General features: G+C 45.8%; 47 protein-coding genes (1 of these 47 only partly in view). 8 read left to right on the top strand and 39 right to left on the bottom strand.

What is annotated here, in order from left to right:
• The 6 genes from IQQ51_RS12145 to IQQ51_RS12120 form a co-directional block, all read right to left on the bottom strand.
• On the bottom strand, nucleotides 1–4 hold the start of the coding sequence (locus IQQ51_RS12145; protein WP_164091097.1) for an MltR family transcriptional regulator. It extends 515 nt beyond the left edge of the window; the window shows 4 of its 519 coding nt (coding positions 1–4); it begins with the start codon at nucleotides 2–4; the stop codon falls past the left edge of the window.
• A gap of 56 nt (nucleotides 5–60) precedes the next feature.
• Nucleotides 61–1,332, bottom strand: a complete 1,272-nt coding sequence (locus tag IQQ51_RS12140; RefSeq protein WP_193841209.1) for a zinc-binding dehydrogenase — start codon at nucleotides 1,330–1,332, stop codon at nucleotides 61–63.
• A 47-nt stretch (nucleotides 1,333–1,379) separates the two neighbouring features.
• Nucleotides 1,380–2,792 carry a PTS mannitol transporter subunit IICB gene (locus IQQ51_RS12135; protein ID WP_082152263.1) on the bottom strand — a complete coding sequence of 471 codons (1,413 nt, stop codon included), beginning with the start codon at nucleotides 2,790–2,792 and terminating at the stop codon, nucleotides 1,380–1,382.
• Between the two features lie 29 nt (nucleotides 2,793–2,821).
• The gene (locus IQQ51_RS12130; RefSeq protein WP_019824525.1) at nucleotides 2,822–3,265 is read right to left on the bottom strand and encodes a PTS sugar transporter subunit IIA; all 444 of its coding nucleotides are present in this window, start codon (nucleotides 3,263–3,265) and stop codon (nucleotides 2,822–2,824) included.
• A gap of 551 nt (nucleotides 3,266–3,816) precedes the next feature.
• Nucleotides 3,817–4,248 carry a GNAT family N-acetyltransferase gene (locus tag IQQ51_RS12125; protein ID WP_048610289.1) on the bottom strand — a complete coding sequence of 144 codons (432 nt, stop codon included), beginning with the start codon at nucleotides 4,246–4,248 and terminating at the stop codon, nucleotides 3,817–3,819.
• A 119-nt stretch (nucleotides 4,249–4,367) separates the two neighbouring features.
• Nucleotides 4,368–5,024 (bottom strand): Qnr family pentapeptide repeat protein, encoded by a 657-nt coding sequence (locus IQQ51_RS12120; protein WP_193841208.1) that lies wholly within the window; start codon nucleotides 5,022–5,024, stop codon nucleotides 4,368–4,370.
• A 319-nt stretch (nucleotides 5,025–5,343) separates the two neighbouring features.
• On the opposite strand from IQQ51_RS12120, the gene IQQ51_RS12115 reads away from it, so the two are divergent.
• Complete coding sequence (locus IQQ51_RS12115; protein ID WP_050712294.1) at nucleotides 5,344–5,934, top strand: TetR/AcrR family transcriptional regulator; 591 nt, start codon at nucleotides 5,344–5,346, stop codon at nucleotides 5,932–5,934.
• A gap of 99 nt (nucleotides 5,935–6,033) precedes the next feature.
• On the opposite strand, the gene IQQ51_RS12110 is transcribed toward IQQ51_RS12115, so the two are convergent.
• The 21 genes from IQQ51_RS12110 to IQQ51_RS12010 form a co-directional block, all read right to left on the bottom strand.
• Nucleotides 6,034–7,281, bottom strand: a complete 1,248-nt coding sequence (locus IQQ51_RS12110) for an anaerobic sulfatase maturase (RefSeq protein WP_193841207.1) — start codon at nucleotides 7,279–7,281, stop codon at nucleotides 6,034–6,036.
• A 119-nt stretch (nucleotides 7,282–7,400) separates the two neighbouring features.
• Nucleotides 7,401–9,146 (bottom strand): arylsulfatase, encoded by a 1,746-nt coding sequence (locus IQQ51_RS12105; protein ID WP_193841206.1) that lies wholly within the window; start codon nucleotides 9,144–9,146, stop codon nucleotides 7,401–7,403.
• A 76-nt stretch (nucleotides 9,147–9,222) separates the two neighbouring features.
• Entirely contained in the window at nucleotides 9,223–9,654 is a 432-nt protein-coding gene (locus IQQ51_RS12100; protein ID WP_048610008.1) for a tetratricopeptide repeat protein, read from the bottom strand.
• A gap of 194 nt (nucleotides 9,655–9,848) precedes the next feature.
• Nucleotides 9,849–11,054: an iron-containing alcohol dehydrogenase gene (locus tag IQQ51_RS12095; RefSeq protein ID WP_193841205.1), complete on the bottom strand. Its 1,206-nt coding sequence runs from the start codon at nucleotides 11,052–11,054 to the stop codon at nucleotides 9,849–9,851.
• Between the two features lie 215 nt (nucleotides 11,055–11,269).
• Nucleotides 11,270–11,713 carry a hypothetical protein gene (locus IQQ51_RS12090; protein WP_017070129.1) on the bottom strand — a complete coding sequence of 148 codons (444 nt, stop codon included), beginning with the start codon at nucleotides 11,711–11,713 and terminating at the stop codon, nucleotides 11,270–11,272.
• Nucleotides 11,714–11,785: 72 nt separating this feature from the next.
• Nucleotides 11,786–13,201 carry a coniferyl aldehyde dehydrogenase gene (locus IQQ51_RS12085; protein ID WP_193841204.1) on the bottom strand — a complete coding sequence of 472 codons (1,416 nt, stop codon included), beginning with the start codon at nucleotides 13,199–13,201 and terminating at the stop codon, nucleotides 11,786–11,788.
• A 276-nt stretch (nucleotides 13,202–13,477) separates the two neighbouring features.
• A complete protein-coding gene (locus IQQ51_RS12080; protein WP_017061075.1) occupies nucleotides 13,478–13,960 on the bottom strand; it encodes a MarR family winged helix-turn-helix transcriptional regulator in 483 nt (160 codons plus the stop codon).
• Between the two features lie 362 nt (nucleotides 13,961–14,322).
• On the bottom strand, nucleotides 14,323–15,534 hold the full coding sequence (choV, locus tag IQQ51_RS12075; RefSeq protein WP_193841203.1) for a choline ABC transporter ATP-binding protein: 1,212 nt from the start codon (nucleotides 15,532–15,534) through the stop codon (nucleotides 14,323–14,325).
• 2 nt (nucleotides 15,535–15,536) lie between these two features.
• Nucleotides 15,537–16,379, bottom strand: coding sequence for a choline ABC transporter permease subunit (gene choW / locus IQQ51_RS12070; protein WP_019824535.1), 843 nt, complete (start codon nucleotides 16,377–16,379; stop codon nucleotides 15,537–15,539).
• Nucleotides 16,380–16,474: 95 nt separating this feature from the next.
• The gene (locus tag IQQ51_RS12065) at nucleotides 16,475–17,446 is read right to left on the bottom strand and encodes a choline ABC transporter substrate-binding protein (protein ID WP_193841202.1); all 972 of its coding nucleotides are present in this window, start codon (nucleotides 17,444–17,446) and stop codon (nucleotides 16,475–16,477) included.
• Nucleotides 17,447–17,565: 119 nt separating this feature from the next.
• Entirely contained in the window at nucleotides 17,566–19,278 is a 1,713-nt protein-coding gene (betA, locus tag IQQ51_RS12060) for a choline dehydrogenase (protein WP_193841201.1), read from the bottom strand.
• Nucleotides 19,279–19,350: 72 nt separating this feature from the next.
• Entirely contained in the window at nucleotides 19,351–20,811 is a 1,461-nt protein-coding gene (gene betB / locus IQQ51_RS12055; RefSeq protein WP_193841200.1) for a betaine-aldehyde dehydrogenase, read from the bottom strand.
• Nucleotides 20,812–20,904: 93 nt separating this feature from the next.
• Nucleotides 20,905–21,507 carry a transcriptional regulator BetI gene (gene betI / locus IQQ51_RS12050; RefSeq protein ID WP_048610022.1) on the bottom strand — a complete coding sequence of 201 codons (603 nt, stop codon included), beginning with the start codon at nucleotides 21,505–21,507 and terminating at the stop codon, nucleotides 20,905–20,907.
• Nucleotides 21,508–21,936: 429 nt separating this feature from the next.
• Complete coding sequence (locus IQQ51_RS12045) at nucleotides 21,937–22,443, bottom strand: hypothetical protein (RefSeq protein WP_193841199.1); 507 nt, start codon at nucleotides 22,441–22,443, stop codon at nucleotides 21,937–21,939.
• Nucleotides 22,444–22,452: 9 nt separating this feature from the next.
• Nucleotides 22,453–24,135: an LruC domain-containing protein gene (locus IQQ51_RS12040; protein ID WP_050647627.1), complete on the bottom strand. Its 1,683-nt coding sequence runs from the start codon at nucleotides 24,133–24,135 to the stop codon at nucleotides 22,453–22,455.
• A gap of 208 nt (nucleotides 24,136–24,343) precedes the next feature.
• Complete coding sequence (locus tag IQQ51_RS12035) at nucleotides 24,344–25,528, bottom strand: M24 family metallopeptidase (protein WP_061037828.1); 1,185 nt, start codon at nucleotides 25,526–25,528, stop codon at nucleotides 24,344–24,346.
• Nucleotides 25,529–25,565: 37 nt separating this feature from the next.
• Nucleotides 25,566–26,909: a TRAP transporter large permease gene (locus tag IQQ51_RS12030; RefSeq protein WP_017111212.1), complete on the bottom strand. Its 1,344-nt coding sequence runs from the start codon at nucleotides 26,907–26,909 to the stop codon at nucleotides 25,566–25,568.
• Nucleotides 26,906–27,448, bottom strand: coding sequence for a TRAP transporter small permease (locus tag IQQ51_RS12025; RefSeq protein WP_017111213.1), 543 nt, complete (start codon nucleotides 27,446–27,448; stop codon nucleotides 26,906–26,908). The genes IQQ51_RS12030 and IQQ51_RS12025 overlap by 4 nt, the downstream gene beginning before the upstream one ends.
• A gap of 120 nt (nucleotides 27,449–27,568) precedes the next feature.
• On the bottom strand, nucleotides 27,569–28,612 hold the full coding sequence (gene dctP / locus IQQ51_RS12020) for a TRAP transporter substrate-binding protein DctP (RefSeq protein WP_193841198.1): 1,044 nt from the start codon (nucleotides 28,610–28,612) through the stop codon (nucleotides 27,569–27,571).
• A gap of 170 nt (nucleotides 28,613–28,782) precedes the next feature.
• Nucleotides 28,783–29,979: a M20 aminoacylase family protein gene (locus IQQ51_RS12015; RefSeq protein ID WP_048610035.1), complete on the bottom strand. Its 1,197-nt coding sequence runs from the start codon at nucleotides 29,977–29,979 to the stop codon at nucleotides 28,783–28,785.
• A gap of 102 nt (nucleotides 29,980–30,081) precedes the next feature.
• Nucleotides 30,082–30,876 carry an Asp/Glu racemase gene (locus IQQ51_RS12010; RefSeq protein ID WP_048610037.1) on the bottom strand — a complete coding sequence of 265 codons (795 nt, stop codon included), beginning with the start codon at nucleotides 30,874–30,876 and terminating at the stop codon, nucleotides 30,082–30,084.
• Between the two features lie 310 nt (nucleotides 30,877–31,186).
• On the opposite strand from IQQ51_RS12010, the gene IQQ51_RS12005 reads away from it, so the two are divergent.
• Nucleotides 31,187–31,678, top strand: coding sequence for an Lrp/AsnC family transcriptional regulator (locus tag IQQ51_RS12005; RefSeq protein ID WP_048610360.1), 492 nt, complete (start codon nucleotides 31,187–31,189; stop codon nucleotides 31,676–31,678).
• A 161-nt stretch (nucleotides 31,679–31,839) separates the two neighbouring features.
• On the opposite strand, the gene IQQ51_RS12000 is transcribed toward IQQ51_RS12005, so the two are convergent.
• Entirely contained in the window at nucleotides 31,840–33,039 is a 1,200-nt protein-coding gene (locus IQQ51_RS12000; protein WP_193841197.1) for a diaminopropionate ammonia-lyase, read from the bottom strand.
• Nucleotides 33,040–33,355: 316 nt separating this feature from the next.
• Entirely contained in the window at nucleotides 33,356–34,453 is a 1,098-nt protein-coding gene (locus IQQ51_RS11995) for an alpha/beta hydrolase (RefSeq protein ID WP_193841196.1), read from the bottom strand.
• 278 nt (nucleotides 34,454–34,731) lie between these two features.
• Here IQQ51_RS11995 and IQQ51_RS11990 point away from each other — a divergent pair, with 278 nt between their 5' ends.
• The 5 genes from IQQ51_RS11990 to IQQ51_RS11970 all read left to right on the top strand — a co-directional run bounded on the left by IQQ51_RS11990 (nucleotide 34,732) and on the right by IQQ51_RS11970 (nucleotide 41,790).
• A complete protein-coding gene (locus tag IQQ51_RS11990) occupies nucleotides 34,732–35,436 on the top strand; it encodes a response regulator transcription factor (protein WP_065677243.1) in 705 nt (234 codons plus the stop codon).
• A gap of 36 nt (nucleotides 35,437–35,472) precedes the next feature.
• Nucleotides 35,473–36,792: a sensor histidine kinase gene (locus IQQ51_RS11985; protein WP_193841195.1), complete on the top strand. Its 1,320-nt coding sequence runs from the start codon at nucleotides 35,473–35,475 to the stop codon at nucleotides 36,790–36,792.
• Nucleotides 36,793–36,892: 100 nt separating this feature from the next.
• The gene (locus tag IQQ51_RS11980; RefSeq protein ID WP_017065177.1) at nucleotides 36,893–37,168 is read left to right on the top strand and encodes a hypothetical protein; all 276 of its coding nucleotides are present in this window, start codon (nucleotides 36,893–36,895) and stop codon (nucleotides 37,166–37,168) included.
• 573 nt (nucleotides 37,169–37,741) lie between these two features.
• Complete coding sequence (locus tag IQQ51_RS11975) at nucleotides 37,742–40,111, top strand: M4 family metallopeptidase (RefSeq protein ID WP_193841194.1); 2,370 nt, start codon at nucleotides 37,742–37,744, stop codon at nucleotides 40,109–40,111.
• Nucleotides 40,112–40,233: 122 nt separating this feature from the next.
• Nucleotides 40,234–41,790 (top strand): M28 family metallopeptidase, encoded by a 1,557-nt coding sequence (locus tag IQQ51_RS11970; protein ID WP_193841193.1) that lies wholly within the window; start codon nucleotides 40,234–40,236, stop codon nucleotides 41,788–41,790.
• A 143-nt stretch (nucleotides 41,791–41,933) separates the two neighbouring features.
• Here IQQ51_RS11970 and lhgO read toward each other — a convergent pair whose 3' ends face one another.
• From lhgO to IQQ51_RS11950, 4 genes are all read right to left on the bottom strand, one after another.
• Complete coding sequence (gene lhgO / locus IQQ51_RS11965) at nucleotides 41,934–43,148, bottom strand: L-2-hydroxyglutarate oxidase (protein ID WP_193841192.1); 1,215 nt, start codon at nucleotides 43,146–43,148, stop codon at nucleotides 41,934–41,936.
• Between the two features lie 26 nt (nucleotides 43,149–43,174).
• Complete coding sequence (locus IQQ51_RS11960; protein WP_193841191.1) at nucleotides 43,175–45,352, bottom strand: TRAP transporter permease; 2,178 nt, start codon at nucleotides 45,350–45,352, stop codon at nucleotides 43,175–43,177.
• 128 nt (nucleotides 45,353–45,480) lie between these two features.
• Nucleotides 45,481–46,494 carry a TAXI family TRAP transporter solute-binding subunit gene (locus IQQ51_RS11955; RefSeq protein WP_050620281.1) on the bottom strand — a complete coding sequence of 338 codons (1,014 nt, stop codon included), beginning with the start codon at nucleotides 46,492–46,494 and terminating at the stop codon, nucleotides 45,481–45,483.
• A gap of 320 nt (nucleotides 46,495–46,814) precedes the next feature.
• Nucleotides 46,815–48,155 (bottom strand): sigma-54-dependent transcriptional regulator, encoded by a 1,341-nt coding sequence (locus IQQ51_RS11950; protein ID WP_050643516.1) that lies wholly within the window; start codon nucleotides 48,153–48,155, stop codon nucleotides 46,815–46,817.
• Nucleotides 48,156–48,386: 231 nt separating this feature from the next.
• Between IQQ51_RS11950 and IQQ51_RS11945 the strand changes: the two genes are divergently transcribed.
• A complete protein-coding gene (locus IQQ51_RS11945) occupies nucleotides 48,387–50,450 on the top strand; it encodes an ATP-binding protein (protein WP_193841190.1) in 2,064 nt (687 codons plus the stop codon).
• 119 nt (nucleotides 50,451–50,569) lie between these two features.
• Here the strand turns inward: IQQ51_RS11945 and IQQ51_RS11940 are convergent, their stop codons facing one another.
• From IQQ51_RS11940 to IQQ51_RS27030, 6 genes are all read right to left on the bottom strand, one after another.
• A complete protein-coding gene (locus IQQ51_RS11940; protein WP_193841189.1) occupies nucleotides 50,570–53,020 on the bottom strand; it encodes a family 20 glycosylhydrolase in 2,451 nt (816 codons plus the stop codon).
• A 127-nt stretch (nucleotides 53,021–53,147) separates the two neighbouring features.
• Nucleotides 53,148–53,777 (bottom strand): bifunctional 4-hydroxy-2-oxoglutarate aldolase/2-dehydro-3-deoxy-phosphogluconate aldolase, encoded by a 630-nt coding sequence (locus IQQ51_RS11935; protein WP_193841188.1) that lies wholly within the window; start codon nucleotides 53,775–53,777, stop codon nucleotides 53,148–53,150.
• Between the two features lie 20 nt (nucleotides 53,778–53,797).
• Nucleotides 53,798–54,745: a sugar kinase gene (locus tag IQQ51_RS11930; protein ID WP_193841187.1), complete on the bottom strand. Its 948-nt coding sequence runs from the start codon at nucleotides 54,743–54,745 to the stop codon at nucleotides 53,798–53,800.
• Between the two features lie 92 nt (nucleotides 54,746–54,837).
• The gene (locus tag IQQ51_RS11925; protein WP_193841186.1) at nucleotides 54,838–56,346 is read right to left on the bottom strand and encodes a sodium:solute symporter family protein; all 1,509 of its coding nucleotides are present in this window, start codon (nucleotides 56,344–56,346) and stop codon (nucleotides 54,838–54,840) included.
• 207 nt (nucleotides 56,347–56,553) lie between these two features.
• A complete protein-coding gene (locus tag IQQ51_RS11920) occupies nucleotides 56,554–56,946 on the bottom strand; it encodes a RidA family protein (RefSeq protein WP_017065166.1) in 393 nt (130 codons plus the stop codon).
• Nucleotides 56,947–57,066: 120 nt separating this feature from the next.
• Nucleotides 57,067–57,671: amidohydrolase family protein (locus tag IQQ51_RS27030; RefSeq protein ID WP_228012829.1), on the bottom strand; the 605-nt coding region annotated here is incomplete at its 5' end.

Below are 57,671 nucleotides of genomic sequence, written 5' to 3'. Positions count from 1 at the left end.
AAATATCAATTACCTCATGAAGCTGTGGTGGCAGGCTCGCCACCACAATAATGAACCATATTAAACGGTTAAGCTCACATCATAAAATTCAAGTAGCGCTTTTTCTGCCAATTCATTCCAAACGTAATTATTGGCTTTCAAGATTTCATCAAGCTCCAGGAAGAATGGAGACTGCTCTGCCAGTGTATGGAATTGGTCAATCGCTGTCAGCGGTAAGTCGATATGTGGGTAAATCAATTTCTTGCCACCCGGAATATCTAACTGATTGAGAATTGTATGCGGTGCTGCTTCTAGACCACCAACGTGTGTCAGCATAAATGAAGGGTTGATTTTATTCGCTTCTGAAAGCTCAATAGACTCGACCATATCACCCGTAGAGCCACCAGAAGTGCCAACAATGTGAGTCGCTTCGTAGTGAACGTTATAGAAGTTGAATGGTACTTTGAACTGCTTGTCCGTTGGGCCAGCAAAGAAATTTAAGCAACCATCATTGCCTAGCAACTCATCCGCTTGCTCAAGCACTTGTGCAACTGCGGCATACACCATGACATCATCATACCCCTTGCCATCATTCAACTGCTTAAGGTGTGAGACAGGATCTTCTAACTTAGCGGTATTCACATAGAACAGTTCGATACCGTTCTCTGCTGCTTTTGATACAGGAATTAGGCTCGCAGCTCGCTCTAGGCGCGCTTCGTCAATATCGGTGACAACGATTCGACTTGGTTTGACTGGACCATTAATCGCGTAGTCAATTGCACCAATACCCATAGGGCCTGCACATGCTAACAATGCAAGAGCACCGCCCTCTTTGATGCCCATTTGATGCTCATATACGTAAGGCGTTGTATGGTAGCTTGCGTGGAACGCACCAATGATGCATGACATTGGCTCTGCAAGCGATGCGTTTGCATAGTAAGAGCTCTTGTATGGCAGAACACAGTCTAAATCAATCGCTACCTTAGGGATGATTGAGTACGTCGCGTTACCACCAAATGTCTCATAGCTGTAGCCTGCTGAGTAGCCTGTTGGCAAGCCCATAGCAGGTTGCAGTACAAAAGGTTCACCTGCCGTAAAACGACCTTTCAGGTTTGCACCCACTTCCACAATCACACCTGCGTATTCGTGGCCTGTCATTACGGGAACTTCAGCAATATTTCCCGGTACACGTTTATGGTTGCTGCCTAACAGTGCTGCTTTGTAAGTAGAAAGACAGATGCTGTTTGAGATATTTTTAACTAAAAGTTCATCATCAGAAATTTTTGGAAGATCGAACGTTCTAAGTTGAACATCTTTTTCACCACGGATAACAGCAGCAGTTGTTTGAGTCATGATTTTCTCTCCGAAAGTGGGACCACTGAGTGGCCCCAAAATTTAAATTAAGCTTGTTGACCAATGGTATTCATTAGGTTGTCTAATGCAGGGTCATGTAAGAAGTTCTTGATAGTCACTACTGGTAAACCCGTTGCTTTAATCGCTCTATTCTCTAGGCTCTCGTGAGTCACCACCACATCGGCATCAGTTGGGACTTTTTCGATGGCAAAGTTTTTAACTTGAACATCGTAGCCAGCTTTTTCTAGTTTGCGTTTGAAAGTCGATGCTCCCATGGCGCTTGAGCCCATTCCCGCATCACATGCAAAGGCAATAAATTTGATGTTCTTTGCTTCTTTTGGCTGTTCTGTTGAAGCCTGAGCTGATGCTTTTGCTACCACACCTTCTGCTTTCATATCTTTCATGTCGGTTATCGACTGTTCAAACTCGTCTTCTGATTGTTCTTTCTTGCTCACTTTCAGGATTGCACTTGCGACAAGGAAAGACACAACCGTTGCTGAAGCCACACCTGCGATGGTTGCGAAGAAGCTACCTTTTGGTGTGAGAGCTAAGTAAGAGAAAATCGAACCAGGACTAGGGCCAGCAACCAGACCACCATCAAGTAGGTTGAACGTGGCAATACCTGTCGCCGCACCAGCAATCATCGCAACAATCATGATTGGCTTCATTAGCACGTATGGGAAGTACAGCTCATGGATACCACCGAAGAAGTGAATGATGATTGCACTTGGTGCTGATTTCTTACTTAGACCTTGACCAAATTTCGCGTAAGCCAAAAGCATACCTAGGCCAGGACCCGGGTTTGACGCCACCATAAAGAAGATCGATTTGCCCGTTTCCGCCGCCGCTTGCAGACCTAATGGGTAGTAAATACCTTGGTCGATAGCGTTGTTTAGGAACAGTACTTTTGCTGGTTCATTAATAATGGCAAGTAACGGTAGAAAACCAGTTGCTACAAGCGCTTCGATACCCGATTTAACGAATAGGTTCGCAGCAGTCACAGCAGGGCCAACAATCGCGTAAGCAAATAGACACATCAACATGCCGAAGATGCCTAGCGAGAAGTTGTTTACCACCATCTCAAAACCTGAAGGGATCTTGTCTTGTAAGCGTTTATCGATTTGAACGATCACCCAGCCACTCAATGGACCCATGATCATTGCGCCAACAAACATTGGAATCTCAGCGCCAGCGATAACACCCATGGTACCTATCGCACCAGCAACTGCACCACGCTTATCCCCGACAATTTGTCCACCGGTATAACCAATAAGCAGAGGAAGTAAATAAGTGATCATCGGACCCACTAATTCACCAAAATATTCGTTAGGCATCCAACCTGTTGGAATAAATAATGCAGTAATAAAGCCCCATGCGATGAAGGCTCCAATATTTGGCAATACCATCGCAGTCAAATGACCACCAAAAGATTGCACTTTTGCTCTTATATTTGTAGACACGGTATATTCCTTATTTTCAAAGGTTATTCTTAGTAGCTTTTAATAATTTCAAGTACGTCAGCTTTTGAAGATGAAGCCGCCAGCTTGGCAATGTTTTCTTCATCAACTAACATTTCACTAAGTGCTTGAATAACCTCGATGTGTGTATCTGAATCCTTTGCAGCTAATGTTAATAAGACATTCGCTGGGCCCATTTCTGAACCGAAATCAACTGGGGTTGAAAAAACATGGATACCCAACCCAGTCTTTAGTACACCTGCTTCTGGACGGGCATGAGGCATAGCAATGCCTGGACAAAGAACATAATAAGGTCCATTATCATGCGTTGACTGAATGATCGCGTCTGCGTAGTTATCGGTAACGTAACCTTTGTCTTGCAAATAACGAGTCGTTTCTTTAACTGCATCTTCCCACTTATATTCAGAGTGGTTAATGACATCAATTAGGTCGTGGTCAATAAGGTCATAAAGCATAATATATCCCAGTTATTCTTGTTCGTTGTTGTTGGGATTATTATCAATGGAAGTTGTCGAATCGAGAAATGGCAAAGAAACGTGACTTTAGTCACCTACAAATAACTGTCAATCGAATATTTCTGCGTTACCCCTCAATTTCAACCTGTAATTAAATAACAAATTTATAATTAAAAACAAGTCAATAGTTTAAGTTTGACAGTGGACTCAATAACTAAAATTAATTTAAAACAACAAAATGAGATATGAGTTCAAATTAGACGGTTGACCATAAATTAATTGTGATAATGGTTATGTTTATATTCGTAAAACAGGGAATGTAACACGCCAAAATCAGTGACCAAGATCGCGTATGAAATCTAAACACCATTCAACTGAAATTTTACGACATAACAAACTGCTAACTCACTCATCCAGCCTCACGACATGAAAACGACCTGCATAAAAAGTCAGACGAAACTCCAAATACGGAAAAGCCCAAAGTTATTAGCTTTGGGCTTTTCTTCTAGCGACTGTGGTTGATTACAACCGAGTGATACGACAACCGAGGCTTACAGCGTCATATGCAGAATTGGAAATGGTTTTCCCATGTCATCAAGTGGGGAGCGTGATTCAATTTTGAACCCCATGTGCTGATAGAAACCTACCGCTTGTGGGTTTTGCTCATTAACGTCAACTTTGGTGGCTGCTAACTGCTCAATCGCATGTTGCAATAACACCGTGCCTACGCCTTGCCCTCGAACTTCATTTAAAACGAAAAGCATCTCAACTTTTGCATCATGGACACCCACGAAACCAACAATCGAACCACTTTCATTTTTAACGCATTTCAAAGAGACTGCAGGGAACGCATATTCCATGATGATAGGTTTAAAAAACTCAATATCTTCTTCTGTAATAAAGTCATGAGTTGCTCGGACTGAATTCTCCCAAACCTTAAGCATTTCTGCATAATCTTCAGGAAGCACATTTTCTATAGTCATAATTTTCTCTAGATTAAACTGAATATAAACATGTGCAGCCGCGAAGCTATAGTGTAACAGGCATTAATAATACAAAACAACAGCGTTCACTATCGACTCACTCTACCTCACTGCCTCTATTAATCGGGCATGACCACAATACCCATGCTTTCAAGCAGTTGCTCTTGCTGCCACGCGACGATTTTAATCCCCGATGTATCTACCTTGCGAGGATCTAACCCTTCTAATTCAGCATGGCATAAATTAGCACCTTGCATACTGAATTGACCCCATACGTCTTCCGAGAACACACCTCGGCTGAGATCAGACTCTTTCAGTGACGCGCCGCCAAGGTAAGTGCCTATCCAACGGTTCTCAAACAGCTCACACTTCTCTAAACAAGCTTGTTCAAAATTGGCGTATGACAGATTACAGCCCGTAATATACGCAGAGCAAAAATACATTCTATTGCTTACCTGATTGGCAAAGTTAGCACGAGTGAAGTTAGCCCCTTTCAAGTCGCATTCACGTAGCTCAATCCCATAGCAATTCGCATTACTAAAATTCGCCATCGCCAGCTGGCAATTCTGGAAGCTTGCATCTCGTAAGTCGGCAACATCAAAGTGGCATCCCTCAATATCGCCTTGTTCAATAAACTTACAGTTAATAAACGTTGCGTCACGTAAGTTCGAACGTCTGAAATCACAACGGATAAACGTGCAGGCTGTAAATGTAAGCTCTGATAAATTTTGCTGAGCAAAACTGTGGTGATTGTAAGTGCTGTTATTAGTGTCCATTTAGCCCCCTAAAGAAATTACGCTAAGACTACCATTGCGACCTGAAGAAAACATCAAATTAAAAACCAACAAAAACAGCAACTTAAAACACCCCAATTTGGTCATTTTAAGGCACCAAACAAGCTCTTTAAGGTTGTTATTTTCGTTTTATAGCATGCGCTTATCTTGAAAAAAGTTTTGTCGCTTAGAAGTGTAAGCAAGAGAAAAATCAATTTGACGAAACGAGCCAATTATTGACCGCGTCCTAACGCGCTAGACTGGACGGTTGGTATGTTGCTGGTTACACTATTCCTCATTCTCAGCATAAAGAGTAAGAACAATGAAAGACATGCGACAAGCTATGCTCGATGCAGGGTTTAGCCTTATTAATGAACACGGGTTTGCTGGTGTTGGCCTGATGAAAATCATCAACCAAGCGGAAGGCACGAAGGGTTCTTTTTACCACTACTTTAAATCCAAAGAACATTTTGGTGAGATCCTGCTTACTAACTACTTTGATGAGCATCTCGCTAAGCTGGATGACTTTTTAAGTGATGAGTCGCTTTCTCGTCGTGATCGCGTTAAAGCCTATTTCGAGTTTTGGTGTGCATCGAAACTGACTGAAGACTTCAATATCCAATGTCTTGTCGTAAAACTGGCGGGAGAAGTATCTGGGTCTGCTAACCCGTTGCAATCGACCATGGCAGAAGGTGCAGAAAAGATCATCCTGCGTATGGCGAAGCTGTTTGAAGAAGGTAATGCCGAAGGTGATTTCACTATCGCAGAGCCAGAATCGCTATCTCGAACGCTTTATGGTTTATGGCTTGGCTCAACGCTCATGGCCGCTATGCAGCGTAACCGTTCGATTCTAAACAATGCCATGGATGAAACCATTCTTGCCATGAGCCCAGCACAAGAATCAGCTGACTAGGTGCCCGTTACCAAATACCAAATACCAAAAGGCTCGCACAATTTAGCGAGCCTTTTATCTAACTTTAAATCTTGATTGAATCCATTCACGCCTACTCCATTACCCCAGACGAGACGCAATATTATTGGCTTTGAGTAAGCCCTTAATAATTGGGTCGATATGCTTGAAGAAGCTCAGCCAACCTTCACAGAGATAATTTAACCCCGCCTCACCATCTCGGCTTGTGATGATACGGTTTTTGGGGCATTCGCCATGACATGCAAATTTAAACTCACAGGCTTGGCATTGTTTCGGCAGAGACTTCTGTTTGGCGAACCCAAAACTCTGCTGCTTTGGCGAGAAGGCTAAAGTTGAAAGTGCTTGTGCCTGAATATTACCCAACTGAAATTCAGGAAAGACATAATGGTCACATGAATACACATCGCCATTGGGCTCAACCGCTAACCCTTTGCCGCAGATCTCACTCAAGGTACACATGGTGCTTTCTCTGCCCATCCACACTCCGACAAAATTTTCAAAGTACGGCACTAATACCCGACCAAAATCGTGCTCAAACCACTCGTCAAAAACGGTATTGAGGAACTCTCCCCATTGCACAGAATCGACACTCCAAGCTTCAACCTCGCCTGATACGGGAATGATCGCTTGTTGGTTGCTCAACCATTTATTGTTGGTGTGAGCTTCGCGCTTATCGACCACAGGAATAAACTGCAACTGCTTCGAACCCACTTCATCGCGTAGAAAGCGATAGACCTCTAATGGATACTTTCCTGTCACATCATTCACGCAGCTTAGGGTCGCGAACTCGACGTTATGTTGCTTCAAGTAGCGAATACCACGCATTGTTTGAGAAAAGGTTCCTTTGCCTGCACGGTTGGTTCGGTAGTGATTATGTAAGTGCTCTGGGCCATCAATGCTCACACCAATGATAAAGTCATTCTTTTTGAAGAACTCGCACCACGCATCATTCAATAAAGTGCCGTTGGTTTGAAGGTCATTGCTGATCTTACTGTAGCTAGGACAATATTTTTTCTGCAGCTCGACGACCTTTTGAAAGTACTCAATCCCCAACAAGGTAGGCTCTCCACCATGCCAAGAAAAAATGATTTCAGGCGTGTTCTGCCCCTCTATGTACTGTTTGATATAACGCTCTAACAGGACTTCATCCATCGTATATTGAGAGCCTTTTGGGTATTCAAGCAGCTGCTGTTTCTCTAGGTAATAACAGTAGGTGCAACTGATATTACACACCGCCCCAATCGGTTTTGCTAGCGCTTGAAGCTTGCTGTGTGCTTTACCATTGAACTGCGGAATTGAACTCAAATTTGATAGCGATAGTGTCGTCATGAAGAGTGCCTCGATGTAAAAGTTATTGTATTAGCTAAAACAATTCGTAATTCCTTTACACGGTGTTCACCGGCCAACCAAGCTTGATGGCATTAGGCTGGCCGAGTGGTTCATTTCCTCTATTTCACGTTTTCAAACGGGTTCCACGCTTCGTCAACCGGGACGATGTTTTGCGCTTTTTCGTACTCTTGATATTCAGCGACCATTTTAAGGAACAGATCTGGCATTTGATTTCTCAAGTCATGTTGCTCGGCTGGGTCTTTCTTGGTGTTGTATAAGTGCCACTCGCTGTCACCGCCCATACCGGTAGAGATTCGAATGATCTTGTAATCACCTTTTAGCAAAATCCCGCTACCAAACAATTCAAATGGAATCGCATTATCGGTACTGTGCACCTCTGCCGTTTCACCTTTGAAGTAAGGCAACAAGCTCACACCACTCATCGGCGCCACTTCTCGACCTTGATATTCCGTTCCTGGATGCTCTACCTCTGCAATTTCAAGAATCGTGGCTGCAATGTCTTTCACTTGGGATAAGTCGTCTGTTTGAGTTCCCGGTTGCAACGCATCTTCACCTTCTAAAAGCGCTTTGGCTGGCTTAACAATAAACGGCACACGGATACCGCCCTCTGCTGTGTAAGCTTTGTACCAAGATAGGCCGCCGGTTGAAGCGCTTGCCCATTCAGGACCAAGTGACACACTGGAGCTCGCCTTACCTAAGTTTTCGGTCGAATTATCGAAGTGATGAGCGGTCCACGTTCGGATCAGGTCACTGATGTTTTCACCGGTAATATCCGCCGCTTCTGGGCCGTTATCCGCTAGATACATGATGTAAGTATTATCGTATTCCCCGATTTCTTTCAGATAATCGACTATCTGACCGACTTGTTGGTCCTGCATTTCCATCATGCCCATCGCCACAGCCATTTTCTTGCCGTACCACTTTTGTTCTTTCTCAGAGAGTGAGTCCCAAGGGCGGCTTAATGAATTACGTCCTGAAATCTCCGCCTCTTTAGGAATCACGCCCATCTCTTTCATGCGTTCGAAACGATCTTCTCGAACCGAGTCCCAACCATGTTCAACGTAGTAATCGACTTTATCTTGATAAGCAGACTCAGGCGCTTGCAGTGGCAGGTGAATACCGGTGAATGGGACGTAAGCGAAGAAAGGCTTACCGTCGTCTTTTTTGCTGTCGATCATCTTGATGATCTCGTTGGTGTAAACTTGGTCTGAGTATTCGCCTTTGTATTTATCCTCAACCACTTCACCGTTGCGGTAAGTTGGCTCAACTTCAACACCTGGAATATCGCCTTTTTGCAGCGCATCCGCTGTCGCAGCGTTTTTGGCTGGGAACATCATATCTCGGTTAAAGTGATTCGAACCGCCCGCTAAAATACCGTAACTCTCACCAAAACCGCGATCATCCGGTAAAAATCCATCTTCGTGTCCCAAATGCCATTTACCAGAGAGGTAAGTGTTATAGCCGCTCTCTTCAAGCAGCGTGGCGACCGTAACACCTTTCTTGGTGAGGTAACCTTCATAACCCGGCTTACCAATCGCGCCCGGATAGACGGCATAGTCGAAGGTGCCTAGCCCAACCTCGTGGCTGTTTGCTCCGGTTAGCATCATAGAGCGCGTTACCGATGAAGTTGGTGACGCGTGAAAGTTAGTAAACTTAACCCCCTCTTCAGCCAGCGCCATTAGGTTTGGGGTATCCGCTTCAGAGCCATAAGGCTGTGTATCGGCAAAACCCACATCATCGCCAACAATAACAACAATATTCGGTTTTTCTGATTCAGTCGCAAGAGCAGCACTGCTTGCCGCGGCCATTGCAGTGAACACTAAAGATTTCTTGAATGTCTGCATAAGACGTTCTCCAATTTCTGTGATTAACTTTTTCTGTGGTTAACCTTTCTGTGATTAACCTGAGTTAGGATTTGAATTAGTGCGCGGCTTGCGACATCCAATGTAATAAGTCGAGCGCAGGGTCATACTCTTGAGCTGCTGCCATGCCGATCCAGGTGACAGCTTCCGCTTGGCTGGCTTGAACGCCACTTCCAGAGATATACATCAACCCAAGCTGCGTTTGAGCTTCAGGGCTACCGTTATTGGCTGCGGTAACGAACCACTCCGCGGCTTTTTCATCATTCTGTTCTACGCCCTCTCCGCTCAGATATAAGTAAGCGACAGAGAGCTGGGCATCCAATTGCCCTTGGTAAGCCTCATCCAACAATTGCACGACATCTTGATGCTTCTGCGATTGATCCATGGTGGCTGCGTTCTTAGAGCTTTCGCTTCCAACGCTTGCTTTGGCAAAAAACAGAGCAGCCAAAACACCAGTCAGAATCACGGTAGTTAAACGTTTATTGATCATTTATTTCCTCCTCGGGAATAAAGGTCACAACGTCCCTGTCGAATGAATTAGGTGAAAAGCAGGAATGGCGCGATGATGCACAAGCTTGATAGCAATACGTTTTCAATTTTCATAATTGGCTCTCGAGTAATAGTTGTGAGTGAATCAGGAACTGAACTAAATGGTCATAAGATTCAGCCGATTAAGACAGAGACTTAAATTGCTTTCTCAATGATGGTTTCAATCGTCTGTTTCGAGATTGGGTAGAACTGAAAACAGATGTCTTTTTCAATCGCTTCTGCAATGTTGCTCTTCTCTTGCTCATCAAAGTCCCAGCTGCTGAAACGCTTCATCGCACCGACACTGGTTTGGAAGTTGTTTAAGAAATCCAACACTCTCTGATAAACCATCTCATCGGTTCCCGTCGTGTCGACAGAAAATGCTTGAGCTAACTTCGCCGCATTCGGCATATAGAATTCCGGCAGCGCTTCAATCACAACCGGCATCAGTACCGTGTTGGCATCGCCATGTGGAATGTGGCTAATCGCACCAAAAGCGTGAGCACAGTTGTGAATCGGAATACCGCCCAAAGACGAATAGAAAGCAGAGATCGCCATGGTACTTGCTTGAAGAAGATTGCCGCGCGCTGTTAGGTTTTCTGGCTCTTTAAGTGCCAAGGGTAAGTTTTCAACAATCAGTTTTGCCGCCTGAATGCCGTAAGCGTCGGTGAATGCATTACTCATTGGCGAGACAATTGCTTCAACAGCGTGTGTTAGTGCATCCATCGCGGTAGAACGAGTCAGGTGAGCTGGCAGCTTAGTGGTCACCGTTGGATCAAGAATCGCGATATCGGCTTCCAATCCCGATGCAACTAGGCTTGCCTTAATGTTTTCATGTTCGTTGTAAAAAACAGCAATAGGAGAAGCTTCTGCGCCCGTACCAGCCGTTGTCGGAACCGCAATGTGGGGCACTCGAATATCTTCATTGTTTGGCCACACATCCATATGACCACCACCTGCAATTACGGTGCGAATGTCATCTATCTTCTTATGAAATGCGTATTTCACACCTTTAGAAGCATCAATCACGCTGCCGCCGCCAACAGACAAGATCGCATCAGCATTGACGCTGTTTGCAAACTCAATGGCTGCGTTGATGTTGTCGCAAGTCGCGTCTGGCGCGATATTGGTGTACACGCCAACAAGCTGAACCGCTTGTTGGTTCGCTTCCTGATTCCCATTCTGGTTTACAAACAACGCCGAGAACTGCTCAACAAAGCCAAGAGACTCCAAACCTTTATCAGAAAAGAGCACGACTCTTTGCGCACCTAAGCGACCAAACAGAGAAGGGATATTTTCAATGCCGTTCTCTTGAGCATGAACAATGGTTTTAAGTTGAAAGTTAAAATTATTGGTTGTCATGGTGTTTACCTCATTTCTAGTTGATGACTAAACAATAACCAAAACAAACCGGTCGGTCTAGAGTGTAAATGTCAAAGATATGTCAATTAAGATCTTTATGGATCATTGCCCCAAAATGAAAAAGCCCGCAAATGCGGGCTATTGTCATAAGTAAGCTATTGATCATTAAGGAGGTGTCATTGACTCACCCTGAGCAACTCACAAACGGTTAACGATTAACGAAGGTGAGCTGGGACCTTGCTCTTATCTCTAGTGAGGTAGTAGTACAGATAAACCAAAGAATAAACGGTCACAAATCCATCGAGCGCAAACACGCCGCTCCAGCCATAGAACCACTCATAATCGTTGATACACACGTTGTATAAGAAGATACCAACAAACATCGACTTCTCAAATGCGCTGTAAATCATGGTCGAGGTTCGCAACGATTTGTACTTCGCCGAGAACATCAACAACACACCAATACAGCCAACCATCACACCCCAGTGTTGATAAGTACCGAGCAAATACTCTTTGTTTTCCATCATGGTATCGTTGTACGAGAACAGCGTCTGCATACTCCAGTCTGGCGCTAGGAAAGTGGAAAAAGCCGTCGCTGTTAAGAAACCTGTAATCATCAAATACGATTTGATCGTACGTTCAAAAAAACGTTCCAACATAAAAGTAACCTCTTAAAATAATTTCGTGAAAATAACTTTTTGAAAAATAAACAATGTCATACCAACAGTGATTTACTGGCCAAGCATGCCCATCACTGCGGTTTTTAATTCGTTGTCTTCTTTTGAAAACAGATGCTTAACTCGATGATCTAACCCCGTTTCCAAAACTGTTTTGGCGTGGGAGAAAGTCAGGAAACCTTCTTTACCGTGATAGTTGCCCTGACCTGATTCACCAATGCCACCAAACGGCGCGTCATCAACCGCTAAATGGAACACACAGTCATTGATGCACATGCCACCGGAGTGAACTTGGTGCTTAACCTGAGCCTGTAAGCTCAAATCAAAGCTCATCAGGTAGAGTGCTAACGGCCTTGGTTTGCTATTGATGACTTGGAACGCCTCTTCGACATTGCGATACGTAATCAAGGGCAATAATGGGCCGAAAATTTCTTCGTTCATCACCTTGGATGACAGGCTTGGTTCAACGATCAAATGTGTCACCAAGCGATGAGTATCTAGGTCCATCGCTTCATCATGGCAAGCGACGATTCGTGTCCCTGCTTCCTGCTCTTCATTCAATAAACCAGCAATACGATCACATTGGCGAGGGTTAATGAGCGAGGTTAAACTCTCAGAGTAGATCCCTTCATCAAACAGCTGTTGGTATTGTTTTTTGTACTCCAGAATGAAGGCTTCGAGCTTATCTTCAGGGAGTAGCACATAATCTGGAGCGACACAGACTTGGCCGTTGTTTAGGCTCTTGCCATAAATGATTCGCTCTACCGCAATATCAATCGGCATGTCTTCTGCCACGATAACCGGCGACTTTCCACCCAGCTCTAGCGTGACTGGGGTTAGCGTATCAGCCGCTGACTTCATCACTTGGCGACCCACTTGGGTTGAACCCGTAAACAGAAGATGATCAAACGGCAACGCCGAAAATGCGGCTGCGATTTCTACCTCACCTTCAACCAAGCACACCTCATCGGCATGGAATACTTCCGCCAATAGCGCTGTTAATACTTGGTTCGTCGCTGGGGTAAATTCGCTCATCTTGATCATGGCGCGATTGCCTGCAGCCAGCGCCGAAATAAGTGGGCCGACGGATAACATGATCGGGAAGTTCCACGGGGCAATAATCCCTACAACGCCTTTAGGTTGATAAACCACCTCCACACGAGAGGTTGAAAGTAATGGACCGGAATGACGAATCGAAGATGTCGACCAATGAGGCAAACACTCAATGCTGTGATCAATATTTCCGATACAAGGCAATATGTCAGCCATCAAAGTGTCTTGTCGGCTGCGGTGACCATAGTCCTCACTCACGGCTACACACAAACGATCTGTGTAATCGATTAGCGCAGATTTAAGTGCGAGCAGCTGCTCAATTCTCTCCGATATCGCTGGCATCGGTTTCTGTGCAAAAGCTCCCTGCATGCTGTTCAACGTCATGGTCATTTGTGTTGGCGTCAATTCGTGTTTCATACATCACCTCGTGGTTAAGATGAACACACAATAATACACAACAGACCGGTCGGTCTAGTATTTTATTGTCAGAGAATCGTCAATGGAGTTTTGATTACAATCCAATGAGGCGGCTACAAACGGGGCAAAAAGTCAGGGGGATTTAAAATAAGAAGGCGTAGCTAACACGCAAGGCAAATAGAGAATTTTAAATGGCAGGATCAAAAATGGCCGCTTAGTGCGACCATTTGATAATAATTTAAGTTTTTGTTTTAAATGAACAATTTAAAACTGACGTTAGCTCTTGGCTACGTTTGCAATGCCTTCAAGTTGAAGTACTGGAGCGGCGTCGATGTCTTCTGCGTTCATCATTGATGATACTCGCTGCATTGAAGAAAGCAGTAAGCTTTGCTCCCACGGCTCTAGGTTTTGGAATTTTTTAACGAAGTTATCTTGCAGCGGTGGTGGCGCATTGTTTAGCAACTCTTGACCTTTTTCAGTCAGATTTGCGTGTACTTTGCGGCGATCTGACGAGCTGCGAACGCGTTGTACATAGCCATTCAGTTCCAAGCGATCGATGATCGTGGTTGTGGTGGCTTGGCTTACATTGGTGTGATTAGACAATTCTTTGATCGTCACATTACCCATTTCTTGGATTGCTCTCATTAAGATTAATTGAGGGCCAGTCAAACCATACTCTTTACTCAGCTTTTTCGAATGTAAATCGATAGCGCGAATAATTTGGCGAATAGCGACCAGGATTTCGTCATGTTTGTCCAAGATGCAGACCTTTGTACTAATATACTGTGAATGGTTTTACAGCGTCGAAGCGATGATATGTCCTGATTATTTACGTCAGGTGAGCTCGAATTACACTGTAAATTGATAAATTACTTCATTGATTTTTCCGCATTGTACTGATGTTCATACTATTCTCAATCTTTTCTATACCACTAAACTTGCGTGGTACGGCACTTTTACTTATTGAAGGGGAAATGAAAGCTTCAATGAAAGTAAAAATAGTGAGTCAGAGAATACAAGTTCAAACAATAATATATTTTAATAATCATGGAGGTAGAGAGACTTAACCCTCTCCACCTAATAAAAAACCAGCCCTAATCGCCAAGCTGGAAAACGAAATTTTACGCGGCTGTATTCATCTGAAAATTACCCGTTAGTGCGTTGTAAAACTCGCTGTTATCCAGAATACCGACCAGTTGATTGTCTTCCACCAGCAAAATCGGGTGATTACTTAGCTGTTTCAGTTTAATCGCATCACGCATGCCAATTTCCGGGCTTGCCACAACCACACTCGACTCGCTGATCGCGGTTAGGTCGTCAGACTCGCTCCACTCGACAAGCGCCAAAGCAGATTCACCTTTCACAGATAAAGCACCTTCATTCTGTTCAATCCAGAGATCTTTAGAATCGCAGATCTTCCAGCTTTCATTCTCTTGCGTCAGTGAATCAAGAGGCTGCATCAAAGAACGACCTTTAAGCACATTCAATGGATTGGTGTGAGCCACGAAGTCTTTTACGTATTCTGTTTTTGGCGTCAATACGATCTCTTCAGGCTTACCGTGTTGAATCAGTTTGCCTGACTCCATGATCGCGATGTTGTTACCAATCTTCAGTGCTTCATCTAGGTCGTGACTCACGAACAGAATCGTTTTGTTGAGTTTGTTTTGCAGCGTGATCAGTTCATCTTGCAGTTGAGCACGAATCAGTGGGTCAAGCGCCGAAAACGGTTCATCCATCAATAGAATGTCAGTATCCATTGCAAACGCACGTGCCAAACCAACACGTTGCTGCATGCCGCCAGAAAGCTCATGCGGGAATTTGGTTTCCCATTCGGCTAGGCCGACCATTTCCAATTGCTCACGCGCTTTTGCACGACGAACATCTTTTGCTACACCCTGCATTTCAAGACCAAACGCCACGTTGTCTAATACGTTAAGCCATGGCATCAAAGCAAACTTTTGGAAAACCATTGATACACGGTGAGTACGAAGATGACGCAGAGTCGCTTCATCACACTGTGCTAAATCGACTTGTTGGTCACCATCTTTGATTGTTAGTGAACCACGGCTGATCTCATTCAAACCGTTAACTGCGCGAAGCAAAGATGATTTACCAGAACCAGACAAACCCATCAATACACAGATCTCGCCCTCTTCAACGGTCAGCGACACATTGTCTACGCCGACAACTTGACCTGTTTCATCGATGATCTCTTGGCGAGTTTTACCTTGATCGAGTAGCTCAAGCGCTTGATTGGCTTTGTTACCAAACACAACATCAAGGTTTTTAATGGTAATCGCGTCCATTGCCTTTTGTTCCTGAGAGATAGACATGATTAAGCTTCCTTCTGGTTTGGTGTTTTGCACAAGCGGTCAAGGATGATTGCGACTAAAACAATCGCTAACCCGGCTTCAAAACCTTGTGAGATGTTCACTGTGTTCAATGCACGAACAACAGGTTTACCAAGCCCGTCAGCACCAACAAGAGCGGCGATAACCACCATCGAAAGCGACAACATAATACATTGGGTGACACCCGCCATGATGCTTGGCAGAGCCGCTGGCAGTTCTACTTTCAATAGCAACTTCATGCGACTTGCACCAAAGGCTTTCCCCGCTTCAATCAACTCTTCAGGGACTTTCGTTACCCCTAAATAAGTCAAACGAATCGGCGCAGCTATCGCGAAAATAATGGTCGAGATTAAGCCAGGAACGATGCCCAAGCCGAATAGAACCAGAGTTGGAATCAGATAAACGAAAGTTGGAACGGTCTGCATTAAATCGAGAATTGGGCGCAACATCGTATAGAGCCAAGGACGGTGAGCAGCCATGATGCCAACCGGTACGCCAATTAATACGGAAATCGTTGTCGCCGCAAAGACGAGAACAAAGGTTTCCAGCATTTCTTGCCAGTAGCCGAGGTTAAGAATAGTCAGCAGTGCCGCGACCACAAAGATCACTAGCGAAGGTTTACGGTGTAAGTACCATGCAATCGCAGCAGTAATCACGATTGGCAGTGCAGGCGGCATCCACTTAAATACGTCGACTAAAAACATAATGACGGTTTCTAGAAAAATCGAAATAGCGTCAAAGAATCCTGCTGCATTGATTGTTAGCCAATCAACACCCGCTTCCATCCACTGTCCGACAGGGATTTTGTTTTCCGTAATAAAATTCACAATATTGCCTTTTATTATGGGTGGGCTACTTCAAACCAATCGATAAATTGGTCAGCCCACCTTTATTATTTATGTAGCTGTTGAGATAGGTAGAACTAAGCTTTAACTTGCTTTAGGTATTCAGTAACGGCTTGGGTCGCTGATTCACCTTTATGCGTTTTTACGTTGTCTAACCAAGCTTCAACTTGTTGAGGGTTGTTGTTCAACCATTGTTGAGCCGCTTTTTCTGGCTTCACTTTTTGGTTAAGAATCTCTTCCATCAACTGGTTTTCCATCTCTAGAGTGAATTCTAGGTTTTGTAGAAGTTGACCGACGTTTACACACTCAGACAGGTAGTTTGAACGAACGTTGGTGTAAACATTCGCGCCACCGTAGTTAGGGCCGAAGAAGTCGTCACCGCCTGAAAGGTATTCCATCTCAACATTGCTGTTCATCGGGTGCGGAGCCCAACCAAGGTAAACAATCCATTGGCTACGGCGTGCTGCGCGTGACACTTGAGACACCATGCCCGCTTCGCTTGATTCCACTAGGCTGAAATCTTTCAAGCCAAACGCGTCAGAATCAATCATTGATTGGATTAGGCGGTTACCGTCGTTACCCGGCTCGATGCCGTAGATGCGGTCTTTAAATTTGTCGGCATGTTTTGCTAGGTCGGCGAAGCTTTTCACGCCAGAGTCGTACACGTATTTTGGTACAGCTAGTGTGTATTTCGCGCCTTCAAGGTTGGCACGAACGGTTTCAACAGTACCCTCTTCGCGATACTTAGCAATATCACCTTCCATGGTTGGCATCCAGTTGCCTAGGAATACGTCAATATCGCCGTTCGCCATTGAAGAGTAAGTCACCGGTACTGAAAGTAGGTCGGTTTTGGTTTTGTAACCAAGGCCTTTTAATAGTTCAGAAGTAACGGCGGTTGTTGCGGTAATGTCAGTCCAGCCTACATCAGCGAAGCGAACGTTTTCACATTGCTGCGGTTCAATAGAAGCGTTAGCACCAAATGCAAATGAACTGATGGCTAATGTTGCTAATACCTTTTTTGTAGCGGTTTGTTTATGTTGAGTCGTCATAATGATTCCTTTTTATCTTTCCTTTTTCTGCCCTAACTCATACTAATCAGGGCAGTTTTGCTGACTTTTGACTAATTTTGGTTGTTACTTTTTATTATTTTTATCTCAATAACAGAGGCTTACGCTTCTCTTACTGGTTTATTGATTCTTTGCTTCTCTTGCCATTCAGGTGCAATCCACACTGGAACGTCCTGCTCTTTGAGCATTGGCTTACCCAAAATCAAATCGGAAGCACGCTCAGCCACCATAATGGTCGGGGCGTTCAGGTTGCCGTTTGGAATAACTGGGAAAACCGACGAATCAACAACACGTAAGCTGTCGATACCGCGAACGCGACACTCTTCATCAAGCACCGCCATTGGGTCGTTATCAGCGCCCATTTTGCAGCCACAAGAAGGGTGATAAGCACTTTCAACATTCTGCTTAACCCATTCGTCAATTGCTTCATCGGAGGTAATGCTTAGACCCGGCTGAATCTCTTCACCACGGTAAACATCCATCGCAGGTTGCGACAAAATCTCACGGGTTAAGCGAATACAATCGCGCCAATCTTGGCGGTCTTGTTCGGTTGAGATGTAGTTGAAAATGATCTCTGGCTTGGCATGCGGATCAGCAGAGGTGATCGCAACCGTACCGCGACTCTCTGGCTTGTTAGGCCCTACGTGTACTTGGAAACCGTGACCATCAAAGGCCGCTTGTCCGTCGTAACGCATTGCTGCTGGTAGGAAGTGATATTGAATATTTGGCCACTTCAATCCTTTACGAGAGCGAATGAACGCGCACGATTCAAAGTGGTTAGTGGCACCAAGACCCTTACGAGTCAGAATCCACTCGGCACCAATCATGCCCTTGCTTACCAAGCCAAGCTTGCTGTTGAGCGTGATGGGTTCGTTACAGTGATATTGGAAGTACACTTCTAAGTGATCTTGAAGGTTTTCACCGACGCCACTGAGTTCGTGTTTCAGCTCAACACCCGCCTTTTCAAGCACGGCTTTCGGGCCGATACCAGAAAGCTGAAGCAGTTGAACAGAACCAATAGAACCCGCAGAAGAGATCACCTCTTTGTTCGCTACCGCCACTTGGGTATTGCCTGACTTTTCAAACTCGACACCAACCGCTTTCAAGCCCGATTGACCATTTGAGTCTTGTGCTTCAAGTAGGAAACGACGCGCCACGATGCCTTTCTTTAAGGTTAGGTTTGAACGATTCAATGCTCGACGTAGATAAGCGTTAGAGGTTGAGGCTCTAACACCCTTATCTACCGTCATATGCATAGTGCCGAAGCCTTCTTGCTGGTAGCCGTTGTAATCGTTGGTTTCTGGGTAACCTGCGTCTTTACCTGCATCGATAAACGCTTGGTAAAGCGGGTTGAGCTCCATATCGTTACCGTTACAAGTGCCGACAGGGCCATTGTCACCACGGTATTCATCACCGCCTTTGTTCCATGATTCAGCACGGCGGAAGTAAGGTAAGCATGCTTGGTAGTTCCAACCCGCTGCGCCCTCTTCTTCCCATTGGTCAAAATCACACGCGTGGCCACGAACATAAACCATGCCGTTAATTGATGAGCTGCCGCCTAACACTTTGCCACGTGGGCAGTGCAGTTCGCGTCCATCAAGGCCCGGTTCTTGCTCTGTTTCAAATTGCCAAGCGTACTTTTCAGTATTCATTGGGTAAGAAAGCGCGGTTGGCATCTGGATAAAAATACTCTTATCCGTTCCACCAGCTTCCAGTAATAAAACGCTATGTTCACCGCTTTCCGTTAGCCTATCCGCTAACACACAGCCGGCCGAACCCGCGCCGACGATAATATAATCGTAGCGTTGTTCCATGTTTTGATTTCCCTGAGATGAGTCAGTAGGGCTAGCTCTGTTAAGCTAACCCATAAAATTGAGTGTTACGCGTTAGGCATAAGGGCTGGCGTAGTCGCCAAGTTCAATAAGAATGCTCTTAGTCTGCGTATAGTGAAGTAGAGTTTCTGGTCCATTTTCACGGCCAATACCCGAAAGCTTGTAACCACCAACCGGCATTTCTGCTGGTGAGTCGCCCCACGTGTTCACCCAACAAATACCTGCCTGCATTTGATGGATCACGCGGTGAGCACGAGAAAGGTTTTGCGTGAACACGCCAGCCGCAAGGCCATATTTGGTGTCGTTAGCGCGGCGAATCACATCGTCTTCGTCGGTAAACTTCAACACTGACATCACAGGGCCAAAGATCTCTTGTTGAACGTGAGGCATGTTGTCTTCGCAATCCACAAACACGGTTGGGATAACAAAATTACCATTTTCGAGGCCGTTGTCTGTCACTTGATAGCCGCCCGTCAGCAGGGTTGCGCCCGACTGTTTAGCTAGCTCAATTGCTTCAAGGACTTTTGAAAGGTGTTCTTTAGAAATCAACGCGCCGATCTGAGTCTCCATATCCATTGGGTTACCAATGATCAGCTTCTCAGTGCGAGTCTTAAGTTGGTCGATGAATGCGTTGTAGATGTTTTCATGTACATAAACACGAGTACCGTTAGTACACACTTCGCCTTGAGTGTAGAAGTTTGCGACCATCGAAGCTGACACTGCATCATCCAATTTCGCATCATCAAACACGATCATCGGTGACTTGCCGCCAAGTTCCATGGTGACTGATTTCAGCGTCTTAGCGCTGTCTGCCATTACCGCTTTACCGGTACCGGTTTCGCCCGTGAACGATACTTTCGCGATATCTGGGTGCGCCGTTAGCATCTGACCAACACGGTAATCGCCCTGAACCACGTTGAACACGCCATCAGGAAGACCAGCTTCGGTAAATATCTCAGCAAGCTTGAGCGCCGTTAGCGGCGTTTCTTCTGAAGGCTTGAAAATCATCGCGTTACCCGCAGCGAGTGCCGGAGCCGATTTCCACATCGCGATTTGGATAGGGTAGTTCCACGCACCAATGCCCGCACAGATGCCTAGCGGCTCGCGGCGAGTGTAGAAAAATTGAGATTCACTCAGCGGTTGTTGGTCGCCTTGTAGCGTTGGTGCCAAGCCAGCAAAGTATTCAATAACATCAGCGCCAGACGCCACATCCACTTCAATCGCTTCTTGCAGCGGCTTGCCCGTATCAACAACCTCAAGGTTTGCAAGGTCATTATTTCGAGCTCTAAGTATTTCCACTGCTTTCAAAAGAATGCGGCTGCGTTCCACAGCGGTCATTGCTGACCATACCGCAAATCCGCGCTTCGCAGATTCAATAGCACTGTCGACATCCGCTGAAGATGCTTGGCCTAACGTCGCGATAGGTTCGCCGTTTGCAGGGTTAATGCTATCAAAGGTTTCACCAGAGGTTGCTTTAACCGCTGCGCCATCAATGTATAACGAGTTCATTTCCATTTGAGATTCTGACTTAATTATTGTTATTAGACTCTACTGGTCTATATGTGAGTATTGGTCGTTCTAGTGCTGTTCTAGTCCTAACACTGCGTTCTATTTGGTACTGCACGAGTAGAACGTAAGTTGTTTATCTAGATAATCATTGATGATGGCACGCGCCTTTTGAGCATCGATACCATCTGGGTTTAGTGTGCCTCTCAGCCACAAACCATCAATCAGAGACGCAATCCCGTGAGCAACGAGATCCGCTTGTTCATGATTCAAAATACCTTTCAACTCAAGACGTAAGTGTGAAATCAAACGTTTTTCATTCACACGCTGCAGTCTTTTCAGCTGCTCGTCATGCATTGAATATGACCAAAATGCCAACCACGCCTTCGCGACCTTATTTTCTGCCTGGTAACCCTCGAAGTTACCATCGATGATCGCGTTAATTCTCTGTTGGTGAGCATCAACAGGAAGCGCTTTTAGTGACGTGGTGATGGTATTAGAAAGTTGGCGAAGGATTTCACGCATGGTCTCTTCGAGCAGCCCATGCTTCCCGCCAAAATAGTGATTAATAATGCCAGTGGAGACTCCCGCTTCTTTGCTGATCAACGCAATACTCGCGGCATGCAAACCCACTCGATCAATCACCGTCATGGTGGCTTGAACAAGCTGTGGTTTACGTATATCAGGCATCCCAACCTTCGGCATTTCTCAGTCCTTTTATTTTATATTGAACGTTCAGTTAAATATAAAATGACAGAAATTTAGTTAGGGTTCAAATGATTATTTAAAACAAACTCGTAACAACACAGCATTCAAATCGACAAAATCCGTTATAAAACAATAGATTAAATATCATTTAGAGCACTAACGAAAACAATTAAAGATTTGAGGTGTGATAGTTATTGGTCAAATGTTTTTGCTTGTTCTGAACAAACTTCAACCGCTTATCTTCTGTGCCGAAATAGGACGAGACACAGCGAATAGGCATCGTTATTTGTATATTGGTAGGGAAAGTCGATGATGCGATTGATGAAGAGTAAAAATGAAAATCAGATACAAAGAGAGCACCACAAATAAGTTCGGTGCTCTCATTTTTATCGCCAATATTGAGATAATAAAATGTGGTTGGTTCAACTAAAAAGCCAAGTGGTAACTATTGCTCGATTGATCCAGTGAAATTACCCAACTTTGCTCTTGTTCACTGCTGCTCATCGGTACCCAACGAGCGTAGATTTGATCCCAGTTCCCATTCACCTCTAGTTCCACCACATCGATTTGAGTTGGGTACACCGTGGTGATTCTCGACAAAGGGTCAGCGACAACATCACCGTTACTCATGACAAATGCTGACTCAGAGTACAAATGAAGAGCCCCTGCCGTCGTTCCCGTGTAGTCCATCGACAAACTGATCTTCTCACCGACATCAAACGAAAACCCTGCTTGTGCAACAATTTCCGAAGTGTCGGTTATCGCTGCAACGGCTGGCTGAGCAGGAGAAGCGGGCGTCTGAACCGGTGTTGGCGTGGCCGATGGTGTCTGAGCTGGCGCAGCACTTGTGCTTCCGCCTCCTCCTCCTCCACCACAAGCAGCGACTAACAAAGGCAGAGAACTGATAGTGAATAGTTTGATTGTATAATTCATGGTGTTCTCCTACTCGTCCGTCGCTGAAATAACTTTATTAGTGGTCGATGCCTTGTACCACTCACCATCTGTCTCACCGCTACTGGTTACCCATGTAGGGAACGACGTATAAGCTTCACTGATGTCTATGTACTCAACAGGGTGGTCCCATTCGTCACGGATGTTAATCACCCAAGGCATGTTGTTGCTAGTCTTAAACGATTCAGAACCCGAAGAACGGTCATCGTGACTATTGAACAAGGCATTATTCATGTCACTGGTGCCAGAAAACGCTTTGAGGTGAGTTTGCCATGTCATACCTGGAGGAGTGCCAACAAAATCACCGTGGTACATATCTTCAGCCGCAAAAATGAATGAGTCATAAGGTGGATAGCCGATATCATCACGCGATACGGGAGACGTAAACTCGACGTACAATTGATAGTTGAGAGCATCAGCATTTTGCTGTTCAGAGCATGCGCTTTGTGTTCGGTAGAAGACGCAGCTTTCGGTGAGTTCACCTAGGTTTTCTAGCTCCACTCTCAGATCTTCAGACACCATCAGAATCGTTTCGCTGCTCCCCTCTTTGAGAATGGTATGGCCAACGGCAACGCCATTTCGAGTCAACGTTGTTGATGCCACGTTAGCAGGCAGAACGTTCGGCAGTTTCAAGGCATAGCCATTGGAGTAGCCAGCCCCCATCGCCTGAAGTGTGTAATCTATGGTTAAGTTTTTAAGTTCTCGCTGTCCATTGAGTTGCTCTGTCACTCGGTAACGCCACACCACATCATTGAAATCATAATCCCCTTTTAAGGGCCAATTATCTTCAAATGCGATCGTTGCGTAGCTGTTCGAGCTTGGGTAGACCGACGTCACTGTCACATCCTCATTATTCTCTTGCACAAGCACTTCGTATTTGGAATCTGTCGTGCCATCTTCATTGACCCCATCAACAGCCGCAAATGGCGTCACTTCTACAGTGAAGATCAAATCATTAAAGTCGTTGTCTCCGGTAGGGCGATAAATATCCTCAAAGCCAAGTACTAGGAACTCATTTTCTGTATCGAGGAAAGCAACATTGTGTCTTCGATATTCAGCGGTCGCCTCTGGGTTGAGCGATGGATAGCTGTAAAAAGGTGTTCCCCAACCGCCAAGCCACGGGATGTTGTTATAAGAACCCTCCCACCCCCAACCATTAGAGATAATGAAAAAAGCCAATGTTTGGCCAGCGGTAAGTTGGACACTTAAATCAATCGTGTCGCCTTCCTGCATCTCACCAACACTAGCAACGGACGTATTGGGAAACACAATCACATGCGCATTAATGTCGTCTTTGGTCGCCGGTGGGTTGTTGGTATCAAACACAAAGTAACCGAGAGAATTTCGATAACCCGCCCCTTCATTCAAGAACGTGATTTTCGCCGTTGCGTACTCCGCACCATTCAACTCGTCGTCAATATCAATGCTCGAATAACGCTCGGGCGCAATAAACGCACTATTGACCGTACTGCCTTCAGGGAGCATCGAATAGACATTAGTTAGGACATCTTGTGGGAGTGAATCGGCGATCGAGTAGGTATTGTTTGGCTTACCTTTTGCTGAATAGTTTGACGCATCTGCTCCAGATTCAAAGGTAAGATCCGCAGTTGTCAGCGCCATCGCAAAACACGGCATTAAACAACTGGGCAGTATGACTGAATTCCAATTTCTCATTATGTTCCCTCTTTCAGCTAGCCATAAACGTGTAAAGAGGAATGGAGCAAGTATAGTGCCGAAAAATAAAACTATATTTAACAGAAGGTTATGATTATCTAGTTGAAAATTCTCATTTTGAGAATGAAGTTGATTTGAAAAAGGCCGCAGATTTATTCGCGACCTTTATTTGAGTGGGGGATGTAACTAGAAAGCGACGAGTACCCGATTATTGAGTAATAATCGGCATAGATTGCCATGCTCTTTGGTGCAACATCTCGCAGCCAGACTCTGTGATGACGATGTTTTCCTCATGCACCATCATGCGGTTTTTCGCAAATGCCATGCCCGGCTCAAGGGTTAACACCATACCGGGTTTTAAAATCACATCACCGTTAGGCACATGTGATGGCCACTCGGTTAGCTGCATGCCCAAGCCGTGCCCCATTCGCCCCACATCGTTCCCAAGTGCACCGTTCTTTTCGAGCACCGACCACATAGCTTGCCACACGTCTCCAGTGGTGCGTCCCGGCTCTGCAATCGCCAGCCCCGCTTCTGTCGACTGATATACCGCGTCATAAGCCGCTATTGTATCTGTCTGCGCATGCCCAAACGCATAGTTCCGGTCAAAGTCGCTGAAGTAACCATCAAAGTTAGCGCCCGTGTCGATGATCAAAACATCCCCTTCAGAGAGCACACGATCCGTTGGCCCCATGATGATGTTGTCATAGCCACCTTGGCCGGATGCCGAGATCAAGTAAGGACACGCATCGGCACCCAAACGCAGCATCTCCAAATGCATGGCTTTACACGCCTGTCGTTCTGTCATCCCTATCGCGAGATGATGACGAAGGTACTCAAAGCCCGCAGCCGTGACTTGGCAAGCGAAGCGTACTTTATCGATCTCCGCTTGAGATTTAACACTACGCATATCGCGAACCATCAGCGATACATCAACCACACTGTGTTGGCTCAGCTTCTGCTGTAACAACGCATAGTTAGTGGCAGGCATACGCAGATGTGTTTCCGGGCCAATCATCGAGCCGATTCGGCGAAAACCCTTGGAGACTTCAGATAGCGTAGAAGCTAACAAAGAGATACCGTCATCTTCTGGCCTTGGTGACGGCCAACTGCGCACATCTTCAATCCATGTCTCGTCAAAACCAGCCACACCGATCTCTGGTACAACAGCGATCGGCTTACCAACCGCTGGCACCACCAAAAACCAAGGTCGAGTTGGGCTTTCCCAGAACTGCGATTTGAAGCCACTGAAATAGCGGAATTCAGGCTCGGTCGTGAAAAACGCAGCATCGATGTTTTGCGCGCGAAGACGTTGTTGCAACTCGACAGTACGTTGCTCTAGTTCTGCTGATTCAAACCCTCTCTGCGGAGGTGTTAACGGCAATATACTCATATCTCTATCCTTGATTAAATAAGGGTAACTCGACGGATTAATTGAATAAAATGTCTCTTGGTAACAGAGCGATGCTTGGGAAGAAAATCAACAAAGCAGACATCAAGATCAAGATAAGGAAAAACGGCAATGTTCCGCGGATGACTTCCATATAAGGACGCTCGAAAATCGCAATTGCGGTAAAGATGTCACAACCGAATGGCGGCGTTGCCGACCCAATCGCCATTTGTAGCGTTACCATCACTCCGACCAAGATTGGGTCGATGCCTGCTGCATCAACAATCGGCATGAAGATTGGCGTCAAGATAAGCAGCACCACCAATGAATCCACGAACATGCAACCGACAAAGAAAGTCAGTGCGATAACAAACAGGATGAACTCGGGAGAAGCATCTTCTAGATTGAGAGGAGCCAACAACTCTTGAGGGATTTGTTCAAACGAGATGTACCAAGAGAACGCCTGACCAACACCCACCAGCACAAAGACAACCGCCGTAATCAAGCCAGTATTTAACGCCGCATCGCAGATGTCTTTCACGCCAAGTTTGCGATAGAAAATGCACTCAACGATAATCGCATACAGCACTGCGAATGAAGCCGCTTCGGTTGGCGTGACAATGCCCGAATAGATACCACCGATAATCAAAGCAGGGAAACCAAGAGGAAGAATCGCTTTCTTGATCGCTTCAATGCGTTCTGCGGTGTTGGCTTTTTCAACCAAAGTGATGGTGTCGCTGTGTTTTACGCTGTAGGCATAGCTGTATAACGAGAACAGGCTCGCGAGCACTAAACCTGGGCCAATACCGGCAATGAATAATTCACCCACACTGGCGTTGGCTAAGGTGCCGTAAAGAATCAAGCCGATGCTCGGAGGGATAAGAAACGCGATGTCACTGGCATTGATGATCAGTGCCATCACAAAGCTGTCTTTGTAGCCTGCTTGCAGCAACTTCGGACGCATGATTTGGCCAACCGACACCACGGTCGCTTGGGTCGAACCGGAAACAGAACCAAATAAAGTACAGCTGATACACGTCGTAATCGGCAAGCCACCACGCAGATGTCCGACAAACGCTTGAATCAGGCCAAGTAAGTTATAGGCTGTGTGGCCGCGCGTCATGATATCGGCTGCTAAGATAAACATGGGTACCGCAATCAATGCGTTCGGCGAAATGCCCGTGACCATCTGCTGAATCAGTACTCCCGGCTCTACCTGAGAGAAATGAATCAAGCCAATTAAAGCTCCAACCGCTAACGGTACAATCATCGGGAAGCTCAAAAACAGCAAAATCACCATCACAGAAACAAGAGTAAATGTGATGACATAAATATCTAATTCGCCGGCAATAATGTCCGAGAAAAACTGTGCAACATCGCTCATTCGAACTCACCTACTTTTGTGTTTCTGTTTTCAATCACGTCAAATGACACGTAGATCTCTTTGTGCAGTAAGTTCATCAAAAAACTCATGCTGTATTGCAATCCGGCAATGAAAAAGCCAATTGGAATGATCGCGTATACCCAATACACAGGGAACTGTAAGGCTGGACTTAACCGATTGATGTCTTTCAGCTCTTTAACGTAAAAGAACGCGTGGTAGGTGAGATAAAACATCAGCATTGCAGTTAATAACGCAATGATGGTTGTGAGAACTTTCTGAGCTTTAGTGCTCAATGAATCGTAGACTGCGGTCATGCGAATGTTTCGACCTTGGCGCACCGCATAAGCGAAACCGATAAAGGTGACTGAGACGATCAAAAACTGATTGAGTTCTTCTGAGAAAAACAGGCTTTTGTTAAAGGCATAGCGACCAATCGCATTGGCCGTGGAATTGATCATCATCGCGAGAATGGCGGTCATGATTAAAAAGCGTTCTAGCTTTTCTGTCGCGACGCTTATCTTATGTAGCAGTTCTTTCATAACAGGCAGTGCTCCATACTTCGTTCAGTGACAGGGGTCCATTGCCACAATTTGGAGAAGGTGGGGATAAGCTACCCGATGCCAATAAACAGCGAATAGCATTCATCCTAACAACGCTTTCTATTGCGTCGCTGAAGCAGCCTTCACTTCATCTAGGATTTCTTCGAGAATGGTTTTCGCACCCTCACGCGCTTCACTTTGCTCACCAGAAGGATACGCATTTGCTACCACGTCATAGTAAGTCGTGTGCAGCTTTTGACTGAGGATCTTGAAGCGTTCACGCTCTTCCTCAGTTAACACAACCACTTGCATGTTTGGACGCTCTTTCAAGATCTTGTCCATGTTCTCTTTGTTGATGCGAATCTGGTAGTCATAAGCAGCTTGATCTGCGGCTTTGATCGCTTTGTCGACCATCGCTTGCTTCTCCTCTGACAAACCGTTGTACCACTTGCTGTTGGTCGAAACGGTGCTCACATAAGGTTGCTGACCTGGGAACATCAAGTAGTCTTGAACTTCATGCCACTTCGCGTTGTAGATGAAGTAGATAGGGTTAACCATGCTATCGATAGTCTTAAGTTGCAGTGAGCCGTACACTTCACCCCAAGAAAGAGGGGTAGGTGTTGCACCAAACGCTTTGTAGGTTTCAACAGGAATGGTTGAAGTGAAAGTACGGATTTTCTGGTTCGCAAAATCTTCAGGAGTACGAATAGGTTTATTACCGCCCCAAACCATTTCGCCTTCCGACATCATCGACAACAGCTTTAGGTTTACGCTCTCAAACTTGGGTGCCAACTTGTTGTAGATGGTTGGGCTTTCCGTTAAGACCTTATGCGTAATCGCTTCGTTAGTACCCAGCACATAAGGTAAGCTCACTGCCTGAACCTCGGGAACATAAGACCCTAAGTGACCCGCGCCTACAGACACGAATTGAATAGTGCCTTTAGCAGCCAATTCTACAATGTCGTTCTCTGTGCCCAATTGTCCGTAGTAATAGATGCGAACACGGATATCGCCATCAGATTCCTTCTTAATCACTTCCGCAAATTTTTGCGCATAGATGTCTTGAACGTCTGTTTTGTCCTCTTCTGAAGCAAACTTCCATGTTTCGGCATGAACGCCAAAAACCATGCTCAAACTTAGCAGTGCTACGCCTAATCGTTTCATCCTGTCTTTCCTTTTATTATCCTAATTTCACGCTGATGACTTTGGTCAATTCACGCGCTTCAGTTTGGCTGTATCGACAATAAACTCCGTTTAAAGTCAGCCATCTTGCAGTGCCAAATCCGTCACTGCTGAATCTGTTTCTCTACTTGTTGCTTCTAATTGAGCCGTTTCTAAATTGATCTTGCTAAACGGTCGTTTACCAACTGAATCCAGTAGCTCGCACCGAGCTTTAAGATGCCGTCGTTAAAGTCGTATTTTGGGTTATGCAATGCGCAGCCACCGACCGATTCCGTGCCATTACCCAACAGCACATAACAGCCCGGTTTAACGCGTAACATGCTTGAGAAATCTTCCGAAATTGTCAGTGGATCGCAGGCGTCATTAACCTTCTCGACACCGAGCACCTTCTGCGCGGCGGCAACCGAATATTGGGTTTGTTGCTCACTGTTGATGGTTGGGTAGAAGGTATTGATAAACTCAAATTCGTAGGTCGCACCTGCCGCCTGACAAATGCCCGCTACGATTCGCTCCATACTTTGCTTGATTCGATCGAGAGAAGACTCAGTGAAGCAGCGGCAGTCACCTTTGATGGTTACTTGGGTCGGGATAACGTTAACCGTGCCATCAGTAATAAACTCGGTCGCAGAGACTACAGCCGTATCGTGGATCGCACTAAGGTTGCGAGATACTATGGTTTGCAGACCAAGAATGACTTGCGAACCAACGACTAAAGGATCGACGCCTTGGTGCGGCAGAGCAGCATGTCCACCCACGCCATTGATGGTAATCTCAAAGCTACTTTCACTAGCCATTAATGATCCGGGACGAACCATCAATTCACCTTCCGCTAAGCCGGGGAAATTATGCACGCCATACACTTCATCAATAGAGAATCGCTCAAACAAGCCATCATCAATCATCGCTTGTGCGCCACAACCGTGCTCTTCATCGGGTTGAAAAATGAAATACACAGTGCCATCAAAGGTTGGGGCCTCGGCTAGATAGCTCGCAGCGCCAAGCAGCATTGCGGAGTGTCCATCGTGACCACAAGCGTGCATCTTTCCATCGTGTTGTGAGCAGTGTGCGAAGTTGTTTTGCTCGTGAATGTGCAGAGCATCCATATCAGCTCTCAGACCAATGCTCGCTTCACTCGATCCTGAACGAAGTATCCCAACTAATCCTGTTTTACCGATGTTACGCACCACCTCGATACCAAAACTGTGTAACTTGTCAGCGATAAAATCGGAGGTCAGATTCACATCAAAACCACACTCAGGGAAACGATGTAAATGTTGACGCCACTCCGTCATGCTTTGAATAAGCTGCGAAGACAGTTGGTCTGGTTTGATCGAGAAAGTAGACGGCATAGTAGTAGTCCCAAAGTGTAATTCTTTGTATTAACGTAAATGTGGAGTTAGCTTGGCTGCTCTGAATTTAAACGCGAAGCGAGCAGCTTTAATCGAAGGTCGTTACAACGACTGCGACCTTCGGCAATTATCTGAGGGTGGTTCAAGATGGTGCTCTAACAGTGCACCGAAACCTTTTATGGGCGAGGGGTAGTTCATCAATTGAAGCGAGTGCCAAGCCAACACTTGATTGCTGCTGACAACGGGTTTATCTAGCTCCGCTTCAATGGATTCAAGCACCGATGCTGCACGCAGTGCCGTGCAAGAGATAAACAGAAGATCCGCTTCAGGGTCGCAAACTTGTAGTGCGGCATGTTTAATGTCCATTGGATCAATGAACGTCATCGCGGTGTCATCTTCAAAGCCAAAACCAGCAATGCTCAACACTTCAATGCCTTGCGACTCGAAAAATGCTGCGACGTCTTGATTCACAGCTTCGGTATAAGGCGTTAATACCGAGATACGCTTCGCTTTAAAGCAGTCGAAAGCCGCTAAGGCCGCGGTCACAGGATTCGTTACCGCAGCGTTTGGGCGAGATTGATGAATAAGCTGGGTAATTCGTTCGCTGCCAATCGCTACGGTGCCAGAGGTACAAGCGTAAATCACCACATCCAATTCGGTGCCCGGAAGGATGGTATCAGCGCAAGCAGCGATTCCTGGCTCCATCTTCCGCAGGTTCTCTATCGTCAATGGATTATAGTTTCGAACTCGGCTGGTGAACGACTGCACATCGCCTGGAAACAACGTGTTTAAATCACGCTCAATATTGAAATCTGTCGCTAACGCAATCACACCGACGCGTCCTGCTGGTGCCAATTTTTCTAATTCAAACTGTAAAGTAGCGGTTGCAGATTTCATACTTTCCGACTCCTTGAGCTGCCAATATCAACACTCAACAAATGTTAACAACATGTATCATGTAAACTTCAAACTCTGTCACTTTGAACTTTACATTTCGTTCACAAGGTTAATAATGCACCGATAACTTTAAGGATTATCATTAAACGAATGCCTTATTGTGCGGAAATTCCGCATTTTTATTGCGTTATAGTGATTTTTTGTTCTCAATCCTCTGTGATTAATTGTTGGAGCCAAATACCTTTAACTCGATCACACACTGGCATAAAAGAAACAATTAATTTACAAATTAATACTGGGAAGTATGGGTATGACACAACAGCCTGCATTGGTAGTCGACAGTTTCGACAAGAAGATCCTCAACATCGTACAAGACTCAAATAGAGCGACATCAGACAAGATTGCAGAAAAGGTCGGGCTCTCTCCCGCTGCCGTTCAGCGCCGTTTAAAACGTATGAGAGCACAAGGTGTGATTCAGGCTGATGTCTCAGTGATTAATCCCAAAGCGGTCGGTCACGGAATGACGTTTATCGTTCAGGTAACACTTGAACGTGAGCGTGTGGATTTGATGCATAACTTCAAAAAAGAGATGAGTTCGAACCGTTCTGTTCAGCAATGCTATTACGTCACTGGCAGCTCTGATTTTATCTTAATCGTCACCGCTGCAGATATGGAGGGATATGACAACTTTACTCGTGAGGCCTTCTTCGATAATGCCAATATCAAAAGCTTTCAAACCAATGTGGTGATGGATAACGTCAAGGTAGGGCTGACTATTCCGATTGATGAGCAACGCGATTGATGAACGGATCGACTAGAAAGCAAGACGTGTCATGAGATGAAGTCAAAAAGAGAGAAAAAAAGACGGTATGAAGAAACCTTACATACCGCCAACTTTGGGGCTTACTTTATTATTCGTTGTTCGCGATTAGCTCTTAACTGCTAACTATGAGCTTTTCGTTATTAGATTTTGTTGTCGATGATTTGTTGGTAGAGATCCGGGTCTGTTGCCCCTTCAGTGCCAATTACTAGCACTCGGCTGTCTTGAGTTAAATTCAGTTTTTCAGCAAAATTCGGCTCTTGTTTAGCGATGATCGCTGCGGCAAACCCTGGAACTGCAGATTCGCCACCTTCTATTGCCACTTCCGTTTTCTCGCCACTCGCCAACATGCGCATCGCTTGCGGGATCGCTTCTTCACTCAGTGTCATAAAATCATCAGCGCCATTTTGGAGAATCGTCCATGCCAAGCTCGAAACCTCACCACAGGCAAGTCCAGCCATCAGCGTCTCTAGATCGCCCATTACCACAATCGGTTTACCCGCTTGAGCGCTCTTCTGCAAACAGTTAGCTTGTTCAGGTTCGACGATTACAAAGCGTGGACGATCAACACCCCACAAATCCCAGAAGTAACCACAGACGGCTGATGCCAAACCACCTACACCGCCTTGTACGAAGACATGTGTTGGGATTTCACCATCCAATTGCTCGACAATTTCAGCCAACATCACTGTGTAGCCAAGTGCCACATCCTTCGGGATTTCCATGTAACCTTCATAAGAGGTATCCGACACAATCACGCGGTTTTTCGCTTTGGCTTCAGAATCAGCTAAACGAACCGATTCATCGTAATTACCTGTAATGCGAACCACTTCTGCACCGAACGCTTCCATCGCTTGTTTGCGCCCTTCAGACACATCGCGGTGAATATAAATCACACAACCACAACCAAACATCTGAGCGCCCCATGCCACTGAACGGCCATGGTTTCCGTCAGTTGCACAACTAACAACGATCTCAGCAACTTCTGATTTCCATTCACCGTTGAGCAACTCACTGATGGTCGGATTCTTCCCATAGCGATTAGCGATCTCAATCTGAAGCTGACGAGCCACCGCATAAGCACCGCCCAGAGCTTTAAAACTCTTTAGGCCAAAACGCTGCGATTCATCTTTGTACCAAAACTTGTTCACGCCGATCTCAGCAGAGATAGCATTCAGTTCATGTAAAGGGGTCACAGAGTAACCTGGCCATTGAGAAATATCTTTAATTGCCTGTTGAGAGTTCGCGACACTTAAAATGTCACGCTGCTCGCTTGAGTATTCCAATTCACGGCGTGCTTGGGGATTAGCGTAGTGTGTCAGAGTGCCTGCCAGTAACTGCATAAATGATCGTCCTTATTAGTCATTCACATGCTCCTTACATCGTTAGATTATAGAAACCTATTGGCCAGTAAGGTTGCGGATAATAAATACTATCGACAAAAAAGTGCCGCGATCGCGCTTTCTAAAAACAAAATCTGCGGAAATTGATTATTATATCGAGTTTAAATGCAGTATTTATTCACCAATAGACATCGGAATTCGACTAATAGAGGCAGCAATAGCCCAACGAGCCAAATAGCAGACACAAAAAAGGTTGGTGACAACAGCGTCATCACCAACCTTCTCTAGTCGTTACTAACTTTAATTCGAGCCTAAGCTACTCAATGCGTGTAATGAAACCGTATTTATCTGACTCAGCCTTCGTCACCCAGTGTTCACCAGAAGCCGGAGCAGAATCTAACGTGAAGATATAGAAATCGATTCCTGTATCTCCCATTACCTTTTTAAAGTAGGTCGCTTGCTTGCGATGGCTTTCATTTGTGTATGGGAAATCTTTGGCTGTTTTATCATCCTCAGCCCAACTGTGCACACCAACCTGTTTATTAAGCTCAATGGCTTTAGTGGTATCTGCTCGTTGCAAAACCCGTGGGTTACCCGCAGCAAACAGATCCGTGCCGCCAGAGAACACCGAACCCGTAGGCGTTACGATCGTCGTCATGTTGTTACTGTGGATCATGCGCCCGGTGTACATATTGATATCATCGTCAGCGCTGCCACCAATATGGTTGGTAAACTTCAATGTCATCTCGCTGCCTCGATACAATTTCACGATATCAAAAAGCTGAGAATAGGTTGATGCACCCAGAGTCGACCGAATTCGATCAACAGCGCCAGTCTCGTTGAGCACATCGCGGTAAAAAGCGTCGAAAGCAAACGATGTGGTGATGGTTACCTTGTTGCCACTTTTAGATTTACTCAAAATGGTAGACCCAAGGCTAGTCACGTATTGAACCAGTTCATTGTGATACTCAAGCTCGACCGGTTTATGGGTATTTGTCTTCGTGTTAATTAACGTGGTGTCATTGCCGATTGAGCGTTGAGCAACACCACAATCAAATGAATCAAAAAAATGACCCTCGTGGTAAATCGCACAATCGTCAGCCCCTGCATCAGGGAGGTACAGATCCACACTTTGACCTAAACTATCCGCAAGCCTAACCACTTTTTGCTTATCACTAATATCTTCCGCAAACAGAACGGTTTCATACTGCACGCCGTTGTAATCAAGCTTTATGGATTCTTGGACCTCTTGTCGCTCTTTATACAACTCACCCAGTTTCGTTGATGAAAATACGTAATCCGCTTGAGGTTTTTCTTGCGCTTTGGTGGCAGCTTTACCTGAGTTAGAGCTTGAATTACAGCCCGCTAACAGAATCAAAGGTAACGCCAGCAATGCATTTCTATAGTCGTTCATACAGTTATTCCCAAAATGTTTGATGGGAAAATTCTATTATTTAAAGACCAAAACATCTGTCGTGCGAATGTATGAGAATGTATATCGTTTTGAACATTGTTTTTTATTTTCACACAAATCCAAAAACATCATTGAACTAGCGTGCAAAGTGTTTAATCATTCATGTCAGGTATTTTACGTAAGGCCTGTAAATTGGGTATGCCACAATAACTAGATACTCAAAAAGGCTCCCTCACGTAATCTCAATAAATGAAACGCACGACAAGGCTGATAATGGAATGACAAAACCTAAAATGATCATCGTAGAAGACGATTTGAAACTTCAGCGAATGCTAAAGGATTACTTTGTTACGCAGGACTTTGATGTTTCCACACTCGATGATGGCAGTGATGCCGCACAGACCATCCTTGCCGAACAGCCTGATATCGTGTTGTTGGATTTAATGCTCCCTGTAACCGATGGACTGACAATATGCCGACAGACGCGCACGCTCTTTAAAGGTAAGATTTTAATGCTCACCGCCAGCGATGATGATTTCGACCACGTTGCAGGCTTAGAGACAGGCGCTGATGACTATGTCACCAAGCCAATCAAACCAAGAGTTCTGCTGGCCAGAGTTCGTTCACTATTACGCCGCCAAGACACCAATACAGCTTCAGTCGATGACTCAGACAACCTTCAGTTTGATCAACTGGTTCTGAAAAACACCTATAAGAAGTGTGAACTTTCAGGTGCCGTTTTATCACTAACTGACAGCGAATTTGACCTGTTGTGGTTATTAGCGAGTAACCCTGATACTCCGCTATCACGTGACTATTTGACACAAACGCTACGTGGTATTGAGTACGACGGAATCGATCGAACGATTGATAATAAAATAGTGCGCCTAAGAAAGATTCTTGGCGACGACCACACACCAGCAGAGAAAATTCAGACCATTCGCGGGAAGGGTTACTTATTTGTTTCGACCGCCTGGCGTTAACCTCGCTCAATACGAGCGTAATAAAAGAGAGCGATTATGCGACGTATCTTTTTGGAGTCCTTAATAGGGCTGTTAGTTTGCTTTATGGCTGGCCTTGTCGCCTACGAGATTAGCGTCTATCAGCTCAATACCGACTACGAATATGTACTGGAAGATTACGAAGCAGCTGCCCACCAGCAATTGATCGAGAATATCGCTAAAAATCAAGGCCTTGAAGCGGCCCATCAAGCGATAAACCAGTTTGTAGAAACCACACGAAATAAATTGGTTACATTCAGCCCAGACGATGAAATACCTAGTCCCGTTTCAGAGTTCTTCAGCACGAACCCGAATACCTTTGTTTTTCACGATGATGAACGTGACCTATGGTTTCGCTTAACAAGCAGTGACAATACCTATCACTACCTCCCCAACAGTGAAGCGTTCGTTAGGCAAAAAATAGAATTGGAGGATGACCTCATTTGGTTGTTCTTTTTAGCTAGCTTTATCTTATATGGCTTATGTCATCTATTTATTATCTTCCGCCGAGTTAAAAAGCTAGAGGCGGCCACTCTGCGTTTTGCGGAAGGGGATCTCTCGACACGAGCCGAGACTTCAAGTGGTATTGCGATTGGTTCACTGAACAAATCCTTCAACCTAATGGCCGATCGAATTCATCGCTTAGTAGAAAGTAATCGCTCACTCACTAATGCTGTCGCTCATGAACTGCGCACGCCAATATTCCGTATTCAGTGGCAAGCTGAAATGTTGAAAGACACCCAGCTAAACGCAGAACAAGAGAGCACGATAGAGAGTATTGTCGAAGACACGGAAGAGATGGAAAAGATGGTCGATGAGCTATTGTATTACGCCAAACTCGATAGCACTGACCTAGAAAACTTACAACAACCATTAGAGATTCGAGACTTTCTCGACCACGCAATGACGCGTTGGAACAAGGACACGCAGCTCAGCATCGACCTATCACTGCCAGAGCAACCTAGCTCGATAATGGCAGATGAAACGCTACTCAACCGAGCACTAGATAACCTCGTTCGTAACGCAATGAAATTCGCACGTTCGCAAGTGTCAATTGAAGCAAGCGTGCATCAAGATAAGCTACAGATCGCGGTGCATGATGATGGTGATGGCGTGGCAAAGGAGCATCAAGCTCACCTGTTTGAACCGTTTTACGTTGGCGACAAAGCGCGTAACAAAGCCAAGAGCGGCCATGGTTTAGGGCTTTCTATCGTTGAGAAGATCTGTACTCAACACAACGCAACCGTGGAGGTAGGTCAGAGCCAGACCTTAAAGGGTGCGGTATTCACCATAACCATTCAGCTATGTAATGATTCAGCTGACAAACCCATACAGTAACTACAAAACACCTCTGGAATAATGTTCAACATCGGTCGGGAGATGCTGTCTCCCAATGAACTTATTGAATCTAAATTCCAATCTTTCTTAAGGTGTTTGTATGAAAAAGTTATTAGTCGTTTTAGGCATTGTTTCTCTAGCGGGTTGTTCTGGTATTAGCCACAATGAAGAAGTGTACACAGCGCACGCTGAAAGCTTCAACATTGTCGGTTTCCAAGTTCCAGGTAATACTCAAGACCGCGCAATGGAATTAGTACCTGAAGGTGCAACGGTTGATACGATTCGCTCAACAAACTCTGATACGAGCTCTGTTCTGGGTATCATCAACCGTATTATCGGTATCGACTACGTTCAAGTTGGCGGTAAAAAGCAGTAATTCGCTATAGTGACGTTAGCCACGTACCATAATTAAGTGTCGCAGTTGCCTACCTATATTCAGTAGCCTGCACAAACTAAGTTAATCTAAGCCAGTGACCCGTCGCTGGCTTTTTTCATCCAGCCGGTTTTGTGCTCTGTGCCAAACAAGTGCCCGATTCCCCTTCCCTCTTTTAACTAACAATTCGAAAAATAAGCCGAAAAGTCTTCGATTTCTTATCAAAATTGCCCCTAAATTCGCTAAATGGCCTTCTGCTTAAAGTGACACTTTCAAATCGTTGATCCTTCTATCAACCCAAAATCCGTTAATTGAGGCACAGATCAATTTACTCGAAAATCTTAATTTCCAAGAGAAATTAACACTTAATAAAAGTGTCACGATTTTATAAATAAAACATATGGGTGCGTTCAAAAATAAACAGAAATGATAACTATCTGTAAATACGAGAAATATAAGTTTCATGAATAAAAGAGATCGTTACCATGCTACTAATTAATCAGATCGAATGATGTAAATTCGCTGTGATTAATTTGTTACGTTTTCTTGGATTTTACATGGAAAGAGAAAACAACAATGAAAATAAGAAAGCGTTTAGTTGCCGTTGCTATAGCCAGTGCTATGTCTTTGTCAGTGCATGCAAGTGAATCCGTTCAAATCGATCAACCGATCAACTTTACTAACTTCTCTGGGTTAAACGCTCAGTTAGGATTCAGTAACGCCTCTAGCTTCAAGATGGTGAAAGAAGTAAACCTGAAAAAGCGTGGTATCTATAAAGTTAAGATCCAGCAGAACATCTGGGGTACCCCGGTATGGGGACATTACCTAAATGCAACCCAAAGTGTCCAAGGTGGCGCACTTAAGTCCGTTCAAGGTCGCTACCTTAAAACAACAACCCTAGAGCGTTCTTTCGTTAAACCATCAATCAACAGCGCTCAAGCGGTTGAACTCGCAAGTAAAGAGCTAAAGACTCAAGGCTTAACCAGCAAATCTCTAGACAACGTTCAACATCAGCTATTTATCTATCAAGGCTCTGTAAAGCAAGGCGTCGGACAACAAAGCATAGATAAAACACGACTAGTGTACGTTGTCTCTTACCTAGTAGAAGGCAGTGAACAGCCGACTCGACCATTCACCATGCTAGATGCGCACACAGGCGAGGTCATCGACCGCTGGGAAGGTATTGCCCACGCTCAGATCGGTACTGGCCCTGGCGGTAACGAAAAAACAGGCATGTACGAATACGGCACCGACTACCACTACCTTGATGTTCAAGAAGTGGGCACAGAGTGTGTAATGGAATCGGAAAACGTGGTCACAGTTGACCTTAATGGCGCGACCGACGGCGACACCACTTACAGCTATGAATGTCCTCGTAACGAATATAAAGCCGTGAACGGTGCATTCTCACCACTCAACGATGCCCACTACTTCGGTAACATCGTGTTCGACATGTATAAAAACTGGTTCGACACAGCGCCACTCTCCTTCAAGCTCATGATGCGTGTTCACTACGGTGAAAACTACGAGAATGCATTTTGGGACGGCAGAGCCATGACCTTTGGTGATGGTGAAAGCTTCTTTTATCCGCTTGTTAGCCTAGATGTATCAGCCCATGAAGTGAGCCACGGTTTCACTGAGCAAAACTCAGGTTTGATATACGCAAACCAATCGGGCGGTATGAACGAAGCCTTTTCAGACATGGCCGGTGAAGCCGCAGAATACTATATGAAAGGCACCAACGACTGGATGGTCGGGCGCAATATCTTCAAAGGCGAAGGTGCGCTGCGTTACATGGACGATCCATCACGCGATGGCTCTTCAATCAACAATGCATCCGAGTACTACGATGGATTAAACGTGCACTACAGCTCGGGCGTGTTCAACAAAGCGTTCTACCATCTTGCAACCACACAAGGTTGGGACACCAAAAAAGCGTTCGAACTGTTCGTGCTAGCCAACCAGATCTACTGGTCTGAAAACAGTGACTTTTGGCAGGGCGCTTGTGGCGTGAAAAACTCAGCAACCGACCTTGGCTACAGTGCCGATGATGTTGTTTCTGCGTTCAACTTAGTGGGTGTGTCACCGTGTGGCGAACCACCACTTCCACCAGAACCGGAATACCAACGCCTTGAAAATGGTGTTGAAGCCGCAGTTGCTGGTGAAACAGGTTCGAAAACTTACTTTGATATCGAAGTACCATCAGGTCAAGAGAAGCTGACGATTGATCTTGCTGTGTCTACGGGTGACCCAGATATTTATGTCGGCCTAGATTATGTGCCAAGCTCTCAAGAGAATATCTGTAAGAGCGAAACCGTGACCGATGAAGTGTGTGTGATTGAAAACCCAACCGCAGGTCGTTACACGGTTAACGTTCTAGGTTACTCAGATTATGCAGGTGCAAATCTGAAAGCGTCGTACGAATCTGGCAGCGCTAACGTGCCGCCCGTCTCTTCTTTCGAACACACAATTGTCGGTAAAGAAGTCGAGCTACGCAGCACAGGTTCGGATAGCGATGGCCAGATTGTTTCTTACCAATGGAACCTAGGTGATGGCAACACGCAAACAGGTGAAGTGACTCGTTATACCTATGCTGAAGCTGGCGACTACGTGGTTACGCTAACCGTGACTGACGATGCAGGTGTTGCGACATCAACCAGCAAGTCGATCACAATTGAAGGTGATTCAGCGGAAGGCTTCCCACTAAAACTGAAGTTTGGTAACAAAAATCCGAATGGCAAAGCTCGCGTTAAGCTGGCATGGGATTACGAGACCAACGACTACTTTGTGATTAAGCGCAATGGCAAGAATGTTGGTGCAACAGACTTCAACTCATACGTCGACAAGTTCCGTCATAACGGAACAGTAGATGTGGAGTACCAAGTGTGTACCTCAAGCGATGCCTGTTCAGAAACCAAGCACTACCGTTTCATTAAAACACAATAATCCATAGTAAATTCAGGGCTCCGAAAGGGGCCCTTTTCGCGATTATCTGTTCAGAAAATGAAACATCTACACAAAATTCACACCCATCAACATAAAAATACTCACCATAAAAAGGACGACAAATGGCTATTCAAAAAAGCATGCTAGCTTTGGCTGTACTAGGGGGATCTTTAACCCTAATCAACAGTACTACGGCTTACGCATCCCTAGGTATCACACCACTAGCGAACGAAGAGGTTTGGATCACCACCGATGCGGACGCGCAGCATATAATGACTCAGCATGGCGCGACGGTTTACCCAGGCGTGACAGGAAACAAGCATTCCATCATCGCGAAAATCAACCAGAAAGAGCTCGCTAAACTATCCAGCCACATGCACGAAGAAACCCACCGCTGCGGTGGCTATATGGTGCATGAAGATAAGGCAAGCGCACTCAAAGCCGCAGCGATGCCACTGACAATGAGCAGCTTCGAAAAGCCGGTGATCAGCCATCAAGACACAGTGAACGACCTACTCGCTCAGGTCGAGCCAAACAACATGGTCACGACCATTGAAAATCTAACCAACTTCACCAACCGTTTTTATACTACTTCTACTGGTGTCGCTGCTTCAGATTGGCTTTTAGAACGTTGGGAAACAGAAATTAAAGATGTACCTTATGCATCTGCACGCCAGATCACGCATGCCGAGTATCCGCAAAAATCCGTTGAAGTGACACTGCTTGGCGCTAAATACCCTGAAGAGATCGTCGTTGTTGGTGGACACCTTGATTCGACCGTTGGATCTTGGACAAGCGAAGGCACCATCTCACCGGGAGCCGATGATGATGCGTCTGGCATTGCAACGGTAACAGAATCGCTTCGCCTAATGATCGCCAGTGGTATTCAGCCAGACAAAACCATTAAGTTCTATGGCTATGCTGCAGAAGAAGTAGGGCTGCGCGGTTCACAAGATGTCGCCAACGCTTTAAGAGATGAGCAAGCCAACGTTGTGTCCGTATTGCAATTAGACATGACCAACTACAACGGTTCAGCGCACGATATCACCTTCATCACGGACTACACCGACAGCAACCTCACCGCCTACTTAAGCGAGCTGATCGACACTTACGCGAGCGAGATCAGTTACGGTTTTGATGATTGCGGCTATGCCTGTTCTGATCACGCCTCTTGGCACAATGTTGGCTACCCAGCAGCCATGCCATTCGAGAGCATGTTCAATGATTATAACCCAAGTATTCATACCCAGCACGATACGCTTGAGAACTCCGATCCAACGGCGACACACGCGACCAAGTTCGCCAAACTGGCGATTGCTTACCTTGTCGAAACCAGCCTTGATTCACCGGTTGCAGGTCCTAAAGAGCTGCAAAATGACGTGCCAGTTGAAGGTCTTACTGCAGGATATGGTGAAGAGCAATTCTTCACATTTACGACGGAAAGTGCAGGTCAGTTAACAGTAACACTAACAGGCCCTCGTAGTGGTGATGCGGATTTATATGTCAAACACAATGGTACCGTATCGAAAGCAAGCTACGATTGCCGTCCATACCAGAACAGCAGCAACGAACAGTGTGTGTTAGACATGCCTGCGGGTGAATTCAGCATCATGGTGCGCGGTTACCGTAACTTTAGCGATGTCACTATCGTCGCTAACTTCGTCCCTGCTTGGCTGTAAGGTTGGTTAATTGACTAACAATTAAGCCAAGCAAACACGGTAAAAACTAAAAATCCGCAAGCCCACGATCATAAACAGATTGGAGCTTGCGGATTTTTTATTGTCTTCGGAGAGCATCTCAACTTAATGATCTTCAATTATCATCAAGCCGTCTTTTTCATTACCTTGCCACAAATGTACTCGCCAATAGGCATTGCCGAAGTCGCTGCAGGCGATGGTGCATTACACACATGCAAACTTCTTGGGCTTTCGGCAAACAGAAAATCATGAACCAAGGTACCATCTTTGAGTACTGCTTGAGCACGAATGCCCGCTGGGTATGGTTTGAAATCTGACACCGTAATGCTCGGGCAATATTTGTTCACTAACTTTAGATAACCCGGTTTCCACCACGAGTTCTTAAACTCAACCAAACCGGTTTTCAGATTATTCGCAGTCACCTTCCAAAAACCGGCAAAGCTCAGCATCTGCCAAGTGTCTTTAAAACTAAAGTTAAGCTTGCCATAACCTTCTCGCTTCCAGCCTTGAACTGCATTTGGCCCTACTGTTACGGAGCCATCAATCATACGTGTTAAATGCACGCCCAAGAATGGCAGTTCAGGGTCAGGGATCGGGTAGATAAGATGATTCACCACTTGGTTGTGTTTGGCGTCCAACCGATAATACTCACCGCGATAAGGCACGATTTGGAAGTCGGTTTCGATGTCTAACATCTTGGTCATTCTATCGGCCATCAAGCCAGAACACGTGATCAAGAATCGGCTATTGAGTTGAAGAGTCTGACCATCGACTTTGCACGTCAACTGCACCTCATCTTCCTGCTCATCGGCCATGATCACTTCCGTACCAAGGCTAAGCTTGCCACCCGCCTCAACAAACTCTTGAGCCATCACTTCGGTGACTTTTTTGTAGTCGACGATACTGGTGGTTTTGACATAAATCGCACCCAAACCCGTGATGTTTGGCTCGGCAAGTTTGAGCTGCGCTTGATCCAACAGATCGACATCAATGTCGTTATCGTGGCAACGCTGATAGAGCGCGTTCATGCGCTCGACTTCTTGCTCATTGGTCGCGACCAACAACTTGCCACAGTTTTCGACGGGGATATCGTGTTGACTACAAAAGGCTACGGTGCGCTCGACGCCACGCTTACAAAAATCGGCCTTTAAACTGCCCGGAGCATAGTAAACGCCAGCGTGAATCACACCACTGTTATGGCCTGTTTGGTGCTGCGCAAAGCCACGTTCCTTCTCGACTAAAAGGATACTTTTATCAGGGTGAGCTTGCTGTAATTGCCATGCCGTCGACACGCCAACAATGCCGCCACCAACGATAATATAGTCGTATATTGAGTTCATAATATTCCTACATTCAATCCTTTTAATTATAGGGAAGACGCGACAGTGTCAGACTCGGTTTGAGGCAAAGATACTTGCTCGTCTTCCGATTCCTTTTTCACTTGGTTGATGTCGTATTTACGACCGCTGTAGATGAAGATGCTCACAAATAGAGCCACACAAACCAAGCGAATCACAATTGACACATCAGGCCAAACCAAAGCGACACCCAGCGCAATCAACACGACTCGAAGAGCGAGATTGATTTCACTTTCTAAGTAACCTTCAATCGCTGCTACAAACGCATACGTACCGATAATAGCAAAGCCCCCCGTAACCAAAACGGAGGTCACATCCCAACTTACCAAGTTGGTGTAAGCAATCAGCAATGGCACCAAATACAAGCCTTTGGCTATTTTCCATGCCATTAAACCGGTTCTCATCGGTGGGGTTTTCGCAATGGTCGCAGCTGCAAATGCAGTTAAACAAACAGGTGGCGTCACGTTGCTGTCTTGCGATAGCCAGAAAATAATCAAGTGGGCAGAAAGCAGTGCAAGGCTGATCGCTTCCAAGCCCAGACTTTGCTCAAGCAGGGTTTCCACAAAATCAGCAGGGACTAACGCAATCATCTCTTTGGCTGTTTCAAGTGCCATTGGCGCGTTCAGCAAATCAAGCTTATCTGGCGCAGCCAACATGAAGATAGCTTTCGCCTGTTCAGGTAACTGTCCCGAAACCAACAGGTCGAGCAACTGACTTTCAGCAATCAGTTTATACAAAGCTGGTGCAGACAGAGTACCCAACACAATATAAGCCGCGGTTACTGGTAAGCCCATACCCAGAATCAAAGACGCCAGTGCAATCAAGGCAATCATGACTAGCAAGTCGCCATTCGCCCAGCTGTTGATCATCAACGAGAAGGTGTTACCAATCCCCGTCGTGCTGATCACGTTGATAACGAGGCCAATGCCGACCAACAATACCGCCGTGGTCGCCATGTTTTTCGCACCTTGAGACAGTGCTTCGATGATCGCCTTTGGATCCATTTTGTGATTTTTAGAGAACCATGAGGCCACCACAACAGACAGGATCGAGATACCCGCTGCGTAAGTCGGCGTGAAACCCTTCACCAACAGAGTCACCAGCACCGCTAACGGGATCAGGTTATGCCAACCCGACAGCAATACTTTCAATAGAGGTTCACAGCCAGAAGTCACCTTTTGCACACCACTGCGTTTTGCTTCGATGCGCACGAAGAATGCCACAGACAAAAAGTAGATAAGCGCCGGTAAGAAGGAAACAGCAATGATGTCGACATAAGGGATCTGCGTGTATGACGCCATGATAAACGCACCCGCACCCATCACTGGTGGCATCAACTGCCCGCCCGTCGACGCAGCCGCTTCAACCCCCGCAGCAAAGCGCGAAGGGAAGCCCGCCTTTTGCATCAAAGGAATACTGATCACGCCCGTCGATACGGTGTTTGCTACGCTCGAACCAGACACTGAGCCCATCAAGCCAGAGCCTATTACCGCGATGAAGCCGGGGCCACCTATCACTTTGCCTGCCGCTGCGCGAGACACATCAATGATGTAATCACCAACACCCGAACGCACTAAGAAAGCGCCAAATAGGATGAACATGAACACGAACGTCCAACTGATTCTAGAAATAGAACCGAACATCCCTTCCGATGAGTAAAAGCTTCGATAAAGCAGTGTTTCAAGGCTCAAACCTGGGAAGTGGAAGATGCCGCTAGTCCATTGCCCCCACAGCACCACATAGCTCAAACACACCAAAATAAGCACCGGAATAAACCAACCCATGGTACGACGAATCAGCTCAATAACGATAGCAATCGCCAAGATAGAGAAGAACCAATCACTGGCGACAAACTTCACGCCTCGCTCATACAAGGCATCTTCTGCAAAGGGGATATAGATAAGACAAGCCAGAGCCGCCAAGGCGATCCCGATGTCCACTGCCAAAGCAATTTTGCTTCTTTTCAATGAGATATGTGCCGGATACCAAAGCGCACAAATGATCGCAAAGCCCGCGAAGTGAGTCGCAGAGATCCAAAGCTCTGGCAAGGTCGATAAGGTATTAAACCAAATGTGTAGTAGAGAGAGTATCACTCCCATTGTTGTTATCGCTTTGCCGACCCACGGAAAATCCGTTCGGGTCGGCAGTTCAAATTTTTTCAGTTCCTGCTGCAGCGAATCGCTCATAGAAAACTCCTGCTCTCCACAGCAAACGCGCAGAGAAAATCCATAAAGTGAGGTGGTGCACGAACACATTCTTGAGCGAGCGTGCACCAAGCAATGAAGTCACGAAGGGGTTAGTTGATGGCAAACAGCTAGTTGACGATCAACTCAGAAGGGATATCGATGCCCACTTCTTGGTAGTAACGTGCTGCGCCTGGGTGAAGCGGAACAGGTAGACCTGCGATCCCTTTCTCGAGTGCCATTGCTTTAGTTGCTTTGTGGATACCTTGTAGGAAAGGTAGGTTTTCATAGATCGCTTTGGTGAGCTCATACACATCTTCTTCAGAGATGTCTTCACGAACGGCTAGGAAGTTAGGTTGTGCGATAGTCGTGATCGGCTTATCAACACCTGGGTAAGTGTTGGCTGGGATCTCATACTTAGTCCAGATATTGTAATCACCGTTCGCTTGTTTGATCTGTGCATCAGTAAACGACAGGATTTGAATGTCTTCACCCAAGGCCGCAAATGCCTGAGTTACTGCACCAACAGGCACGCCAGCAGGCGTATTCATACCATCAATCGTGCCATTCTGTAGTGCGCTGGCACTGCCGCCGTAACCCATAAAGGCAAGTTTAAATTGTTCTGGGTTAACCGACAGGCCTTGCATGATCTGGCGTCCTGAATTCTCTGTGCCTGAGTTCTTCTTACCGATAGAGAATTTTTTGCCGTTGAGATTTTCTAAATCACTCATGGTGCCCGTTTCTGTCAGATCAGAGCGCACAATAAAGTGTTCCACGTTCTGCCATAGCATTGAGACTGAACGCAGTTGTTTTTGACTGCCTGACTTCTCATATGGACCAAGCCCTTGCCACGCCCATGCACCATACAGACCTTGTAGAATGGCAAACTGTGCCTCGTTCTCATTGAGAAGTTTCACGTTCTCGCCCGATCCTGCAGAACTGATCGCCGCCAAAGAAAAGTGCTGCTTTGGCGCAAGCTTAACTTTGCTCAATGTCGCTAAAGCCACACCCACTGGATAGTAAGTACCGCCCGTTGAAGCCGTCGCTAAAATGTAGCTGCGATCTTCTTGAGCTGAGGCGTTACTGATAAGGCCAATAGAGGCCATTGCGATTGCTAAAGTTTTAACTAGCTTGTTGTATTTCATTGTTACTCTCCATGTAGAGTTATTCACGTTATATTTTTGTTAACAACAATTGCTAGATAGCAAGCGCAATGCCAATATTTAACCATTTGTTTTAATTAAACTTTATTTTAACAACCACTTAAAGTGAGCTATTTCTTGCTTATTTAGTCGCTATTGGATGAGCTGTTTTTTGCTTATCCGAAGCAAGCTTTAACATCTATTTAAAGGTAGCTGAGTCACACTGCGTCATATTTATGTGATCAATATTTATAAAGTAACAAATATGAGGTGAGCCATTTTTTGCTCATTGATTTAGACAGCTCCTCTCATCTCGTCATCACTTACGAATCGACATAATCGCTTCGGTTCAACGCATAACGCACCATCTTTTGGTTCAATGTTCGGCGGGGTAAATCCAAATCTTGCATCACATCATTGATGCGCCCTTGATAACGCACTAGCGCATCGTGAATGACCTTCCTTTCAAAGCTTTGTACCTGAACCGCCAATGGAATGCCTGCCGTTGTGGACTCTGTGACAGAGTTCGGGCGGCACGCTAAAATATCGCCAACAGTCAGGCTTTCATCCAATGCAAAACGAATCGCCACGTTACGTAGTTCGCGCACATTGCCCGGCCATGCATAAGACAACAAGGCATAGCGATCAGCCTCACTGGCGATTCGTGTTTCGGGATTGGCTTCCTGGGTGAAGTGTTCAAACAAAAGTAAGGCATCTTCTTCGCGCTCACTGAGTGGAGGTAAATGCAGCTGTGCAACGTTCAAACGATAGAAAAGATCTTGGCGAAAATCGGGGTGATTCAGTAGATCGCTTTTCGAGGCAGACACAACTCGCAGGTCGACGTTTTGTTGCTGATTACCGCCGACGCGTTCCACGATATTATCTTGCAGAGTACGCAGCACTTTGACTTGCATCGACAGTGGCATGCTTTCAATTTCATCAAGGAACACGGTGCCTTTGTCGGCAAACTCAAGCTTACCAATGCGTCGCTTAGCAGCGCCAGTAAATGCCCCAGCTTCGTGACCAAACAGCTCGCTTTCAAAGAGGTTTTCTGGAATCGCACCACAGTTGAGCGGCACAAACGGATGGGTTTTACGTTGGCTGAATTCATGTAAGCAAGAGGCGACCAACTCCTTACCACAGCCGGTTTCACCATAAATGATCACGTTGGTGTCTATGGAAGCGACTTTTTGGATTTGCTCTCGCAGTTCACACATCACCTTACTGCGACCAATCAGCACCTGTTCAATGCCTTTCAAATTATCTAGATAACTTTGGCGACTGATTCTATCTTGGCCACTTTGATGTTTGTCGACGGCTTCAGATACCGTTTGAGACAAACGCTCTGGATCGAATGGCTTCTCAATGAAGTCATAGGCACCTTGCTGTAAGGCCTTGACGGCCATGTCGACATCGCCATGTCCAGTAATCAAAATAACAGGCACCTCTGGCACAAGACATTTGAAACGCCCTAGCAGTTCAACACCATCAATATCAGGTAAACGAACATCAGTGATAATGGTCTGAAAATCACCCTGATCTACGGCATTTAACGCATCTTGCCCTACTTCAAATGCGGTGACATCGAAGCCCGCCAGCTGCAACCATTGGCTGGTTGCTTGACGCACAATCGCGTCATCTTCAATTAAAGCAATACGCTGCATAGTTTGGTTCCGCCGCTCTACATCTGATTAATGTCATCCACGGTATGCAAAAAAACCGCAGTCGAAAAGGAGCTAGCTCCCACTTTGAATAACACTCCTTTAACAGTTTTATAATGTTTGTTAGCTTCGATTTGTCCCACACTTCACCTTCCAAGTCGTGAAGCAGCGAAGCTTCGCATCTCGCTGATTTCAAAGAGACAAGCCACTAATTTTAAAAGGATTTAATCAAGAATGGTTAGTAACAATCGATATTGGTTATTCCTGTGTGCTTGTTTATTGATTGGTTTAGTGCAGGTCACCACCAAGAATGGAATCAGCCAATGGAAGCTTGAACAAGCGCAACGTTATGCGGAACAACGCTTTCTTGGATACATTGCTGAAGCAAGGCGCACGCTTAAACGTTTCTATTATTTGCCCTATCTGGTGACCAACGATGAGACCAGCGTCCGTTTTATTGATGGTGAACAACTACTCGAAAAACGTATCAAGAAGCAGCTGATTCAATTGGACAAAGCTGCCAACACTAAGGGCTGGTATCTGCTTTCTGGTAACGGTGAACTGTTGGTTTCTAGCGTAGAAAGAAGCAAGCTGAGCAAAAAGAACGCCAGCACGCTCGTGTCTAAGATCCACCAGCAAGGTGGGGCGATTTCGGTGGTGACAAAAAACAAAGGCGTAACGCCCGATTACTTCATTGCGGCGCCTGTTTATCGTGCGTCAGATATAGTCGGTATTGTGGCGGTGCAAATCGACTTATCGTTACTCACCGATCAATGGTTTGCCGATGGTGAAGCGATACTATTCCAAAACCCTCGCGATCAGTTCTTTCTCTCAAGTGATCACCGACTGAGTGCCGATTGGTTCAATGACACTTTCAACTCTCAGCCTACAGCCACAAAACGCGAGTTGTACGACCAAACCCATATACGCGTGTGGCGACTGCAAGATAAAGATTACCTGATTCAGTCAATCAAGTTAGATGACCTTAATTGGCGTTTAACCTACCTCACCCCATTAACTAGCCTCAACCAAACCACTAACTGGATCAGCTGGAGTGTCGCGGTTGGCTGTCTTTTCGTCCTGTTATTACTGGTTATTCTTTATCAAAGACGCCAGAAAAAGCTCAGCAATCTGAGAATCCAAAAGCTTATCGAGGAGTCTGAGAAACGACTGTCTGGGATGATCAACAAAACCCATGTAGGGCTAATACTGATCGATAAACACGGACGCATTCACGATATCAACCTGATGGCGAAGAACTACTTTTCCTTATCCAATTCGATGATCAATAACATCAAGGCGTGGCAGTTATTTGAGGCAGGTAACCCGAATTCAACCACCTTACAGCTGCTCAAGAACTTAGAACAGCATCAAGAACTGGCCGAGATAACCAGCGTCGAAACCATGGCAAGACGCAGCGATGGCAGTTACTTCCCTGTTTTATTCTCTATTAGCGCCTTTCCTTGGCATGCAACGACTTACTACCTGTGTACCGTAATCGATATCAGCAAACGTAAGAAAGCCGAAATTGCGGTGCAAAACGCCAATAAAACGCTGCAGCTGCGAGTCGAAGAGCGAACTCAAGATCTGAAAGATGCGCAGCAAGAACTGGTCGAATCTAGCAAATTGGCTGCACTAGGACGGATGTCGAGTGCGATTACTCATGAGTTAAATCAACCGCTTACTGGACTAAAAACCCTGCTTTCAAGTAATCAATTACTGATGGAAAGAGGCGAGACCAAGATGCTGAAAGCGAACATGAATCTCGTGATGAGTCTAATCGACCGAATGGCTAACATGACTAGCCAGCTGAAGTCATTCGCCTTTCAAAGGCTTGAGAAACCTTATCCTGTCTCCCTAACAGACGCACTGCAAGAAACCCTGCGTATTCATCAAACCGAGCTAGACAGCGTCGATATTCGTGTGCGTATCGCTTCCAATATTTCGATGGTAATGGGAGAAGAAGCACGACTTCGCCAAGTGCTTGGTAACCTGCTTAGAAACGCCATCGATGCTACTCAGAATCAAACACCCGCGACCATTGTTATCAGTGCACATGCCGAGCAACAACGTGTGATCATCAAGGTGCAAGACAATGGCTGCGGTGTATCAGAAGACCAACTCGACACCATTTTCGAACCCTTCCACACCAACAAAAAAATGGGCGAAGGTTTGGGGCTGGGGTTAGCCATCACCGCAAACAACGTGCGCGATATGCAAGGTACCTTGATAGCGAAGAACAACTCAGACCAAGGCATGACATTCACGTTAACGCTGAAGAATATAGATAGTAAGTAATTACTAACAAAAAGCATTAAATCGCACCTCATAAAGAAGCCAGAACAAAAAAACCGCCCACAGAGGGCGGTTTTGATTCACTTATTGGCGTGTGACTTATCAGTTAATCAGTTCGCGACTTACTCAGCCAACTGCTTCAACAGTAGCTCTGTTGGGCGAACAATCGCGATGATCGATTCGTCGTAGATTTTCGCCGAATCAGACAGTATCGCATGGTAGGCATTCACGTCTGCTGCTCTTACTTTCTCGCCTGCTTGTGCTTTAGCAATCAAGGTTAACGCCAAGTCTGCGACTTCAACGGTTTTCTCTGCAACCACCACGGTATCGACCGAAGACACGTTACCAGCGAAGATTGCTTCAGCGGCAAGTGCAGCCGATTTAGCTTGCTGATAATGCCCTGAAAGTTGCTCTAGTGCTTGTTTATTGCCTGTCGCGACTTCATTGACCAAGTCTTGCATCTCATACACCGCGTAGCTTTCCACTGGCAGTGCATCAACGAAGCGATTTAGACGCTCGTACTGGCTGTATAAAGTGCCCTTAGGTTCCGTAGAGTTCCACTTCTCCCAATTACGTGCATAGTACTGTGCTGGCTCGGTGTATTTCACTAACACGCGTAGATCGTGGATATCCTGCCCTTTAGCAATACGTTTTAACAACATGTCGGCATCCGCATGGTGACGCAGGCCAACCGACACTTCAGACCATGTGTCCATTGCCTTCATGCGCTTGTACATGCTGCGCTCGTCCGTCAATTCTTCATCAGACCAGAAGCGCTCTGCAATCGCATAGCTGCGTGGCCATAGGTAGTTTTCAACCGTGAGGCTGTCTTTGTTCTCTAGCCACATGGTGATCTCGCCACCTAAAATCAGCTCTTTTTCTTTATCTGTTAATTCCGCAGGGTAACCACCATTTGGTTCAGGAATCACGCTGCCTTCAACATCACTGCTCGCGATCACTTCCCCTGTGGTTGGCCAACGCACGTTACCTATCAACTGGTAGCTGCCTTCAGCAAACCCATTTGGATTCAGATTCAAGTTGAATTCAGTGTAAGACATGAAGTTATCGAAGTGACCAACAAAGGTTTTACCCGGCACATAATCAAGGATGTAGATCTCTTCACGAGACTTACCGTTGTAATCACTGAACGCGCGGAAGGTTCCGTCTTTCGCTTCAATGATAGTCAGTGTTCCCTTACGTGGGCCGCCTTTTGAACGTGGCTTCTCCCATTGATACGTCACGAACTTTTCGCCACTGTGCAGCTTATCGTCAACCGTGATGCCACTTGGCATTGGGTCATTGCGATAGTGATAGCTGGTTGGCTGAGGTTGGTCTAGGTAGTAACCGGTAGACAGAATGCCTGGGTAGCCCTCTTTTGCCGCACGACCGATACTATCGTGCCCTTGCCAGCTTTGAATCACGATCGAAGTCGGCAGATCTTTATGCCAAATCTCATCCCAACCCGTCATCTTCTTACCGCGCTCTTCGAGCATCTTCTCAACTTTTACATTGAGGTAAGACTGCAGACCACGCTCGCCATCGATATTGTTCTCTTCAATGAACTTTTGATGCTTCTCGCTGTTTTTCCACTGCGCATAGTTCGGCTCATCGCCACCAATGTGAAAGTATTCATCTGGGAACAGCTCGGTCACTTCATCAAATACGTCGCCCAGCATTTCATAGAGCTCTGGATTCAATGGATCCATTAGTGGCTCAAACACGCCCCAACCACGCTCTTGCTCATAGCTTTGGCTTTCACCGCCCGACATCAGGTGCGGGTAAGCATAAGCAACCGCAGAAGAGTGACCCGGCAGAGAGACTTCCGGAATCACACGAATACCGAGGTTACGCGCGTATTCCACTAAGTAACGAACTTGGTCTTTGGTGTAGTAATTACCATCAGCGGTTTCAGACCACAAACGCGGCCAAGATTCCGTTTGAATACGAATACCTTGGTCGTCCCAGAAGTGCCAATGGAAGACGTTCATCTTCGCCGAAGCCATCGCGTCTAACTGGCGAATCAGCACATCGAATTCAATGAAGTGACGTGAGGTATCGTAAGAAACACCACGCCAGCGGAAGCGAGGCTCATCGACAATCGTGACAGCAGGAATGTGGTAGCCAGTCGCTGTCGTTTCAACGAGCTGCAAAAGGGTTTCGATGCCGTGAATAGTGCCGTATGGGCTTGGAGAACTCAGCGTTATTTGATCACCCTGAGTGGTAATTTTGTAGAACTCTACAGAGTCGATATTTTGTACTTCAGATTTTGGCGCCGCATCGATATCAATGATCAAGTTCGCTTGGTCTGCGCTATCCACCTGCCAGTTTAAAATCGGCACACCTGTCTGACGCTCAAGGCGATCAATAAAGCGTTTCGCCGTGTATTCAACACGGTCAGAGTTAAAGCCTTTGATGTAAACCTTGAAGTTACCGTCGACCTTCACTTGCCCAGCTTGCAGCTCGACCGTTTGCGGGTACGGCATTAAATTTAGATCGGTATTTGGAGCCATTGCTAACGCCATTGGGGACACTACTGAACCTGAAATCAATAGGGATAATATAGTTTTTTTCATTATTAGTTTTCCTATATAACGGGCGTTCTGTTTTGTTTATCGGAGGCAATTCACAAAACAGAACCATCAACCACTGCTGTTGTTTATCTTTATTTAAAACACTTATCTTTATTCCAAACGCTTATCTTTATTCCACAAGAGCGACCGCTTCTCGAACTAACTCCGCGATCTCGTCCCACTGTTCATTCTCAATCATCTTCGGAGATACCATCCAAGTACCGCCACAGCACACCACGCGATCGACGGCTAGGTAATCATTGACGTTGTGTTTGCCGATACCGCCCGTTGGCATCAAAGACAGATCAACGTATGGCGCTAGCAGAGATTTCACCATGTTGATGCCACCAGACGCTTCTGCTGGGAAGAACTTCAAGAAGTTAAGGCCAAGCTCTAGCGCTTGCTCCACTTGGCTTGGGTTGTTTACGCCCGGAACGATTGGCATACCGATCTCTTGGCAACGTTTTACGGTGTTTGGGTTCAGACCCGGAGCCACGATGAATTCACTACCCGACTCTTTCGCAAAGTCGATCTGTGCTGGAGTTAATACTGTGCCGGCACCGATACACATCTCTGGATATGCATCGCGCATTGCACGAATCGCGTCTGCTGCCGCTTCAGTGCGGAATGTCACTTCAGCAACGGGCAAGCCGTTTTCTACTAGAACTTTTGCCAGTGGAATCGCGTGTTCTACCTTGTTGATTTGGATAACAGGGATAACTTTGAATTGCTTAAGTTTGTTGATCATTTCTTGAGACATAATAATTCCGCTTTTTAATTTTATTTTTTAATCAGTTGGCTCATAGCGCTCACGGGGATGATGGCGCCAGAGTATTGGATAACAGTGGAAGCCAGTTGGTGGCCAAGTTCAGCGGCGTCGATGGCGCTCTCACCAGTAAGGCGCGCCGTCAAATAACCCGCTGCGAATGAGTCGCCCGCCGCGCAGGTGTCGACCACATTAGAAACACGAGTCGCTGATACATAGCTCTCAACAACATCGCCTTGTTCAACTTGAACAATCTTGCATGGCTCGCAGCCACGTTTAATAACGATCTCGTGGCAACCTAAACGAAGGCAGCGTTGTTGAACGCTTTCTGAGTTGCCCCACACAAGCAGGTCGTCGTCTTCGGTAATCAGTGCGATGTCTACCAATGGCAGTAACTTGGCATACCAGTGTTGAGCTTGCTCGGTGCTCCAAAGTTGTGGGCGATAGTTGTTATCGAAAATCACCTTGCCGCCTTGATTTGAGAACACGCTAATGGCTTTGAATAAACGCTCACGAGAGGCATCATCCAAGATCGCGATGCTGATACCGCTGATGTAAACCGCGTCGACTTGTTTCTCTGTCAGGGCGATTTCAAGCTTGTTTAAGTTATCGATTTGAAAGTAAGATTTTACTGCCGCGTCGTTGCGCCAGTAGTGGAAATGTCGCTCACCCGTTTCGTCGGTTTCGACCATGTATAAACCGGGTAACTTGTTTGGGATACGTTCAACGAAATTGGTTTGAATACCTTCTAGCTGCCAACTATCAATCATATTTTGAGACAGTTCATCGCTACCTAAACCCGTCGCGTAATGAACAGACAAGTTTTGATGTTGGGTTAAGCGAGAAAGGTAAAGCGCGGTATTGAGCGTGTCGCCACCGAATTTTTTAGTTAATGGAGAGCCGCTTATTTCGACCATACATTCGCCGAAGAAAGCAATATTGAACAGAGAAGATGCTGACATAGCCGCTCCTAAAAATAGAGATAATTGACTTTAGAAAAGGCCCTACCGTTAAGCAGGGCCTGGATTAAACAAACCAGTTGTGGAGACTAGGTTTAGCTTGTTTGATTTGCAGGGCGTTGAGGTGCAGCGTCTTCTTCAATTACACCTGAGTCAGACATTTCCATCAGAGCGCGTTCATCATCAAGAATCGCTTTCGCCATTTCTGGTGTTACTTGGTTAGCCGGAGTACATAGGCTCACTGCCACACCTGCTGCTAGAGCAAACAGACATGAAGGAATCACAGGGTTGCCCCAGAAAGCCGTGTAATCAGCGTTTAGCATCACTACGAATGAAGCCACAGAAGCACCTGCTAGCGTTGCAAGCGCACCCTGCCAGTTGTAGCGTTTCCAGAATTTACCCAACATACCGCACACGAACATGCCCGACATTACCGTTGAAATCATCTTAGTGATGTAGCCAATGATGTCGTTCGACGTCAGCGCGAACAGCAATGCAAAACCAATCACCACAATCAGTGCCAAGCGAGAGTAGTTCAGCATTGACTCTTTGTTTGGTACGCGGCCTGTGAACATCACGTAAACGTCACGCAGTAGGATAGACACGCCCGCAATCGCATCTGAGCTTGCGCTCGACATGGTTGCAGAAAGGCCTGCGATAAGAACAATCATGCCAACACCAACAGGAAGAACCGTTGCAGCTACGTAAGGGAACGAGTAGTTCGGGTTATCCAATGATGGGTCGATTGCGTGTGCAGCCATACCAATGATTGCAGGGATGATTGAGAAGAAAAGGTACAACACACCCGATGCAACAAATGAGCGACGAATGGTTTTAACGTCTTTGCCTGAGTAGATACGTTGACGGAATGAAGGCGTCGCCAGTACACCCACACCGATAACCACAGCCAGAGACACAGCAGGCAGAATGCCCAGTTTATCGATTGCTAAAAAGCTCGTAGCAGCAGGGTCCATCGCAGCGTAAAGGTTATCCATGCCACCGATGTGATCCACAGACATAACCGCCATCAAGATGAAGCCAGCAAAAAGGATGATAGCTTGGATAGTATCGGTCCATACAACCGCTGTGTAACCACCGATCACCACGTAGATAGTAAATGCCGCAGCAATAATAATCTTCGCAAGGTTAAGGTCGATGTCAGCAATCCACGCTAGGTACATGCCGCCACCTAGAATGTGCGCACCCAACCAACCGATTGACGCGATAAAGATAAGCAGACCAACCACGTTTTTCACGATTCGGTTAGCGCCTACGTAGTAAGCCAGCTCTTCACTCATGGTCATGAAGTTCAGTTTACGAACTGGAGCAAACCAAAGGGCTAGCAATAGGATGCCGATAGCACCGCCAATTCCGTACAGAGCACCAGCCCAACCATTCGCGTAGCCGAAGCCAACCGCCCCCATACTTGAGCCCGTGCCGACCATAGTCGCGACGGTTGTACCCAGAACTAAGAATAATGGCAGGCCACGGCCGCCTAATAAGAAATCTTCGCCAGATTTTTGATTACGCGAGACAAACCAGCCTAACCAAATTAAAAATAATACGTACACGCCGAAGCCTGTAAGAAAAAGTGTGCTGTTCATTTGACACCTCTCAGTGAAATATTAAGTTCATTCCTGAACTTTATTTATGATTCATTCATTTTATATTTCATATAATTACTTTATTGGTTTTGTATATTTTTTAATTAAAGTAATTTTTATAAATGTAGGGTGAGAGTATTAAAGGATAATAACAGGGATGCTTTCCCCCTAATACTCTCTAAGTAGGTTATTGTGATTAGGTTATAACTAAACGCGATCAGCGCGGTAGCAAGTCACATCTACTTCAACTTTCACGTCTACCACTAGGTCACAGACCATGCAGATGCGTGCCGGAGGGTTAGCACCGAAGAACTCTTTGAATACCTTATTAAAAGATTGGAAGTAACGAGAATCCGTTAGCACAACCTTTACGTGCATTACGTCTTCTAGGCCGTAGCCCGCTTCAGTCATGATATCGACACAGTTTTGGATCGCTAGGCGAGACTGGTCAACAATGCCACCCTCAACCACTTCACCATCTGTCATCGGTGTCTGGCCAGAAACGTACAGGAAACCACCCGCTTCAGTTGCGCGTGCAAATGGTAAATGTTGTCCGCCTGTACCTGTACCGCCTTCAACACCGTAACGTTTAATAGTCATTTTTAACTCCACTTATTTATAGATAATATTGGCTTTATAGATAAAACAGTTTCTATTCCAATATATTTAAATTAATTCGCCGTTTTTATAGTTATCTGAATTTAATAAATAATTTAAATTCTAGTTTCGGTAAATAAAAACGCCTGAACGATTATTTTTCACTTTTCCTTGCTGGTAAGTTAACTCACCATTTACAAATACGCTTTCTATTCCCTTAGCAACTGAAATAGGATTTTCAAATGTTGCTGTGTCTTTAATATTCTTTGGATCAAATAAAACTAAATCGGCAAATGCACCGCAGCGAACTTCGCCTCGGCCCGCTAAGTTGTAACGCTGAGCCGACATTCCGGTCATTTTGTGAATTGCTTCTGGCAACGAGAACAGTTTTTCATCTCGGCAGTAGTGACCCAATACTTTCGGGAAGGTGCCCCACAATCTTGGGTGTGGATGCGGGTCATTCGGCAAACCGTCAGAACCGACCATGGTTAACTTGTATTTCAAAACGCGCTTTACGTCGTTCTCATCCATGCAGTGATACACCGCACCGGCTGGTTGAAGTGCTTTCGCTGCATCCATCAGAGGTAGATTCATTTGATCAGCAATCTGCTTAAGCGTTTTTCCTGCATGTTCTGGCTTTGCTTCAGACCAAGTGATGAAGATATCGAAATCGTCCGTCACCTGTTTCAGATCCAGTGTTGAAGAGCTCGCTGAATATGGGTAGCAGT

This window comes from Vibrio sp. OPT18 (assembly GCF_015163615.1).
In the GTDB taxonomy this organism is placed as follows: Bacteria; Pseudomonadota; Gammaproteobacteria; order Enterobacterales; family Vibrionaceae; genus Vibrio; species Vibrio coralliirubri.
The sequence above is the reverse complement of the archived record's forward strand: the minus strand, read 5'-3'. Positions and strand labels throughout refer to the sequence as shown.

Excerpts from the sequence above, each read along its gene's own strand:
- IQQ51_RS11990 (WP_065677243.1), top strand. The coding sequence starts at position 34,732 with ATGACAAAACCTAAAATGATCATCGTAGAAGACGATTTGAAACTTCAG.
- IQQ51_RS11985 (WP_193841195.1), top strand. The coding sequence starts at position 35,473 with ATGCGACGTATCTTTTTGGAGTCCTTAATAGGGCTGTTAGTTTGCTTT.
- IQQ51_RS11945 (WP_193841190.1), top strand. The coding sequence starts at position 48,387 with ATGGTTAGTAACAATCGATATTGGTTATTCCTGTGTGCTTGTTTATTG.
- IQQ51_RS11970 (WP_193841193.1), top strand. The coding sequence starts at position 40,234 with ATGGCTATTCAAAAAAGCATGCTAGCTTTGGCTGTACTAGGGGGATCT.
- IQQ51_RS12035 (WP_061037828.1), bottom strand. The coding sequence starts at position 25,528 with ATGAGTATATTGCCGTTAACACCTCCGCAGAGAGGGTTTGAATCAGCA.
- IQQ51_RS11980 (WP_017065177.1), top strand. The coding sequence starts at position 36,893 with ATGAAAAAGTTATTAGTCGTTTTAGGCATTGTTTCTCTAGCGGGTTGT.
- IQQ51_RS12090 (WP_017070129.1), bottom strand. The coding sequence starts at position 11,713 with ATGTTGGAACGTTTTTTTGAACGTACGATCAAATCGTATTTGATGATT.
- IQQ51_RS11920 (WP_017065166.1), bottom strand. The coding sequence starts at position 56,946 with ATGACTATTAAACGTTACGGTGTTGAAGGCGGTACAGGTACAGGCGGA.
- IQQ51_RS12025 (WP_017111213.1), bottom strand. The coding sequence starts at position 27,448 with ATGAAAGAACTGCTACATAAGATAAGCGTCGCGACAGAAAAGCTAGAA.
- IQQ51_RS12140 (WP_193841209.1), bottom strand. The coding sequence starts at position 1,332 with ATGACTCAAACAACTGCTGCTGTTATCCGTGGTGAAAAAGATGTTCAA.
- IQQ51_RS12095 (WP_193841205.1), bottom strand. The coding sequence starts at position 11,054 with ATGACAACCAATAATTTTAACTTTCAACTTAAAACCATTGTTCATGCT.
- IQQ51_RS11960 (WP_193841191.1), bottom strand. The coding sequence starts at position 45,352 with ATGAGCGATTCGCTGCAGCAGGAACTGAAAAAATTTGAACTGCCGACC.
- IQQ51_RS11995 (WP_193841196.1), bottom strand. The coding sequence starts at position 34,453 with ATGAACGACTATAGAAATGCATTGCTGGCGTTACCTTTGATTCTGTTA.
- IQQ51_RS12005 (WP_048610360.1), top strand. The coding sequence starts at position 31,187 with ATGACACAACAGCCTGCATTGGTAGTCGACAGTTTCGACAAGAAGATC.
- IQQ51_RS12100 (WP_048610008.1), bottom strand. The coding sequence starts at position 9,654 with ATGATCAATAAACGTTTAACTACCGTGATTCTGACTGGTGTTTTGGCT.
- IQQ51_RS12130 (WP_019824525.1), bottom strand. The coding sequence starts at position 3,265 with ATGCTTTATGACCTTATTGACCACGACCTAATTGATGTCATTAACCAC.
- IQQ51_RS11950 (WP_050643516.1), bottom strand. The coding sequence starts at position 48,155 with ATGCAGCGTATTGCTTTAATTGAAGATGACGCGATTGTGCGTCAAGCA.
- IQQ51_RS12040 (WP_050647627.1), bottom strand. The coding sequence starts at position 24,135 with ATGAGAAATTGGAATTCAGTCATACTGCCCAGTTGTTTAATGCCGTGT.
- IQQ51_RS12110 (WP_193841207.1), bottom strand. The coding sequence starts at position 7,281 with ATGACGACACTATCGCTATCAAATTTGAGTTCAATTCCGCAGTTCAAT.
- betI (WP_048610022.1), bottom strand. The coding sequence starts at position 21,507 with ATGCCGAAGGTTGGGATGCCTGATATACGTAAACCACAGCTTGTTCAA.
- IQQ51_RS12105 (WP_193841206.1), bottom strand. The coding sequence starts at position 9,146 with ATGCAGACATTCAAGAAATCTTTAGTGTTCACTGCAATGGCCGCGGCA.
- IQQ51_RS12010 (WP_048610037.1), bottom strand. The coding sequence starts at position 30,876 with ATGAAATCTGCAACCGCTACTTTACAGTTTGAATTAGAAAAATTGGCA.
- betA (WP_193841201.1), bottom strand. The coding sequence starts at position 19,278 with ATGGAACAACGCTACGATTATATTATCGTCGGCGCGGGTTCGGCCGGC.
- IQQ51_RS12015 (WP_048610035.1), bottom strand. The coding sequence starts at position 29,979 with ATGCCGTCTACTTTCTCGATCAAACCAGACCAACTGTCTTCGCAGCTT.
- dctP (WP_193841198.1), bottom strand. The coding sequence starts at position 28,612 with ATGAAACGATTAGGCGTAGCACTGCTAAGTTTGAGCATGGTTTTTGGC.
- IQQ51_RS11975 (WP_193841194.1), top strand. The coding sequence starts at position 37,742 with ATGAAAATAAGAAAGCGTTTAGTTGCCGTTGCTATAGCCAGTGCTATG.
- IQQ51_RS12115 (WP_050712294.1), top strand. The coding sequence starts at position 5,344 with ATGAAAGACATGCGACAAGCTATGCTCGATGCAGGGTTTAGCCTTATT.
- betB (WP_193841200.1), bottom strand. The coding sequence starts at position 20,811 with ATGGAAATGAACTCGTTATACATTGATGGCGCAGCGGTTAAAGCAACC.
- IQQ51_RS11935 (WP_193841188.1), bottom strand. The coding sequence starts at position 53,777 with ATGTCTCAAGAAATGATCAACAAACTTAAGCAATTCAAAGTTATCCCT.
- IQQ51_RS12065 (WP_193841202.1), bottom strand. The coding sequence starts at position 17,446 with ATGACGACTCAACATAAACAAACCGCTACAAAAAAGGTATTAGCAACA.
- IQQ51_RS12120 (WP_193841208.1), bottom strand. The coding sequence starts at position 5,024 with ATGGACACTAATAACAGCACTTACAATCACCACAGTTTTGCTCAGCAA.
- IQQ51_RS12045 (WP_193841199.1), bottom strand. The coding sequence starts at position 22,443 with ATGAATTATACAATCAAACTATTCACTATCAGTTCTCTGCCTTTGTTA.
- IQQ51_RS12125 (WP_048610289.1), bottom strand. The coding sequence starts at position 4,248 with ATGACTATAGAAAATGTGCTTCCTGAAGATTATGCAGAAATGCTTAAG.
- IQQ51_RS11940 (WP_193841189.1), bottom strand. The coding sequence starts at position 53,020 with ATGAAAAAAACTATATTATCCCTATTGATTTCAGGTTCAGTAGTGTCC.
- IQQ51_RS12030 (WP_017111212.1), bottom strand. The coding sequence starts at position 26,909 with ATGAGCGATGTTGCACAGTTTTTCTCGGACATTATTGCCGGCGAATTA.
- IQQ51_RS12000 (WP_193841197.1), bottom strand. The coding sequence starts at position 33,039 with ATGCAGTTACTGGCAGGCACTCTGACACACTACGCTAATCCCCAAGCA.
- IQQ51_RS12085 (WP_193841204.1), bottom strand. The coding sequence starts at position 13,201 with ATGAAACACGAATTGACGCCAACACAAATGACCATGACGTTGAACAGC.
- lhgO (WP_193841192.1), bottom strand. The coding sequence starts at position 43,148 with ATGAACTCAATATACGACTATATTATCGTTGGTGGCGGCATTGTTGGC.
- IQQ51_RS11925 (WP_193841186.1), bottom strand. The coding sequence starts at position 56,346 with ATGAACAGCACACTTTTTCTTACAGGCTTCGGCGTGTACGTATTATTT.
- IQQ51_RS11930 (WP_193841187.1), bottom strand. The coding sequence starts at position 54,745 with ATGTCAGCATCTTCTCTGTTCAATATTGCTTTCTTCGGCGAATGTATG.
- choV (WP_193841203.1), bottom strand. The coding sequence starts at position 15,534 with ATGTCTATCTCTCAGGAACAAAAGGCAATGGACGCGATTACCATTAAA.
- IQQ51_RS11955 (WP_050620281.1), bottom strand. The coding sequence starts at position 46,494 with ATGAAATACAACAAGCTAGTTAAAACTTTAGCAATCGCAATGGCCTCT.